Below are 56,829 nucleotides of genomic sequence, written 5' to 3'. Positions count from 1 at the left end.
CACCACCGACATCAGGACCGGCATCCACCACGGCAGGCCGGAGCCGACCGAGATCGCGCCGAAGGACGCGCCGGTGACCGAGGCACCGAGTGCCACGGCCATGACGTCACGGAGGAGGGCGGCGTCGAGAGTTCGCCAAATCGAACGGACCACCCATTAAGATGAACACCTCGGACCTGTGTTCGTCAAGCCGAACGGATGGACTTCTGTGTCGAACGCACCACTCGCCCTCATCGCCGCCAACCTCCGGCGGGAACGGGATCGCACCGGCCTCTCGCTCACCGAGGTCGCCAAGAAGGCGGGGGTGGCGAAGTCGACGCTCTCCCAGCTGGAGTCCGGCTCAGGCAACCCGAGCGTGGAAACCCTGTGGGCACTGGCCGTGGCACTCGGCGTGCCGTTCAGCCGCCTGGTCGAACCGGCCGTACCGCGCGTGCAGGTGATCCGCGCGGGCGAGGGCCCCGTCATCCACTCCGAACAGGCGCACTACTCGGCCACCCTGCTGGCCGCCTGCCGCCCCGGCACCAAGCACGACCTCTACTGGCTGGCCCTCGAACCGGGCGGCGCCCGCGAGTCGCTGCCGCACGTGCCGGGCAGCACCGAGCACATGATCGTGGCGACGGGGCGGTGCCTCGCGGGGCTGGTGGACGACCCGGTTGAGCTCGGGCCGGGCGACTACATCGTCTACCCCGGAGACGCGCCGCACATCTGCAAGGCGCTGGAGCCGGGGACGACCGCGGTGCTGGTCATGGAGCACACCGCCTAGGAGAGCCTGCTTCTCAAGGTGCGCAGCCACGCTTCGGCGAGCGCGGGCTCGCCCTCCATGGCGCGCGCGATCATCCGCCGGACCTCCCTGGCGCGTCCCAGCTCGACGAGCCGCACCGCCTCGGCGAGCGCCTGCCGGGTCTTGTCGTCGCGGTCGATCTCCGCCGGACCGTCGATCCAGCGACGCGGGCCGAAGGACTTCGTCAGCTTCCGCTGGCGGTCGGCGAAGTACGACCAGGTGGGCCTGTCGAGGGACACGTTCACGACCGACGCGGCGGGCAGGCGGAGCGTCCAGTCGGCGTGCTGCTGCCAGCGGAACGTGTTCGGGCTGGTCTTGCTCTCGCTCGTGACGCCGACGAAGCGGAGCTTGCGGCGGATCACCGGCCAGGTCTCGCGTTCCTCGGTGATCCAGTCGTGCAGCAGCGTGAAGAGGCTCCTGAACGTGCTGCCGGAGGACACCACGTCGACGAACGTCACGGGACGCGCGCGGCGGGCCAGCGACGCGGGCGTGATGCCGAGGTCCGCCAGGATCTCCCTGGCCCGCAGGACGTGGGCCCGCGAGTAGTCGTAGCCCCTCCAGAACGACAGCGGCAGCCGTGCGAGCCGGTGGCCCGTGCCCTCCAGCGCGCCGCCGAGCAGGTCGAACATCGAGTCGAGGGACCGGCCGACGAACACCAGGTCGCCGTTGCCGCCGCGGGCCAGGACCTTGCCCGCGCACCGGCACAGCTCCGTGAGGTAGCCCACCTCCGGCGCCAGCGCGCCGTCCAGCATCGACCCGAGCCGGTCGGGCGTCACGAGGTCCCAGCGAAAAGGCGTGGTCACGCGGCCATCATCACCGGGAGGGTGTCGCCGCGCCAACGAAAAAAGGGCCGCCGAGCGGCCCGTTCCTCCCACTTAACCGTATAGCAGAAGGGGGGCCTTGCCACAAGGCCCCCGCCGTGCCGCAGACTCATCGTCCTAAGCCGGCACAAGGGCGCCTGGGGAGCACGTGGGTTACGAAGAAGAACTGCAGTCCGAGCGCGAGTACGTGGCGGGCCTCTACGCGCGGCTCGACAACGACCGTGCGCGCGTGAAGGCCGCGTACCAGGCGGCGCTGGGTGGCACCGGCGAGACCGCGATGGACCGCGACAACGAGGTGCGGGCCCGGCACCGTGAGATGAAGCGCCTGAACGTGGCCGACTACGGCCTGTGCTTCGGGCGGCTGGACAGCGTCGACGGGGACGTCTCCTACATCGGCAGGATCGGCATCTTCGACGAGTTCGACGACTTCGAGCCGTTGCTGCTCGACTGGCGGGCACCGGCGGCGCGGCCGTTCTACACGGCCACGGGGGCGCATCCCGAGGGGATGCGACGGCGCCGGCAGTTCCTCACCCGCCGCCGCGCGATCGCCGGGTTCACCGACGAGGTGTTCGGGCGCCTCGGTGAGGATCAGGGGGACGTGGCGCTGCTGGAGGCGTTGAACGCGCCGCGTGGCGAGGGGATGCGCGACATCGTCGCGACCATCCAGGCCGAGCAGGACGCGATCATCCGGCTCGACCACCCCGGTGTGCTGGTGATCGAGGGTGGTCCCGGCACCGGCAAGACGGTCGTGGCGCTGCACCGCGTCGCGTACCTCATGTACACGCAGCGCGAACGCATGGAACGGCACGGCGTGCTCGTCGTGGGGCCGAACCCCGCGTTCCTCAACCACATCGGGCGCGTGCTGCCGTCGCTGGGCGAGTCGGACGTGGTGTTCGCCACCGCCGGCACGCTCCTGCCGGGCCTGGCCGCCACCGCAGAGGACACGCCCGAGGTCGCGCGGATCAAGGGGTCTCGCGCGATGGTCGACGTGCTGAAGGCCGCCGTCGCGTCCCTGCAGCGGGTGCCGGAGGAGCCGATCCCGATCGGCATGAAGGACGTCGTCGTCAACATCGGCCCGGACGTCGCCGAGTGGGCCCGGCAGGAGGCGCGCGACAGCGGCCTGCCGCACAACGAGGCCCGCGCGGTGTTCCGCGAGATCGTCACGTACGTCCTGACGGAGCGGGCCATCGGCAGGATCGGCAAGGGCTGGATGTCGCGGTCGGACAAGCAGGCGTGGGAGGACATGCGGTCCGGCCTGGTCAAGGACCTCGCCGACGACGAGTCGTTCATCGCGGCGCTCGACGCGTTGTGGCCGGTCATGACGCCGTTCGAGCTGCTCGCGGCGCTGTACTCGGCGCCGGAACGGCTCGCGGAGGCGGGCGCGGACCCGTCGCTGCACCGCGCCGACGGCCAGGCGTGGACGGTGTCGGACGTGCCGCTGCTCGACGAGCTGCACGACCTGCTGGGCAAGGACGGCACCGAGCAGGCGGCCGACCAGGCGGGCGCCGCCGAACGCGCGGCCGAGGCCCGGTACGCGGCCGAGGTGCTGGAGAGCATGGTCAACCGCACAGACCACATGGACGACGAGGACCACCTCTTCGCCACGGACATGCTGTTCGCCGAGGACCTCGCCGAGCGCTTCGAGGAGCACGACCAGCGCACGCTCGTCGAACGCGCGCTGGCCGACCGGAGCTGGACCTACCGGCACGTCGTCGTCGACGAGGCGCAGGAGCTGTCCGAGATGGACTGGCGGGTGCTGATGCGCCGCTGCCCGGGCCGTTCCTTCACGGTGGTGGGCGACCTCGCGCAGCGCCGGTCGGAGGCGGGCGCCCGGTCGTGGGGCCAGATGCTCGACCCGTACGTGCCGGGCCGCTGGGAGTACCGCTCCCTCACGGTCAACTACCGCACGCCCGCGGAGATCATGGCCGTGGCGGCACGGGTGCTCGCCGAGTTCGCGCCGGACGTCGAGGCGCCGGAGTCGGTGCGCTCCAACGGTGTCCAGCCGTGGGCCCGCCACGTCACACCGGACGAGCTGCCCGCCGCCATCGAGGAGTTCACGCTGGCGGAGAAGGACTTCGCGGGCACCAGCGTCGTGATCGGGCCGCCCGGCGTGCCCGGCACCGTGCCCGCGTCGGAGACCAAGGGCCTGGAGTACGACTCGGTGCTCGTCGTGGCGCCGGAACGCATCCTGGCCGACGGGCCGCGCGGCGCGGCGGAGCTGTACGTGGCGCTCACCCGTGCCACGCAACGACTCGGGGTGCTGCACCACGAGCCGCTGCCGGCTCCGTTGTCGGGACTGGCCGAACCGGTGGGCACAGCTGGATAAATCAGTGGGTGCGCGGTCCTGAGCGGCCCTACGGTCGTCCACCATGACGACACCACCCGGCAGACCGGAGGACCCGGTGAACCCGTGGGCCCCGCCCGCGGGCCCGGCGCGACAGCGGCCGGACGAGCCGGACGACGCGCTGTACGCCCCGATCGACCCCGACCCGTTCGGGGCGTACTCGGGTCCCGCTCCGCACCACCCCTCCGGCGGCCCGGACGTGCCGCGCCCGGTGCTGGACGTCGCACCGCAGGCGTCCGCGGGCGCGGGGCTGCTCATCGGCGCCGGCCTGCTCGTCCTCGTGGTGGTGCTCGGAGCGGCGCTGCTCTGGTTCGCAGGCAAGGACGACTGGGAGTTCGGCGAGGCGCCCGCCGCGCAGGCCCCCGTGCCGGCGACCACGTCCGAGCCGAAGCCGTTCGCGGTCGTCGGCGACTGCGTGCTGCTCTCCGGCGGGTCAGACGGGGGTGTCACCGCCCCGGAGTACGCGCAGACCGAGTGCGCCGAGAACAAGCACAACTACACGGTCGGCAAGACGATGCGGACCGGGGAGAAGTGCGGGGAGAACGAGTACTGGTACGTCAGGTACACCGAGGGCTACGGCATGAACGTGTGCCTGATCCCGGTGTACGCCGACGGCGAGTGCTACGACTTCAAACGTCCCTCAGGAGGTGTGGAAGCCCCCAAGACGGCGTGCGGCAGCGACTTGCTGGTCATCCGGGTCAAGGTGCTCACCGGTGTCGCGGACACGGCGGCCTGCCCGCCGGACGAGCGGCGGGCGACGGCGATGGCGTACCCGGAGATCAACACGACGTACTGCCTGTCCCAGACGTTCCGCTGACCATGCGACGACGACAGGCGCACCACGTGAGCGGTGCGCCTGTGTCGTTTTCGAAGAGGGTGCCTACCAGCCGCGCTCGGCCAGGCGGTGCGGCTCCGGGATGTCGTCGACGTTGATGCCGACCATCGCCTCACCGAGACCGCGCGAGACCTTGGCGATGACGTCTGGGTCGTCGTGGAAGGTCGTGGCCTTCACGATGGCCTCGGCGCGCTGGCGCGGGTTGCCGGACTTGAAGATACCGGAACCGACGAACACGCCCTCGGCGCCCAGCTGCATCATCATCGCGGCGTCGGCCGGGGTCGCGATGCCACCGGCGGTGAACAGCACCACGGGCAGCTTTCCGTTCTCCGCGACCTCCTTGACCAGCTCGTACGGCGCCTGCAGCTCCTTGGCGGCGACGTAGAGCTCGTCCTCGGGGAGGTTCTGCAGGCGGCGGATCTCCTGGCGGATCTTGCGCATGTGCGTGGTGGCGTTGGAGACGTCACCGGTGCCGGCCTCGCCCTTGGAGCGGATCATGGCCGCGCCCTCGGTGATGCGGCGCAGCGCCTCGCCCAGGTTCGTCGCACCGCAGACGAAGGGGACGGTGAACGCCCACTTGTCGATGTGGTTGGCGTAGTCGGCCGGGGTGAGCACCTCGGACTCGTCGATGTAGTCGACACCGAGCGCGGCGAGGACCTGGGCCTCGACGAAGTGGCCGATGCGGGCCTTCGCCATCACCGGGATCGAGACGGCGTCGATGATCCCGTCGATCAGGTCGGGGTCGCTCATGCGGGCGACGCCGCCCTGCGCGCGGATGTCGGCGGGCACGCGCTCGAGCGCCATGACGGCGACGGCACCGGCGTCCTCCGCGATCTTCGCCTGCTTGGCGTCGACCACGTCCATGATCACGCCGCCCTTGAGCATCTCGGCCATGCCGCGCTTGACGCGGGCAGTGCCCGTGACCTGATCAGTGCTCACCGGGGCAACCTTTCCCGAGGGGATGTCTTGGTGCGACCGAGGCTACGCCCGACGTGGCCCCCTCCTCCAAGCCACTGGAGCGCGGAACCAGAAGGCCACTTGACGGTCAACCGCAGGTCCGCGAGGTGTGTAACCGGGGTCACGATCACTCGTCCGGCTCCGCCCGGCGTGGTCGTCGGCGCGCACCCGACCGGGCTGCCGGGGTTGTCCCGTTCGTCATTCGGGTGTGAGATCGAACACTACGACTTGACGGAGGTCGCCATGGGAAGCAAGCACTCCGACAACGGTTCACCGGCAGGCGCGGTCGCTGTGGACGACCCGGCCAAGGTCCGCAACGTCGTGCTCGTCGGCCCGTCCGGGTCGGGCAAGACGACGCTCACCGAGGCCCTGCTCGCCAGCACGGGCGTGCTGTCCCGCGCCGGGTCGGTCGTCGAGGGCACCACGGTCTGCGACCACGACCCGGCTGCGGTGCGGCAGCAGAGGTCGGTCGGCCTCGCCGTCGCACCGGTCCAGCACGGAGACGTCAAGATCAACCTGATCGACACCCCCGGCTACGTCGACTTCGTGGGCGAGCTGAGGGCGGGACTGCGGGCCGCGGACGCGGCCCTCTTCGTCGTCAACGCCTTCGAGGGCGTGGACGCGGCCACCATCGCGCTGTGGGAGGAGTGCGCTTCGGTCGGCATGCCGCGGGCCGTCGTCATCACCCGCACCGACCACCACCGCGCCAACTTCGGCAACGCGGTCGTCGAGTGCCAGGCGGCGTTCGGCGCCGGCGTCGTGCCGCTGTACCTGCAGGAGGGCGACGCGCTGGTCGGTCTGCTGACCTCCGGCGAGAACCACCCGGACGAACGGGCGGCGCTGATCGAGGGGATCATCGCCGAGAGCGAGGACGAGACCCTCATGGACCGCTACCTGGCGGGCGAGGAGATCGACCAGGACACCCTGATCGCCGACCTGGAGACCGCCGTCGCCCGTGGCGCGTTCCACCCCGTGATGCCCGTGTGCGCCGCGACCGGCATGGGCCTGACCGAGCTGCTCGACGGCATCACGCGCGCCTTCCCGTCACCGCTGGAGCACGAGATCCCGTCCGTGACGTCGGTGGACGGCATCCCGCAGCCCCGCGTGTCCGTCGACCCGGACGGGCCGCTCGTGGCCGAGGTGGTCCGCACCGCCGTGGACTCCTACGTCGGCCGCGTGTCGCTGGTCCGCGTCTTCTCCGGCACGTTGCGACCGGAACGGCCCGTGCACGTCTCCGGGCACGGCATGGCCGACCGCGGCCACGAGGACCACGACGCCGACGAACGCGTCGCACACATCTACTCGCCACTCGGCTCGTCGCTGCGAGAGGTGCCGTACTGCGTCGCGGGTGACCTCTGCGCGTTGACGAAGCTGACCACCGCCGAGACCGGTGACACCGTGTCGGCGCCGGACCAGCCGTTGCTCATGGCCCCGTGGGACATGCCGGAGCCGTTGCTGCCCATCGCCGTCGTGCCGCGCACCCGCAGCGATGAGGACAACCTGGCCCGCAACCTCAACCGCCTCGTCGCGAGCGACCCCACGCTGCGGCTCGACCGCAACGCAGAGACGCACCAGATGGTGTTGTGGTGCATGGGAGAGGCGCACGCCGACGTGGTGCTGGCCCGGCTGCGCGCCGGTGGTGCGGAGATCGACACCGAACCGGTGCGCGTGCCGTTCCGCGAGACGTTCGCGGGTCCGGCGAAGGGCCACGGCCGGCACGTGAAGCAGTCCGGCGGGCACGGCCAGTACGCCGTGTGCGACATCATGGTGGAACCGCTCCCCCGCGGCTCCGGGTTCGAGTTCGTCGACAAGATCGTCGGCGGCTCGGTCCCGAACCAGTTCATCCCTTCGGTGGAAAAGGGCGTGCGGGCGCAGCTGGCACGGGGTCTGCACGACGGCACGCCCGTGGTCGACGTCCGGGTGACGCTGGTCGACGGCAAGGCCCACTCCGTCGACTCGTCCGACGCGGCTTTCCAGACCGCGGGCTCGCTCGCGCTGAAGGAGGCCGCCGCCGTCGCGGGCACCCGGCTGCTGGAGCCGGTGGACGAGGTCGCGATCCGGCTGCCCGACGAGCACCTCGGCACCGTGCTCGGCGACCTGTCCGGACGGCGCGGGCGCGTGCTCGGCACCGAGGCGGACGAGGGCGGGCGCACGGTCATCCGCGCCGAGGTGCCGTCGGCCGAGCTGCTGCGGTACGCGATCGAGCTGCGGTCGCTGACGTCCGGCACCGGCACGTTCACCCGCCGCTTCTGCCGCCACGACCCGGTGCCCGACGCCGTGGCCGCCAGGAGCCGCGTCTGACCGTCAGCGGTGGAAGCGCGTCGTCTCCGCCACGGCCGCGCGTTCGAGTTCGAGGGCGCACCCGAGCGGCGGCCGAGACCCTGCTGGATCTGGCCGCCGCTGCCAGGCCCGTCAGGTGTTCTGGGGGAAGCCCAGGTTCACGCCGCCGTGCGACGGGTCGAGCCAGCGCGACGTGACCACCTTCGAGCGGGTGTAGAAGTGCACGCCGTGCGGCCCGTACGCGTGCGAGTCGCCGAACAGCGACTCCTTCCACCCGCCGAACGAGTAGTACGCCACCGGCACGGGGATCGGCACGTTCACGCCGACCATGCCCACCTCGACCTCGTTCTGGAACCGCCGCGCGGCACCGCCGTCGTTGGTGAAGATCGCGGTGCCGTTGCCGTACCGGTTGGCGTTCACCAGCTCCACGGCCTCCTCGTAGGTGCCGCACCGGACGACCGAGAGCACCGGGCCGAAGATCTCGTCGGTGTAGACCGACATCTCCGTGCCGACGTGGTCGAAGAGCGTGGGGCCGAGCCAGAACCCGCTCGCCTCGCCGTCGACCGGGTGGTCGCGGCCGTCCACCGCGAGCACCGCGCCCTCCCGCACACCGGTGTCCAAATAGGACGTCACCTTGTCGCGGTGCGCGCCGGTGACGAGCGGCCCCATCTCGCACGACCCGCCGGAGCCGACCTTCACCTCCGCCATCCGCGACTTGATCCGCTCGACCAGCGCGTCACCGGTGTCCCCGACGGCGACGACGACGGAGATCGCCATGCAGCGCTCCCCCGCCGAGCCGAAACCGGCCGACACCGCGGCGTCGGCGGCCAGGTCGAGGTCGGCGTCCGGCAGCACGACCATGTGGTTCTTCGCGCCGCCCAGCGCCTGCACGCGCTTGCCGTGCGACGTGCCCGTCTCGTAGACGTACCGGGCGATCGGCGTCGACCCGACGAACGAGATCGCCTTCACCACCGGGTGTTCCAGCAACCGGTCGACGGCCACCTTGTCGCCGTGCACGACGTTCAGGACGCCCGCGGGCAGTCCGGCCTCGGCGAAGAGGTCGGCGATGAAGTTCGCCGCAGACGGGTCCTTCTCCGACGGCTTGAGCACCACCGCGTTGCCGCAGGCGATCGCGGTCGGCACGAACCACAGCGGCACCATCGCCGGGAAGTTGAACGGCGAGATCACGCCGACCACCCCGACCGGCTGCTGGATCGAGTAGACGTCCACGCGCGTGGACGCGTTCTCGCTGAACCCGCCTTTGAGCAGCTGCGGGATGCCGCAGGCGTACTCGACCGACTCCAGGGCCCGCTGGATCTCGCCGCCCGCGTCGGACACGACCTTGCCGTGCTCCGCGGAGACGATCCGCGCGAGGTCGTCCTTGCGGCCGTTCAGCAGCTCGCGGAACTTGAACATCACCGACGACCGTTGCGCCAGCGAGGCGTTGCGCCAGGACGCAAACGCTTCCGCGGCCGCGTCCACCGCAGCGTCCACTTCGGACACCGAGGCGAAGGCGACCCGTGTCGCCACCTTGCCGGTCGCCGGGTCGTAGACGTCACCGGCCCGTTCCGGCTCACCGTCCCAGGACTTACCGCCGATCCGGTGCCTGACCAGGTTCTCGCCGCTCATGCCTTCTCCACCGCCTGCGCCAGGATGCCCAGTGCCTCTTCCAGCTCGTCCTCGGTCAGCGTCATCGGCGGGGCGAGCCGGATGACGTTGCCGTGCAGACCTCCCTTGCCCACCAGGAGCCCGCGCGCCTTCGACTCGGCCAGCACGGTGGCGGCGGCAGCGGCGTTCGGCTCGCCCTCCGGGCCGACGAGCTCGACGCCGACCATCAGGCCCTTGCCGCGCACGTCCCCGATCACCGGGTGCTTCTCCGCGATCTCGCGCAGGCCGCTCAGCAGCCGGGCGCCGAGCTTGGCCGCGTTGGCCTGGAGGTCGTGCTCCAGCAGGTAGTTCACCGTCGCGAGGGCGCCGGCCGTGGAGACCGGGTTGCCGCCGAACGTCGAGATCGAGTTGGCGGTGATCGAGTCCATCAGGTCGCCGCGGGCCACCACGCCGCCGATCGCCAGGCCGTTGCCGAGGCCCTTGGCGAACGTCATCGCGTCCGGCACCACGTCGTGCGCCTGGATGCCCCAGAAGTGCTCCCCCGTGCGGCCCCAGCCGGTCTGCACCTCGTCGGAGACGAAGAGGATGCCGTACTCGTCCAGCACGTCCTTGAACGCGCGGAACAGGCCGTCCGGCGGGGAGGTGAAGCCGCCGACGCCCTGGATCGGCTCGGCGATCATGCACGCGACGTCACCGGACGTGGTGGTCTCGATGATCTCGCGCAGGTCCTCGACGCACGCCTTGACGTAGTCCTCGTCGTCGAGGTGCCGGAACGGCGAGCGATAGCGGTAGCCGCCGTGCACCCAGCTGACCTTGATCGGCGAGAGCGCGGAGGCCGACCAGCCGCGGTTGCCCGTGATGGCGACCGTGGCGAACGCGCGGCCGTGGTAGCTGTTGCGCAGGGCCAGAACCTGCTCGCTGCGCCGGGCCTGGGTGGCGAGCATCAGCGCCGTCTCGTTGGCCTCGGTGCCGGAGTTGGTGAAGAACACCTTGGCGTCCGGGATGCCGGACAGCTCCGCGATCTTCTCGGCCAGCTCGACCTGCGAGCGGATGAGGTAGAGCGTCGAGCTGTGCAGGACGCCCGTGTCGAGCTGCGAGCGGATGGCGTCGCTGATCTCCGCGACGTCGTAGCCGATGGCGTTGGTCAGGATGCCCGCGAAGAAGTCGAGGTAGGTCGTGCCCTCGCGGTCGGTCACCCGGCGCCCGCTCGCGCTCGCGATCTCGATGGGCTCGTCGTAGTAGAGGGCCAGCCAGTTCGGCATCACCGCGCGGTGTCGTGCCAGCAGCTCCTTGTGGGCCATCACGTCCTCCAGGGGTCCGCACCTCCCTCGGAGTCTGCTGGCGCCGCGGGCCCACCGCCATGCACAACCTGTACCCGGATCAGCTGGTTGGCATTACGTTGTGTCCATGTACCCGACGGTGGCGGAAGTCGTCGCTCTGCCGGTGATCCGGCAGGGAAAGCCGCGTCTCGTGGCCGGGTCGGCCGGACTGGGCAGACGCGTCCGCTGGGTGCATGTGGCGGAGATCGCAGACATCGCGCCCCTGCTGCGCGGCGGCGAGCTGGTGCTCACGACCGGCGTGATCCTGCCGGACTCGGGCCTCGCCCGCTACGTCGAGGAGCTGGCCACCGTCGGCTGCGCCGGGCTCATCGTCGAGCTGGGCAGGCGGTGGCGCGACGACGTGCCCGCCGCCCTGGTCGCCGAGGCCGAACGGCACGGGCTGCCGCTGGTCACGCTCACCGAGGAGACGAAGTACGTCGCCGTGACCGAGGCCGTCGTGGGCCTGATCGTGGACGCCCAGCTGGCCGAGCTGCGGGCCGCCGAGCAGGTGCACGAGACGTTCACCGCGCTGACCGTCGCCGGTGCCGAACCCGCCGAGGTGCTGCGCGAGGTCGCCCGCACGTCCGGGCTGCCGGTCGTGCTGGAGACGCTCGGCCACGACGTGCTCGCCTACGACGCCGCCGGGCACGACCCGGTGCTGCTGCTCGACGACTGGGCGGCGCGCTCGCGGGCGGTCACGGTGTCCGAGCGGACCGCCTACGACACCGCGTCCGGGTGGCTGATCACGATCGTCGGCGCGCGGGGCGCGGACTGGGGCCGGCTGGTGCTCGTGTCGCCGGAACCGCCGCCGCACCGTCACGTCGTCGTCGCCGAACGCGCCGCCTCGGCGCTGGCCGTGCACCGGCTCGTGGCCCGTGACCGCGAGTCGCTGGAACGGCAGACGCACCGCACGTTGCTCGCCCAGCTGCTGGGCCAGGCACCGCAGTCGCCGGACCTCGGCGCGCGGGCGGCGGCGCTGGGCGTGCCGCTGGAACGGCGGCAGCTCATCGGCGTGGCCGTGCGGCCGGTGTCCGTGCTGCAGGGGCAAACGCTTGCCACGCAAGAGGTCCTGCGCGACCTGGCCGAGGCCACGGCGCTCGCGGGACGGCGGGTGACCGTCGCGGCACTGGTCGGCGTCGTGGACGACACGTCCGTGCGGGCGCTGCTCTCGGTGCCGATGACCGTGGGCGTGGAAGGGGTGCTGCGCAAGGTCGCCCGCGAGATCCACCGCACGGCCGCGTCGCCCGTCGTGATCGCCGTGGGCACGACCGTCTCGTCCACCACCGACGTCCGCCGGTCGCTGGGCGAGGCCGCGCACGTGGCCGGTGCGGCGTTGCGGGCGCCGGGATCGCAGCTCTACCACCGGCTCGACGACGTGCGGCTGCGCGGGCTCCTGCACCTGCTGCGCGACGACGAGCGGGTGCGGGCGTTCGCGGACCGCGAGCTGGGACCGTTGCAGGCACGCGACACGGCGCAGGGCTCACGGCTGGTGGAGCTGCTGCGGCACCTGTGCGAGAACGGCGGCAACAAGTCGGCGGCCGCCGCGGCGGCGCACCTCTCACGGACCGCCTACTACCAGCAGCTGGCGCGGATCGAGCAGGTGCTCGGCGTCTCGCTGGAGGACCCGGAGTCGGTGCTCTCGCTGTACGTGGCTCTGCTGGTGCACGAAATGGGCCCGTAGTCCACGGGCCCACTTTCCGCGTGCGAGCTCAGCCGTTGATCGTCGGCAGCAGACCCGACAGCACGTGCGGGTCCGACACCTCGGTGGGCACCTCGGCCGGCAGCTCTGCCGGGAGCGACGCGTGCACCGAGCTGAGGCGCGTGGTGCCGCCCTGGGCCTCCGGGGTCCTCACCTCGGGCAGACCGCCCAGGTTCGCCGAGACCGGGCTCGGCAGCGAACGCTCCTGCGCGATGCCCGGCAGCCCGGGAACGGGCAGGCCGCCCGTGAGCGGCGCGCCGAGGTGCGGGAGCTGCACACCCGTGGCCGCGTTGAGCGGCTCCGTGAGCTGGGTGGCACCGGAGAGGAGCTCGCCGGCGCCGGCCACCGGGAGGCCACCGGGCAGCTGCGGCACCTCGGCGGCGGTGGCCGAACCGGCGGCGAGCAGCGGGGTGGCACCGGCGGCGAGCAGAGCGGCGGCGCGGAACAGTCCGGAACGAGACACAGTTTCCTCAATCAGGGTTTGCGGGGGTTGACCTTCGTTTTCATCGGCGCGTTCGGTTCCCGGATTAATCCGCTCGATCGGGTGTTCAGGGCTTGAACCTCCCGCCACGGAAGGTCCTACGGTCGTCCCGTGACCCGTTGGAGCATCGGTGACCTGGCCAAAGCGAGTGGACTCACCGTCCGCACGCTGCACCACTACGACGAGATCGGTTTGGTCGTCGCGTCCGAGCGCACGCCGTCCGGTCACCGTCGGTACACCCCGGACGACGTCCGCCGCCTCTATCAGGTGAGATCGCTGCGCCAGCTCGGTCTTTCCCTGGAAGAGGTGCGATCGGCACTGTCGCGTTCGGACTCGCTGCGTCCCCTCTTCGAGGCCCAGCTGGCCGCGCTGACGACCCGGGCCCGTCAGGTGGAGGCGCTGCGGGCGAGGCTCACCGCGTTGCTGGACGGGCACACCACCGAGTCCCTTCTGTCCACTTTGGAGATGATGTCCGTGCACGAGAGCTACTTCACCGGCGGTCAGCTGTCGGAGATGAGGTCCCGCGCCGCCGCCCTCGGCCCCGAGGCCGTGGAGGAGCTGAAGGCGTCGTGGCTCGGCCTGGTGCAGCAGCTGCGTGCGCACATGGCCGACGGCACACCGGCCTCCGATCCGCGCGTGGTGGACCTGGCCGCGCGGTGGGACGCGCTCGGGGCGCGGTTCACCGGCGGCGACCCGGCGATCCAGGCCGCGGCGCGACGGTCTTGGGAGGAGAACAAGGCTTCGATCAGCGGGCAGATCGGGTGGCCTGCCGACGACGGGCTGGTGGAGTACGTGACGCAGGCCCGCGCGGCACGCGGCTAGTTCGTTTCGGCGCGAACGTCTACGCTGGTACGCCTTCCACCGCAGGGGGCCACGTGACCAGACCTTCGCAGCCGGACCCGCCGCCGGGCGTCCGCAACGGCATCGACAACAGCACCGTCGGCGGCCATGCCGTGCAGGCCGGGGCGATCTACGGCGGTGTGCACTTCCACAACGTCAGCCCGCCGCCCGTCCCGCCGGTGCACCAGTCCGCCGCGCCGACGTACCAGCCTGCTGTGCCCGCGTACCAGCACGTTCCCGGAGGCCACCGGCGACGCGGGGCCGCCATCGGCCGGTGGGTGCTCGCACTGCTGCCGTCGGTCCTCGGCGCCGCGATGGTCGGTGGTCTGGTCGACGAGGTCACCACCGAGGCGAACCTCGCTGTGCGACTGCTCGCCGTCAGCGCGGTCCTCACGCTCGGCCTCACCGGCATCAGCGCATGGGCGCTGGTGTCCAGGCGAGGCGTCGCCGACCTCATCGGGAGGGTGCTCGACAAGGCGACACCCCGCCCTCTGGCCGCGCTGTCCCGGAACGCGCTCATCGCGCTGTTTTCCTGCGTGGTGGTGATGTGGGTGGTCGGCTTGACGCACGGGCTGATGGAGACCGACCCCGTGAAGAACCGCGGAGGCGTCGGCGCGCTGCTCTACCTCACCTTCCTGGCGACGGTCACCGCCCGCCTGGCCTTCCGGCGCCGGTAAACCCGGTCACGTGCCGCGCGCCGACGTGAAAGGCTGGCCGTCATGTCCGCCCATGACGACGCCCGCCGCCTGCAAGCCGCCAACCCCGAGGGCTGGTTCGAGGACCTCTACGCCGCCGCGGACGCCGGCACGGCCGCGGTCCCGTGGGACCAGCCGCACCCGCAGCCACACCTGGTCGAGTGGGCGGCCCGGGGTCGACGGGACCGGCAAGACCGCGCTGGTCGTGGGCTGCGGGTACGGGCGGGACTCGGAGTTCCTGGCGTCGCTGGGCTTCGAGGTGACGGCGTTCGACGTCTCCCCCAGCGCGATCGCCGCCGTGCGGGAGCGGTACCCGGACTCGAAGGTCGCCTACGTCGTGGCGGACCTGCTCGACCCGCCCGCCGAGTGGCGCCGCGCGTTCGATCTCGTGGTCGAGAACATGACGGTGCAGGCGTTGCCGGTCGACCTGCACGCGCGGGCCATCGCGCGGGTGGCGTGGCTGACCGGGGAGCGGTTGCTGGTGCTCGCCGTGGCCCGGGACGAGGGGGCGGCGCCCGACGGGCCGCCTTGGCCGTTGACGCCGTCCGAGGTCCAGGCGTTTCAGACGGACGGTCTTTCGGCGGTGCGGGTCCGGCGTGACGAGGTGCGGTGGACCGCGGAGTTCGTGCAGCAAGTGGCCATGAACTGACAACTTATGGGGCAGTCGTGCCGCTTAGCGTGAATCATGCTCGTTCGCCGGATGGTCGCTCGTGCTCTCGACTGGCTGCTGGTGCTGGTCGTGGTGTGGCGTTGACCCACGAACCTGTGCTCGTGGTGCTTTGCGCCGCTGTGTACGACGTGCTGCTGCTGCGGCTCAACACGGTCGGCAAGGCGCTCATGGGGTTGCGGGTGGTGGGTCCCGTGTCCGGCTTGGACCTCAAGCGGGTGGTGACGCGCGCGCTCGTCACCACCGCGCTTCCCGGCGCGGGGGCCGTGCTCGGACTGACCGGGCTGGGGCTGCGGGAGCCAGCGCTGATGGCGGGGCTCGGCTGGCAGCAGCCGTGGGTGTTCGTCGGTGAGCCCGTCGCGGCCGTGTCGTCCGGGTGGCTCGCGCCGTTGCTGCTGACCGGCGGGTTCGCGTTGCTCATGCTGTCGGTGGTCGAGGCGCTGGACCTGCGCGGCACGCGCACGTGGCACGACCGCAGGGCGGGGACCGCCGTGGTGCGGCTCAAGGCCCGGCGCCGGGCGAACCCCCTGGGCTGAACGGGTACCCGCGACCCGGCCCGGTGCGCACAATGTGCGCCGATCATGACAAGCGTGGACACTCTGACACTGCCACACCCGCGACAGCGGTCCCAGGATTCCGGGGATGGAACCGACCGCGTTCGCCGTGTTTCAGCAGCGTAACAGGGGGTTGAACGATGGCAGTTGAGTCCTCCCCGCCCCAGGTCACACCGGACGGCCGCGTCGAACTGAGCGACGTGCGTCCCATCGAGGACAGCAGGTTCTACAACCCCGAGCTCGCCCCCGTGCCGGTCGAGCAACGCACGTGGAGCACCTACAACTTCTTCGCGCTGTGGATGGGCATGGCGCACAACATCCCCAGCTACACGCTCGCCGCGAGCCTCATCGCGCTGGGCATGGACTGGGTGCAGGCGTTCCTCACGATCACCCTCGGCAACCTGATCGTGCTCGTCCCCATGCTGCTCAACAGCCACGCGGGCACCAAGTACGGCATCCCGTTCCCGGTGTTCGCCCGCGCGTTCTACGGCATCCGCGGCGCCAACCTCGTCGCGTTGCTGCGCGCCTTCATCGCCTGCGCCTGGTTCGGCATCCAGACGTGGGTGGGCGGCAAGGCGCTGCACGTGATCATCGGCAGGCTGGCGGGCGACGGGTGGACGAACGCGGCGCAGGTCGGTGGCCAGCCGTGGACGTTGTGGTTGTGCTTCTTCGGTTTCTGGGTCGTGCAGATGCTCGTCATCTGGCGCGGCATGGAGGCGATCCGGCGGTTCGAGAACTGGACGGCGCCGCTGGTCAGCGTCGGGTTCCTGGTGCTGCTGGGCTACGTGCTGGTGAAGGCGGGCGGGTTCGGGCCGATCCTGGAGCAGAACAGCTCGCTCGGCTGGGGGCCGGACTTCTGGAAGATCTTCTTCCCCGCGCTGATGGGCATGATCGCGTTCTGGTCGACGCTCAGCCTCAACATGCCGGACTTCACGCGGTTCGGCGGCAGCCAGAAGAAGCAGGTCACCGGTCAGATCCTGGGTCTGCCGACCACGATGTCGTTCATCGCCATCGTCGCGATCCTGACGACGTCCGGCGCGCAGGCGCTCTACGGCGAGGCGATCTGGGACCCGGCGGACCTCGCGTCCCGGTTCGACAGCACCGCCCTCGTGCTCGTCGCCCTGGTGTCGCTGGTGCTCGCGACGATCTCGGCGAACCTCGCGGCCAACGTCGTGAGCCCGTCCTACGACTTCTCCAACGCCTTCCCGAAGCGCATCACGTTCGCGCTCGGCGGCCTGATCACCGGTGTCATCGGCATCGTCATCCAGCCGTGGCGGCTCATCTCCGACCCGAACATCTACATCTTCGCGTGGCTCGGGTTCTACGGCGGCCTGCTCGCGTCGGTCGCGGGCGTGTTCGTCGCCGGGTACTGGGTCGTCAAGAAGACGAAGCTGCACCTGGAGGACCTCTACCTCGACGGGCGGGGCGCGTACTGGTTCAACGGCGGCTGGAACTGGCGGGCCGTGGTGGCGACGCTCGTGGGCTCGGTGCTCGCGGTCGGCGGCGCGTACGGCGGGCCGTTCCCCGAGGGCGGGCTCATCCCGTTCCTCAAGCCGCTCTACGACTACAACTGGGTGGTCGGCTTCGTCGCCGGCTTCCTCGTTTTCCTGGCTCTGAAGGACAACTCGGCAAAGGAGACGACCAGGTGAGCAACATCATCCGGGCGGCGCTCGTCCAGCAGAAGTGGACGGGCGACAAGGAGTCGATGATCGCGAACGCGGTCGAGCACATCCGCAACGCCGCTTCCCAGGGCGCGCAGGTGTTGTGCCTCCAGGAGCTCTTCTACGGCCCGTACTTCTGCCAGGTGCAGGACGCCGACTTCTACTCCTACACCGAGGCGATCCCGGACGGCCCCACCACGGAGCTGATGAAGGAAGTCGCCGCGCAGAACAACATCGTGCTGATCGTGCCGATGTACGAGCAGGAGCAGCCGGGCGTCTACTACAACACCGCCGCGGTGATCGACGCGGACGGCACCTACCTCGGCAAGTACCGCAAGAACCACATCCCGCAGGTGAAGGGCTTCTGGGAGAAGTTCTACTTCAAGCCCGGCAACCTCGGCTACCCGGTGTTCGACACGGCGGTCGGGCGGATCGGCGTCTACATCTGCTACGAGCGCCACTTCCCCGAGGGCTGGCGGGCGCTGGGCCTCGCGGGCGCGAAGATCGTGTTCAACCCGTCGGCCACCAGCCGGTCGCTGAGCGAGTACCTGTGGAAGCTGGAGCAGCCCGCCGCGGCCGTCGCGAACGAGTACTTCGTCGGCGCGATCAACCGGGTCGGCGTGGAACCGCTGGGCGACAACGAGTTCTACGGCCAGACGTACTTCGTGAGTCCGCGCGGCCAGCTCGTCGGCGAGGCGGCGTCGGACACCGAGGAGGAGCTCGTCGTGCGCGACCTCGACCTCGACCTGCTGACCGAGGTCCGCGACACGTGGGCGTTCTACCGCGACCGCCGCCCGGACACCTACGAGGGCCTGGTGACGCCGTGAGCACACTCATCCGCAACGGCCTGGTCATCAACGCGACCGGTTCGCACGCCGCCGACGTGCTGATCGAGGGCGAGCACATCGCCGCCCTCGTCACGCCGGGGTTCTCCGTGCGGGCCGACGAGGAGATAGACGCGGCGGGCAAGTACGTCATCCCCGGCGGCATCGACGTCCACACGCACATGGAGATGCCGTTCGGCGGCACGCAGTCCGCCGACACGTTCGAGACCGGCACGGTCGCGGCGGCGTGGGGCGGCACGACGACGATCGTCGACTTCGCCGTGCAGCCCAAGGGAAGCAGTCTCCTGTCCACACTGGACAAGTGGCACGCCAAGGCCGACGGCAACTGCGCCGTCGACTACGGCTTCCACATGATCATCTCCGATGTGAACGACCAGTCGCTCAAGGAGATGGAGTCCTGCATCGCGGCGGGCGTGAACAGCTTCAAGATGTTCATGGCCTACCCCGGCGTCTTCTACGCCACGGACGGCGAGATCCTGCGCGCCATGCAGAAGGCGCGCGAGACCGGCGCCACGATCATGATGCACGCGGAGAACGGCATCGCGATCGACCAGCTCGTGGCGCAGGCCCTCGCGAACGGCCAGGGCGACCCGGTGCAGCACGGCCTCACGAGGCCGCCGGAGCTGGAGGGCGAGGCCACGTCACGGGCGATCCAGCTCGCGAAGGTGACCGGGTCCCCGCTCTACATCGTGCACCTCTCGGCGGCGCAGGCGCTCGACGCCGTCACCGCGGCGCGCGACACGGGGCAGAACGTCTTCGCCGAGACGTGCCCGCAGTACCTGTACCTGTCGCTCGAAGACCTGGCCCGTCCCGGTTTCGAGGGCGCGAAGTACGTGGCGTCGCCGCCGTTGCGGCCCAAGGAGCACCAGTCGTCGCTGTGGCGAGGGCTGCGGACGAACGACCTGTCCGTGGTGAGCACCGACCACTGCCCGTTCTGCTTCAAGGACCAGAAGCAGCTGGGCGTCGGCGACTTCTCCAAGATCCCCAACGGAATGCCCGGCGTCGAGCACCGCGTCGACCTGCTGCACCAGGGCGTGGTGAAGGGCGAGATCACCCGGGAGCGGTGGGTCGAGATCGCCTCCACCACCCCGGCGCGGATGTTCGGCATGTACCCGCGCAAGGGCGTCATCGCGCCGGGTGCGGACGCCGACGTCGTGGTCTACGACCCCGGCGCGACGCAGACGATCTCGGCCGAGACGCACCACATGGCCGTCGACTACTCGGCCTACGAGGGCTTCGAGCTCGCCGGCCGGGTCGACACGGTGTTCTCCCGCGGCCGCAAGGTGATCGCGGACGGCGCCTACCACGGCTCGACGGGACACGGCCGGTTCGTGTCCCGCGACCTCAACCAGTACCTGGTCTAGGAAAGGAGTCGGTGTGGACTTCGGCATCGTGCTGCAGACCGACCCGCCGGCGCGGGACGTGGTGGAGGGCCTGCGCGCCGCGGAGGACTGCGGCTTCCGCTACGGCTGGACGTTCGACTCCTGCGTGCTGTGGCAGGAACCGTTCGTCATCTACTCGCAGATCCTCGCCGCCACCAAGGACCTGGTCGTCGGCCCCATGGTCACCAACCCGTCGACCCGCGACTGGTCGGTGACGGCGTCGCTGTTCGCGACGCTGAACGACATGTTCGGCAACCGCACGGTCTGCGGCATCGGCAGGGGCGACTCGGCCCGCCGCGTGATCGGGCAGAAACCGGCTTCCCTCGCGACGCTCGGCACCGCCATGCACGTGATCAAGGAGCTGGCCGAGGGCCGCGAGGTCGAGCACCACGGCACGCCCGTCCGGATTCCCTGGGTGCGCGACGGGAAGCTGGAGATCTGGATGGCCGCGTACGGTCCCAAGGCGCTGAAGATGGTCGGCGAGCAGGCCGACGGCTTCATCCTCCAGACCGCCGACCCGGACATCGCGCGCTGGACCATCGGGTCGGTCCGCGAGGCGGCCACGGCCGCCGGGCGCGACCCGTCGGCCATCACGATGTGCGTGGCGGCACCGGCGTACGTGGGAACGGACCTGGAGCACCAGCGCGACCAGCTGCGCTGGTTCGGCGGCATGGTCGGCAACCACGTCGCGGACCTCGTGGCGCGGTACGGCGACTCGGGTGTCGTGCCCAAGGCCCTGACCGACTACATCAAGGACCGCGAAGGCTACGACTACTCCCACCACGGCAAGGCGGGCAACCGGTCGACCGACTTCGTGCCGGACGCGATCGTCGACCGCTTCTGCCTCGTCGGGCCGGAGTCGGCGCACGTCGAACGGTTGCAGGAGCTGAAGGAGATCGGGGTCGACAACTTCGCGCTGTACCTGATGCACGACGAGAAGGACAAGACGCGCGACGCCTACGGTTCGGCGGTCATCCCGGCCGTCTGACCCATAATGGGCCGATGCCCGACGACCTGCCCGGTGTGCGCAACTCCGCGGAGAACGTCTCCGGGCAGGTCGTCCAGGTCGGTGTCGTGCACGGCGATGTCCACCTGGGTGGCCTCCACGCCGACCGGCTGCCGCTGCGGGTCGGCGTGGTGCCGTCCAGGGCCGCGTCGTTCCAGGAACGCGCTGTCGGGCTGGCGGACCGCGTGGTGCTGTCCGGGCTGGGCGGTGTCGGCAAGACGCAGCTCGCGGCCCGGCACGCCGAGACGTCGTGGGCGGCGGGCGAGATCCGGTTGCTGGTGTGGGTCAGCGCCACCTCGCGCGACGCGATCACCTCCGCCTACGCGGACGCCGCGGCCAAGCTCACGGGTCAGGACGGCGACGCGCGCACTTTCCTGGAGTGGCTGGGAAACACCTCGGAACCGTGGCTGGTCGTGCTCGACGACGTCCAGGCGCCGGCCGACCTGAACGGTCTGTGGCCACCGGCCGGCGGCCGGGTGGTCGTGACGACCCGGCGGCGGGACGCGGCCCTGCGCGGCGACCGGGTGCTCGTCGACCTCGACGTCTTCAGCCCGTCCGAGGCCCGTGCCTACCTGTCGGCGGCGATCGGCGCGGACGACGACGCCGACAGGCTCGCGGACGCGCTCGGACACCTGCCGCTGGCACTGGCCCAGGCCGCCGCGTACGTGCTCGACCGGCGGATCACGTGCGCCGAGTACCTGACCCGGTTCACCGAGCGGCGGCTGGCCGTGATGGCACCGGACGAACTGCCGGACGAGCACCGGGCAACGGTCGCCGCCACGTGGTCGTTGTCCGTGGAACGCGCCGACTCGATGACGCCGCGCGGTGTGGCGCGGCCTCTGCTGGACATCGCCAGTGCGTTGGACGCCAACGGAATCCCGCTCGACGTGTTCACCTCCGAGCCGGTGCTGGCTTTCCTCGGCGTGGACGAGGCGGATGCACGGGACGGCCTCGGCTGCCTGCACCGGCTGAGCCTGGTCACGCTCGACCCCGACGCACGCGAGGTGCGCGTCCACGCCCTGTTGCAGCGCGCCACCCGTGACGCGTGGACGGACGCTTCGACCGTCATCCGGGTTGCCGCAGATGCACTTCTGGAAGCGTGGCCGGACGGCGACGCCCGGACCTTCCGTGCGAACGCCCAGGCCCTCCGTGCGGCCGGAGAACGCTGGTTGTGGCAGGACTCCTGCCACCCCGTGCTGTTCCGCCTGGGAGTGGGCATCGCGTCCCACGAAGGAGAGGAGGCGGCGGCCTACTTCGACGAGCTGCGGCGGACCGCGGCCGGACGGCTCGGACCGGACCACGTCGACACGCTGACCGCCAGGTATCTGGTCGTCCGGACCAGGGACGAGCCGAAGAACCCCCGCAAGGCGGCCGAGGCGTACGAGGAGCTGCTGGCGAACCAGTTGCGGACGCTCGGTGCCGACCATGTGCGGACGCTGGCGACGCGGCGAAGCCTGTGGTCGTGCCGAGGAAGGACCGGCGACTCGGCCACCGCGGCCGAGGCGTTGCGCGGCGTGCTCACCGACCAGTTGCGGGTGCTCGGCCCCGACCACCACGAGGTGCTGGCGACGCGGGAGGACATCGTCAGCCTGCTCCGTCGCGCCGGTGACGTGGCCTCCGCGGCCGACGCCGCCGGGGTGCTGCTCGCCGACTCGGAGCGCGTCCTCGGCCCCGATGATCCCCAGACGATGCTCACCCGCGTGGTCGTCGCCGACCTGCACGGCGAGAGGGGCGACGCCGTCCGGGCTGTCGCCGAGTACCGGGCGTTGCTGGCCGACCGGATCCGGGTGCTGGCGGACGACCACCGAGCCGTGTGGTCGAGCCGCAGGCACCTCGTCCACTGGCTGGCGCGGGCCGGGGACGTGCTGGAGGCGAGGACCGAGTGCCGACGGCTGCTACAGGACCAGGTGCGGGTGCTGGGGGCGCGTCACCCCGACGTCCGGCGCACCCGCGAGCTGTTCCTCGGTCTCAGCGAATAGTGCGGATCTCGCCGTCCCACTCACCAGAGAGCGTCGGCAGCAGCTCCGCCAGCTGCACCGGGTAGACGGTCTCGTCCGTGGCCGCCAGCTCCTCCGCCGTCCACCACCGGAACGAGGAGATGCTGTGCTCCTCGGCGTCGTTGAACCCGGACGTGTCGATCTCGACCCCGTCCACGGTCGCGAAGAAGAACCACTCCTCGGCGTCGAACGTCGTGCCGTCGAAGCTGAACACCGTGCGACGCCGCCACACCGGCCCGGTGAGCGCCTCGGGCGCGAGCTTCACGCCGGTCTCCTCGAACGCCTCGCGCACGGCGGTGTCGCGCAGCTCCTCGCCGTCCTCGACGCCGCCGCCCACGGTGAACCAGAACAGCTCGTGCGGCCGTGCCGGATCGAAGCCCTGGAACAGCAGCACGCGGCCGGAGGGGTCGAGCAGCACCACGCGCGCGGACGGGCGGGGTGTCAGCGTCACCACCTCGGCAGGGGAGGCGGGTTCGGCGATCTCGAAGTACGACGGCTGCGGCGCGGTGCCGGAGAGGCGCAGCCAGCGCACGACCCGGCGGCGGCGTTGCAGCAGCGTGTCGCGCACCGCGTCGTTGTGCACGCGCCGTGCCAGTACGACGCGTTCCTCGGCGTCGGCCAGCTCGGCGGCCAGCGCGGGCGCCAGTGACGACCGGTCGAGGGCGCCCAGCAGCGCCGACAGCTCGTTCTCCGCCAGCTCGCGGTCGGCGCGGGACGACGACTCGGCTCGCGAGGCCGCGGCGGACAGCTCCGGGTCCAGCAGGGCGCGCACCACGACGGCACGGCGGGCCAGCGCCGCGTCCAGGGCGGCCCAGGCGGCGTCGGTGCGGACGTGCAGGCGGTCCAGGCGGTTCGCGATGGCCAGGATCCACGCGGCCAGCAGCAACGCCACGAACACGACGACCAGGCCGGCGGTCATGCCTCGCTCACCCGGCGCGGGTCGGCGGCGATCGCCGTCTCGTAGACGCGCAGCACCTGCGAGGCCACCACGGACCAGTCGAACGCCTGCACCCGTTGCGACCCGGCGCTCACGTACTCGGCGCGCAGGGCCGAGTCGCGCAGCACCGGCCGCAGCGCTTCGGCCAGTGCGGCGGCGTCGCCGACCGGGAACAGCGCGCCCGCCTTGCCGTCGTCGAGCACCCGGCGGAACGCGTCGATGTCCGAGGCGACCACGGCGGTGCCCGCCGACATGGCCTCGGTGAGGATGATGCCGAACGACTCGCCGCCGGTGTTCGGGGCCACGTAGACGTCGATCGAGCGCAGCATCCTGGCCTTCTCGGCGTCGTCGACCTGGCCGAGCAGGTCCACCCGGTCGGCGAACGGGCCGTCGAACGACGCCTCGCCGCGGCCGACGACCAGCAGCCGCAGGTCCGGGAACTCGTCGGCGATCAGGCCGAACGCCTCCCACAGCACCGGCATGCCCTTGCGCGGCTCGTCGTAGCGGCCGACGAAGCCGATCGTGCCGCCCGGCCGCGGATAGCCGTCCAAAGTGGACGCGGAGGCGAAGAAGTCGACGTCCACGCCGTTCGGGATCTCCACCGCGTCCCCGCCGAGGTGCTCCACCTGCACGCGGCGGGCCAGCGCGGACACGGCGATGCGGGCGGTGACCTTCTCCAGGAACGGCTGCAGGAAGCCCTGGAACGCCGACAACATCTTCGAGCGCGGCGTCGAGGTGTGGAAGGTGGCGACGATCGGGCCGTCGGCGACCATCAGCGCCAGGAAGGACAACGACGGCGCGGTGGGCTCGTGCAGGTGCAGGACGTCGAACGCGTGCTCGTCGATCCACCGGCGGACGCGCGCGTACGAGACCGGGCCGAACGAGAGCCGCGCCACCGAGCCGTTGTACGGGATACCGACCGCGCGGCCGGCGGACGTCACGAACGGCGGCAGCGCCTGGTCGTCCTCGGCGGGCGCGAGGACGTTCACCTCGTGCCCGAGGGCGATCAGGGCCCGCGCGAGGTCGACGACGTGGGCCTGCACCCCGCCCGGCACGTCGAACGAGTACGGACAGACGATCCCGATCTTCACCTGGTCACGCCCCAGCCACGACCGTCACCGGGAGAGCCTCCTGGTGAGCGCGGCGCGCCTGCTCTCCGGCAGGTCGGCCAGCCACAGCTTCTGCAGCATGTGCCAGTCGGCGGGGTGCGCCGCGATGTCGGCGGCGAACACGTCCGCGAGCGCCTGCGTGGCGGCCTGGACGGTGCTCACCTTGATCGGCGGGTGGATGCGGAAGTGCCAGCCGTCCTCGGTGAACCAGCAGCCGACCGGCAGCAGCGCCGCGCCGGTCGTCGCCGCCAGGTGCGCGGGACCGGCGGGCATCAGGGTCTGCTCGCCGAAGAACGTGACGGGCACGCCGGTCGAGGTCAGGTCGCGGTCGGCCATCAGGCACACGACCTTGTTCGACCGCAGCCGTTCGGCCAGCACGGTCGCGGGTGGACGGTCGCCGCCGCGCAGCGGCAGCACCTCGAACCCCAGCGTCTCGCGGAACGCGACGAACTTGCGGTACAGCGACTCGGGCTTGAGGCGTTCGGCCACCGTCGTGAACGTGCCGGAGTGCCCCACCAGCCAGACACCGGCCATGTCCCAGTTGCCGCTGTGCGGCAGGGCGGCGACCGCGCCGGTGCCGTTCGCCAGCGCCGCGTCGAGGTTCTCCACGCCGGACACCTGCGAGTCGCACTTCTCGTAGGCGGCCTTCAGGTCCATCGACGGCAGCCGGAACGCCTCGCACCAGTAGCGGGCGTAGGACCGCAGGGAGTCGCGGACCAGGTCGTCGAGCTCCTCCTCGCCCGCCTGCGGGACGACCCTGCGCAAGTTCCTGCGCAGCTGCTCGACGCTCTCGCCACCGCGCTTGGCGGCGAGGTCGGCGCCCGCGCGGAAGAGGCCGCGCGCCCACGACTCTGGCAGCAGCCGGATCAGCCGCCAGCCCGCGGTGTAACCGAGCGTCGCGAGGTTCACGCCACCTCCCGCGCCGACTTCGCGACCGCGAGGACCCGCTGCAGCACCGTCGCCACCGTCATCACCGCGAGCAGCCACAGCGCCACGTCGAGCAGGTGCGGCACGCCGAGCCCCTGCACGCCCGCGCCGAGCAGGACGACGATGAGCCGCTCGGCGCGCTCGGCCAGCCCGCCGTCGGCCGCCAGCCCCGACGCCTCGGCGCGCGCCTTGACGTACGAGATGACCTGCGAGGCGACCAGGCACACGAACCCGGCGACGGCGGTCCAGCGCGCACCGGTGTCGAACGCGTACCAGGTGAGCGCGGCGAACAGCGCCCCGTCGGCGATGCGGTCGCAGGTGGCGTCGAGCACGGCGCCGAACCTCGTGGGTCCCTGCGCGCGGGCCATCGCGCCGTCGATCAGGTCGAGCAGCACGAAGAACGTCACCAGGGCGCTGCCCAGGAAGAGCTGCCCGCGGGGGATGAACCACAGCGCGCTCGCCACGGCACCGACCGTGCCGGCGACCGTCACGGCGTTGGGGGTGAGGCCACGCGCCAGCAGCCACGCCCCGATCGGATCGGTGACGCGCGAGACGGACGCGCGAGCGAAGATGTTCAGCATGGCGTGTCGCAGCCTAGCTGGACTGCTGAAACACCCGACCCGCGGGTGAGGCCGCCTAGCCGAGTCTCCTGTGGTCCTCCGCGATGCGCTTCAGCAGCGCCTGCAGCTCCTCCCCCCGCACCGCCATCCGCTCCAGCTTGCCGAACAGCGCGAGGTACTCGCGCACGTCCAGCGGGTCGGTGATGGTGGCGTTGCCGGTCAGCACGCTGACCGTGACGTAGCGCTCGTCGTAGATGTGGAACCCGTGCAGCGCCACCACGTTCGCGTCCGCCGTCCACGGCACCACGCCGATCCGGACGTTCGGTCTGCGCTGGACCGCGATCAGGTGCTCGATCTGCTCGGCCATCTGCTCGGGTGAGCCCATCCGCCAGCGCAGGGCGCTCTCGGACACCACGAACACGAACTGCTTGGCCAGGTCGTCCATCCGGGAACGGCGCACGCGCAGCGCCGCCACCGCGGCCTCCTGCTCCGCGGGAGGCATCGTGCCCAGCACGATCCGCAGGTAGGACTCGGACTGCAACAGCGAGGGCACCAGGTTGACCTGGAAGAACCTCGATGTCGCCGCCCGCGCCTCCACCCGGCTGATCGCCTGCTGGTGACGGTGCGCCCCTCGGTGCAGCACGACGCGGCGGGTCTCCGCCTCGGCGTGCAGCGATCTGGCGAGTTCGACCAGTTCGATGCGCGTCTCCCTCGTGGCGGCCAGTTCCGCCACGAGTCGCTCCACGTCCGTGACGGACGGGAGCAGCATGCCGTTCTCGATCTTCGACAGCTTGGACTGGCTCATCCCGGTGGCACGGGCGGTGGCCGTGCCGGTCATCTTCGCCTCGGTGCGCAACCGGCGTAGTTCACGCGAAAGCCGTTCTCTCGCTAATCGCGAACGCTCAGGTGCGGTCATGGTTCGCACCGTATCCATTCACACTCGGCGAGGCGATCGGCCATAGGCTGCTTCTTGGTTTCAGCGCGCACCTCCAGGTGGGTGATCTCACCTACCTGGAATCGCTTTGTGCTGGTGAAACGCTTCGACGGACCGCGGAAATGCACCCGAAAGTTGTAGTGCCGTTATTCCTTGCCACGTGGAACGAAGCGGCATTGTCTCAGACGGACAAAAGCCGGGAGGCCGTTGTCACTCTTTTGTCCATTAATCGGGCGCACATCAATCGAACCGGCGCGCACGCTAAACGCCGCGTTTAGCGTGAGGGTGTCAAACGGACTTCCGTGCGCGCAATACCGCGCGCACGCCGAAGCCCACCGCGCCGCCCATGAGCACGAACGCGATGAGGCCGAGACCGGGAGCGTCGTCGTACTGCGCGTAGAACAGCGCCGCGACCCCCAGCGCGACGACGAGAAGACAGGCCAGCAGCGTCAGGGCGAGTCGAATCACAGATCGACTATCGCTCGCGATCTATCGAAAGTCAACCGATAGCGAGCGTGAAACGATCAGTCGACCGCCTTCCAGCCATCGGCGAGCAGCTGCCGGGTCTCCCCGAGCAGCTGCGGCAGCACCTTCGTGTGCCCGATGACCGGCATGAAGTTCGCGTCCCCGCCCCACCGCGGCACGACGTGCTGGTGCAGGTGGGCGGCGATCCCGGCGCCCGCGACGACGCCCTGGTTCATGCCCACGTTGAACCCGTGCGGCCCCGCCACGTGCCGGCCGACCCGCATGGCCTTCTGCGTGAACGCGGCGAACTCGGCCGTCTCCGACACCGTCAGGTCCGTGTAGTCCGGCACGTGCCGGTACGGCAGCACCATCAGGTGACCCGGGTTGTACGGGTACAGGTTCAGCACCGCGAAGACCTCGGCGCCGCGCGCGATGATCAGGCCGTCCTCGTCGGACAGCGCCACCACGCGGCAGAACGGGCACCCGGCCGGCTCGTCGCCGTCCGCCTTGCCCGTGCCCTGCACGTAGGACAGGCGGTGCGGGGTCCACAGGCGCTGCAACGCGTCCTGGACCCCGACACCGTCCTGCGGCACGAACTCAGGCGTCACGAGAGCAGTTCCGCCGTGGGCGAGGCGTTCTCGCGGCGCTGCACCCAGTCGATGATCTGCTCGACGGCCCGCTCGACCGGCACGCCGTTGATCTGCGTGCCGTCGCGGAACCGGAACGACACCGCGTTCGCCTCCACGTCCTTGGCACCGGCCAGGAGCATGAACGGCACCTTCTGCAGGGTGTGGTTGCGGATCTTCTTCTGCATGCGGTCGTCGGAGGCGTCGACGTCGACCCGGATGCCCTTCTTGCGCAGCACGTCGCGCACCGCGAAGAGGTGGTCGGCGTTCTCGCTGGTCACCGGGATGCCCATGACCTGCACCGGCGCGAGCCACGCCGGGAACGCGCCCGCGTAGTGCTCGGTCAGCACGCCGAAGAACCGCTCCACCGAGCCGAACAGCGCGCGGTGGATCATGACCGGGCGCTGGCGGGAGCCGTCCGGGCCGGTGTACTCCAGCTCGAAGCGCTCCGGCAGGTTGAAGTCGAGCTGGATGGTCGACATCTGCCAGGTGCGGCCGAGCGCGTCACGGCACTGCACCGAGATCTTGGGGCCGTAGAACGCGGCGCCACCGGGGTCGGGGACCAGCTCCAGGCCGGACTCCTCCGCCACCGAGGCGAGCGTCGCCGTCGCCTCCTCCCAGATCTCGTCCGGGCCGACGTACTTCTCCGGGTTCTTGGTGGAGAGCTCCAGGTAGAAGTCGTCCAGGCCGTAGTCGCGCAGCAGGTCGAGCACGAACTTCAGCAGCGAGGCCAGCTCGTCGCGGATCTGGTCGCGGGTGCAGAAGATGTGCGCGTCGTCCTGCGTCATGCCGCGCACGCGGGTGAGGCCGTGCACCACGCCGGACTTCTCGTACCGGTAGACGCCGCCGAACTCGAACATGCGCAGCGGCAGCTCGCGGTAGGACCGGCCCCGCGACTTGAAGATCAGGTCGTGGAACGGGCAGTTCATCGGCTTGAGGTAGTAGTCCTGGCCGGGCTTGCGGACCGTGCCGTCGGCGTTCAGCTCCGCGTCGAGGTGCATCGCCGGGTACATGCCGTCGCGGTACCAGTCGAGGTGGCCGGAGACCTCGAACAGGTTGCCCTTGGTGATGTGCGGCGAGTAGACGAACTCGTAGCCCTCTTCGGTGTGCCGCTGGCGGGAGTAGTCCTCCATCGCCTTGCGGATGATGCCGCCCTTGGGGTGGAACACCGCGAGGCCGGAGCCGATCTCGTCCGGGAACGAGAACAGGTCGAGCTCGACGCCCAGCTTGCGGTGGTCGCGGCGCTCGGCCTCTGCCAGCCGCTCCAGGTAGGCGTCCTGGGCCTCGGCGGACTCCCACGCGGTGCCGTAGATGCGCTGGAGCTGCGGGTTGTTCTCGTTGCCGCGCCAGTACGCCGCCGCCACGCGGGTCAGCTTGAACGCCGGGATGTGCTTGGTGGTCGGCACGTGCGGGCCGCGGCACAGGTCGCCCCAGACCTGCTCGCCGGTGCGCGGGTCGAGGTTGTCGTAGATCGTCAGCTCGCCGCCGCCGACCTCCATGACCTCGCTGGTGTCGACGTCGCTCTTGATGTCGACCAGCTCCAGCTTGAACGGCTCGGCGGCCAGCTCGGCCTTCGCGGAGTCGACCGACTCGACGACCCGGCGGGAGAACCGCTGCGAGGACTTGATGATCTGCTTCATGCGCTTCTCGAGCGCCTGCAGGTCCTCGGGCGTGAAGGGCTTCTCGACCTGGAAGTCGTAGTAGAAGCCGTCCTTCACGGGCGGGCCGATGCCGAGCTTGGCCTCGGGGAACTGCTGCTGCACGGCCTGCGCGAGCACGTGCGCGGCGGAGTGGCGGATGACGCTGCGGCCGTCCTCGGTGTCCGCGGCGACGGCCTCGACCTCCACCTCGACCTGCGGGGTCCAGGACAGGTCGCGCAGGTGGCCCTCGGCGTCGCGCACGACGACGATCGCGTCGGCGCCCTTGCCGGGCAGTCCCGCCTCCCGCACGGCCGTGCCCGCCGTCGTCCCAGCCGGAACCACCACGCGCGGCGGGTTCTGGGCGAGGGCTGGACGCGACTCGGACACGATGACTCCTAGCAGAGGTTGATGGGTGTTCGGATCAGATGTTATCGGTGCTCAAGATGGACATGACGATCGCGTCGTGGAAGACGCCGTCCCAGAGCAGCGCGTCCCGGAGCCGGCCTTCCTCCCGGAACCCGAGTTTCCGGTAGACGTGGATGGCCCGCTCGTTGAACGCGTACACCTCCAGCTCCACCCGGTGCAGGCCGAGCGCGGTGAACGCGTGGTCCAGGACGTGCCGGATCGCCATTGTCCCGTAGCCCTTGCCATAACCGTCCCACATCGCGATCCGCAGGCCCGCCGAGCGGTTGTGCGGATTGACGGTGAGAACGACCTCGCCGAGGAACTTCCCGTCCTCGGTTATCGCACGGGTGTAGCGGTCCGGGTCGTTCAGCGTCCGCTCGATGTAAGCCTCGTAATCGGCGAGGGTGAACGTGGCGTGCGTACCGGTGAGGCGGTCGACCTCGGCGTCGTTCGGGCCGCTCGCGGCCATCACGGCGGCGAACTCCTTGCGGAGGGGGACGAGTTCCACCTCCTGATTGAAGCGGGCGCCCGCAACCGCTTTCTTCCCCCGGCGCGCCGACACGGCTTACGCAGACCCTTCTGAGTGGTTTCCCGGATGTGGGCGTGCCGCCGCGGCGAGCACCCTGTGCTCTCACGACCCGCCGAACGGAGCACCGCCATGCACGACGTCGTCGTCGAATGCCCGGTCCGTCTCACCGAGACCAACCGGGACGAGCTGCGCCTGCTGTACGCCGACCTGCGCGACCACTACGCGCGCCGTGACGCCCGTGACGGCACGCGCACCACGTTGCACTTCCGGTGGTCGGGGGAGGTGGGCGGCGAGCTGTTCGGCGCCACCTACGCCGACCAGCGGCACGTCTTCGGCGGGTCGCGGCCCGTGCTGAACTCGGCGCACGACTCGGAGGAGCTTCAGGAAACGAACAGGTGCCTGTCAGCCTGACCACAGCGGGGCCGCCCATCGTGGAGTCATGAGCGAGCAGGGACCGACGCCCCCGCACCGGGGGTCCGGCGACGAACCGCGGGCGGCCGGGCCCGCACCCGACCAGACGACCACGCCGCTGCCGGCCGGGGAGCAGCCGGCGGCCTCCGCGGCCGAGGCGCCTCCTCCCCCACCCGCGGCGACACCCGCGAACGCCGTCCCCGCGCGTCCCGGCCGGGTGCGCCGCTTCGCCGGCCACCGGGCCACCGGGCTGGTCGCGGCCGGACTGCTCGGCCTGGTGCTCGGCGGCGGCGTCGTGGGCGCGGTCGCGGCGAACCGGTTCGACGACCGCGGCCCCGTGCGGATGTACGACCGCGGCGAGCGCGGCCCCGACCGGTTCGACGAGCGCGGCCCGTTCCGGGACCGCGGCGACCGGGGCGACTGGGGTGACCGTTTCGAGCGGTGACCCGCGCTCAGTGGGCCTGGGGAGGTCCGAGCCGGATCGACATGAGCTGGCGGCGCACCACCTTGCCGGTCGCGTTGCGCGGCAGCTTCGGCACCACCACGACCTCGCGCGGGACCTTGTGCCGCGCGAGCCGGGTGCGCACGAACTCGCGCAGCTCCCGCACGTCGATGCGTGTCCCGGCGACCGGCACGACGAACGCGCGCAACCGTTGCCCGTACTCGGGATCGGGGACGCCGAGCACCGCCGCGTCGCGCACCCGGTAGTGCGTCATCAGCAGGTTCTCCACCTCGACCGGGTACACGTTCTCGCCGCCGGACACGATCATGTCGTCCTCGCGGCCGTCGAAGTACAGCCGGCCGCTGGGGTCGAAGTGCCCGAGGTCACCGGTCGCGACGAGGCCGTCGATGGAGTCCTTCTGCGTGCCGTCGGTGTAGAGGTTCACGGTGAGCGAGCCGCGCACGAAGATCCGGCCCGTCACGAACGACCGCGTGATGCGGTTGCCCTGCTCGTCGTACAGGCGCACGTCGCAGTTGTGCGGGGGCAGGCCGACGCTGGACGGCGCGACCGCCAGGTCCTCCGGCGTGGCGACGGTGGCGACCGCCACCTCCGTCGAGCCGTAGAGGTTGTAGAGCACCGGGCCGAGCACGGCCGTGGTGCGCTGCACCAGCTCCGGCGCGATCGGCGAGCCGGAGGAGAACACGATCCGCAGGTTGCTCAGGTCGTACGAGTCGAGCACCGAGCGGTCCAGCTCCATGATCCGCTGCAGCATGGTCGGGACGAGCACCAGCGTCGTGCACCGCTGGCCCTGCAGCGACCACAGCGTCTTGCGCGGGTCGAACCGGCGGTGCAGCACCGCGCGCGAGCCGAGCGACATCGCGAGCGTCAGGTGTGAGTAGCCCACCGAGTGGAAGATCGGGGCGGCGATGAACGTCGACTCGTTCGCCCGCATGGGGATGCGGTCGAGGAAGTCCGAGGCCGTCAGCACCGACCTGATCTCGCGCGGGGTGCCCTTGGGCGTGCCGGTGGTGCCGGACGTGAGCTGGATGACGACGCCGGGTTCGCGCGGCGGCGCCAGCTCACCCCTGGGTGCCTTGGCGACCAGCTGGTCCAGCGTCGGGGTGCGGCGGTCGAGGCCGTCGCGGGACCAGGCGAGCCACCGCGGGATCGACGGCGGCAGCTGGTGGAACAGCGGCGTGAACTCCTCGTCGTGGATGACCAGCGACGCCCGCTCGCGCTGCAGCAGGTCCAGGACGACCGGCGCGCCGAAGCCGGTGTTGACGAGCAGCACCCGCACGCCGAGCTTCGCGCAGGCCAGCAGCGACTCGACCATGCCGCGGTGGTTGCGGCACATCACCGCGACGACGTGGGTGTGCTGCACGCCCAGCGCGCGCAGGCCCTGGGCGATCGCGTCGGAACGGCGGTCGAGCTGGCGGTAGGTGACCGAGCCGCGGTCGTCGACCACCGCGACGCCGTCCGGGTTGAGCCGCACGGCCCTGCGCAGCGCCGCGACGTTCGGCCCCCAGACCTGGACCTCCCGCAACGCGCGCATCGACATCCGCACGTTCTTGTGACTCACCATGCCCGCCTCGGACAAGACGCGGAGTGAGTGCACCCGGCCCACGGCGTCGCGGAACACCTTGCGCAACCCTGGCATCAACAGCTCCTCGCGCTGCAAGTCCCCCGAGGTGTTCGGACGGTAACTGTCCGCAAGGCCCACGCCAAGGGCTGTTCTCGCGGAACGGGCATGACAACAGGACAATCGTGCGTGCAAACGTTTTCATACCGCCTGGCCCCAGGCGAGCATCATCGCACACCGATGCGGTTTTGGTGAGTCTGAGCGGTCAGACCAGGAAGCCCCTCAGCAGCGACGCCGTCCCGTCGAGGTGCTCGGCCATCGCCTGCCGCGCCGCCGCCGGGTCTCCGTCCAAAATGGAGGTGATGATCCGCTCGTGCTGGGCGTTGGAGTGCGCGAGGTTCTGCTTGAGCAGCGGGATGTGGTCCAGCAGCTCGTTCGCCCGCATCCGCGACTCGGCGACGGCGGCGGTGAGCGCGGCGGACCCGGTGGCCTCGGCGATCGCGAGGTGCAGCCGGGAGTCCTTGCGCCGGTACTGCGCCAGCGGGGAGGCCGACGCCTCCTCCAGTCGGGCGCGCAGGCCACGCCGTTCGGCGGGTCCGAGCGACCGGCCCGCCGCGGTCTCCGCCGCGCCGGTCTCCAGGACCTTGCGCAGCGTCAGCACGTCGTGGACGTCGCCGAAGTCCTTGCCGGAAACGGCCTTCTGGACCTCACCGGTGACGAACGTGCCGCCGTAGCGACCGCGCCGCGACTCCACGTAGTTGTTCTCCTGCAACGACCTGATGGCCTCACGCACGGTCACCCGGCTCACGCCGAGCCGGGTGGCCAGGTCCCGTTCGGACGGCAGCCGCTCCCCCGGCGCGACGACGCCAAGCCGGATGGACTGCATGAGCCGTTCGACGGTCTCCTCGAACGCGTTGCCCGCCCGCACGGGGCGGAACAACGCGTCCTGCGCGTGCTCGACCACGACTACAGCGGCGTCACGTACGCGCCGGCGATGCCGCCGTCCACGAGGAAGTTCGACGCCGTCATGAACGACGAGTCGTCGGAGGCGAGGAACGCGACCGCCGCGGCGATCTCCTCGGGTTCGGCGAACCGGCCCATCGGCACGTGCACGAGCCTGCGCGCGGCCCGCTCCGGGTCCTTGGCGAACAGCTCCCGCAGCAGCGGGGTGTTGACCGGCCCGGGAGACAGGGCGTTGACGCGGATGCCCTCCCGCGCGAACTGCACGCCGAGCTCGCGCGACATCGCGAGCACGCCGCCCTTCGAGGCGGTGTAGGAGATCTGCGACGTCGCCGCGCCCATCGTCGCGACGAACGACGCGGTGTTGATGATCGAGCCCTTGCCGTTGGCCTGCATGTGCGGGATGGCGTACTTGCAGCACAGGTAGACCGACGTCAGGTTGACCTTCTGCACGCGGTCCCACGCCTCGATGCCCGTCGTGAGGATCGAGTCGTCGTCGGGCGGCGAGATACCGGCGTTGTTGAACGCGATGTCCAGCTTGCCGTAGGTGTCCACAGTGGTCTGGAACAGCGCCTTGACCTGTTCCTCGTCGGTCACGTCGACCTGGACGAACAGCCCGCCCACTTCGTCCGCGGCGGCCTTGCCCGTCTCCGGGTCGAGGTCCGCGACGACGACCTTGGCGCCCTCGCTCGCGAGCCTGCGCACGGTCGCGAGTCCGATGCCGCTGCCGCCACCCGTCACGACGGCCACGCGGCCCTCGAGTCGCTGCACCATTTCAGTTCTCCTCAGATCGGCCCGGGATCGGGTCAGGTCGCCCAGGGGTCAAGTTGCGATGAAGACGTTCTTGACTTCGGTGAAGGCGTCGAGCGCGTCCGGCCCGAGCTCGCGGCCCAGCCCCGACTGCTTCACGCCGCCGAACGGCGTCCAGTAGCGGACGGACGAGTGCGAGTTCACCGACAGGTTCCCGGCCTCGACGGCACGGGAGACGCGGAGGGCGCGGCCGACGTCGTTCGTCCAGATCGACCCGGACAGGCCGTACTCGGAGTCGTTGGCGATGCGGACCGCGTCGGCCTCGTCGGTGAACGGCAGCACGACGACGACCGGTCCGAAGATCTCCTCGCGGACGGTCGCGTGGTCGGCGGGCGGCGTCAGCACCGTCGGCGGGAACCAGAAACCCGGTCCGTCCGGGGCCGAACCGCGGAAGGCCACGTGGGAGTCGTCTGGGACGTAAGACGCGACCTTGCCGAGGTGTGCGGCGGTGATCAGCGGCCCCATCTCGGTGGCCTCGTCCCCCGGCTCACCGACCTTGACGCCCTTCACCGCGGGTTCCAGCAGCTCCATGAACCGGTCGTAGACGCTCGCCTGCACGAGGATGCGCGACCGGGCGCAGCAGTCCTGCCCGGCGTTGTCGAACACCCCGTACGGCGCGGTGGCGGCGGCCTTCTCCAGGTCGGAGTCGGCGAAGACGATGTTGGCCGACTTGCCGCCCAGCTCCAGCGTCACCCGCTTCACCTGGTCCGCGCAGCCCGCCATGACCTGCTTGCCGACCTCGGTGGAGCCGGTGAAGACCACCTTGCGCACCAAGGGATGCGTGACGAACCGGTTGCCCACGACGCTGCCCTTGCCCGGCAGCACCTGGAACACGTTCTCCGGCAGGCCCGCCTCCAGCGCCAGCTCGCCGAGCCGGATCGCGGTCAGCGGCGTCACCTCGGCGGGCTTGAGCACGACGGTGTTGCCGGCGGCGAGCGCGGGCGCGAAACCCCAGCCGGCGATGGGCATCGGGAAGTTCCACGGCACGATCACGCCGACGACGCCGAGCGGTTCGTGGAACGTCACGTCGAGGCCGCCCGCGACCGGGATCTGCTTGCCGAACAGGCGTTCCGGCGCCGCCGAGTAGTACTGGAGCACGTCGCGGACGTTGCCCGCCTCCCACCGCGCGTTGCCGATGGTGTGGCCGGAGTTCTCGACCTCCAGCCGTGCCAGCTCCTCGTTGTGGGCGTCGACGACCTCCGCGAACCTGCGCAGCAGCCGCGCCCGGTCGCCGGGGGCCACGGTCCGCCAGCTCTCGAACGCCTTCTGCGCGCGGGCGATGGCCGCGTCCGTCTCCTCCAGGGAGGTGTGCGGCACGGACCGCAGCACCTTCTCGGTGGCCGGGTTGATGACGTCGAAGGTCACGCTTTTCTCCTCGCGAAGTCTCGGGCGGCGTCCACCAGTGCCTCGAACAGCCTCAGGTCCTCGACGTCCTGCTCGGGGTGCGACTGCACACCGACGACGAACCGCGCGCCGTCCAGCTCGACGGCCTCGACCGTGCCGTCCGCGGCGGTGGCGGTGACCCGCAGGCCCGCCGCGACCCGGTCCAGCGACTGGTGGTGGTGGCACTGCACGTTGGTGCGGTCGCCGAGGATCGTGTGCAGCAGGGTGTCCGGCTCGACCGCGATGTCGGTGTGCTCGAACACGCCGGGCGCCGGGTTGTGGCCCTCGATGTGCTGGTGCAGCGTGCCGCCGAGCGCGACGTTGAGCACCTGCATGCCCCGGCACACCCCGAACACCGGCAGGTCGAGCTTCAGCCCGGCCTCGACGAGCGCGAGCTCGGCCTCGTCGCGGTCACGGCGCGGCTCGCCGGTCCTCTCGTGCTTCTCCGCGCCGTAGGTGGCGGGATCGATGTCCGCGCCGCCCGCGATCACCAGCCCGTCGAGGAACGCGATGGTCTCCGCCGACCACGTGCCGACCGGCGGCAGCATGACCGGCGTGCCGCCCGCACGGACGACGCAGTCGAGGTAGCCGCGGTAGAGCACCGCGGCCTCCACGTCCCAGTGGCCGAAGCGCGTGCGCTCCAGGTACGTGCTGATCCCGATCAGCGGTTCAGAGGCGCTCAAAGCCGCGCACCTTCTCCCAGTCCGTGACCGCCGCCTCGAACGCCGTCAGCTCGACCTTCGCCGCGTTCAGGTAGTGGTCGACGACCTCCGCGCCGAACGCCGACCGCGCGATCTCGCTGGCGGCCAGCAGGTCCGCGGCCTCCCGCAGGGTCGTGGGCACGGTCGGGCGGTCCGACGCGTAGGCGTTGCCGACGAACTCGTCCTCCAGCTCCAGCTCCTGCTCGACGCCGTGCAGACCGGCCGCGATCAGCGCCGCCACCGCGAGGTACGGGTTCACGTCCCCACCGGGTACCCGGTTCTCGAACCGCAAAGACTGCCCGTGCCCGACGACCCGCAGCGCGCACGTGCGGTTGTCGCGGCCCCACGCCACGGCGGTCGGCGCGAACGAGCCCTCGACGAACCGCTTGTAGGAGTTGATGTTCGGCGCGAGGAAGTAGGTGAACTCGCGCAACGCGGCCAGCTGGCCCGCGAGGAAGTGCTTCATGAGCTTGCTCATGCCGCGGCCCTCGGCGAACACCGGCTCGCCGTCCTTGGAGCGCAGCGACAGGTGGATGTGGCAGGAGTTGCCCTCGCGCTCGTTGTACTTCGCCATGAACGTGAGCGACTTGCCCTGCAACGACGCGATCTCCTTGGCGCCGTTCTTGTAGATGGCGTGCTGGTCGCACGTGCGCAGCGCCGTCGTGTAGCGGAACGCGATCTCGTGCTGGCCGGGGTTGCACTCGCCCTTGGCCGACTCGACGACCATGCCCGCGCCGGTCATGCCGTTGCGGATGGCCCGCAGCAGCGGCTCGACGCGCGCGGTGCCGAGCAGCGAGTAGTCGACGTTGTACTGGTTGGACGGCGTGAGGTTGCGATAGCCCGCGTTCCACGCCTGCTCGTAGGTGTCCTCGAAGACGATGAACTCCAGCTCGGTGCCCACGTACGCGTCGAGGCCCAGCTCGGAGAGCCGGTCGAGCTGCTTGCGCAGGACCTGCCGGGGCGAGGCGACGACCGGCTCACCGTTCTCCCACACGACGTCGCACATCACCAGCGCCGTGCCCTCCTGCCACGGGACGCGGCGCAGCGTCTCGACGTCCGGCTTCATCACGAAGTCGCCGTACCCGCGCTCCCAGCTCGACATCGCGAACCCGCTGACCGGGTTCATCTCGACGTCGACCGCCATGAGGTAGTTGCAGCCCTCGGCGGAGTGACCGAGCACCTCGTCGAGGAAGTACCGGGCGGCGCAGCGCTTGCCCTGCAGGCGGCCCTGCATGTCCACGATCGCGACCAGGACGGTGTCGATCTCCCCGGTGTCCACGGCCTCGCGCAACTCCTCGACGGTCAGCATCCCGCGTTCCTCCAAAGGTATGTCTGCGAGCCATTGGCGGCCTCATCTTGACACCGCCCGTCGGTGAGCGCCACCCTCAACCACCGCTCAAAGGACTATTAGGAGTCCATATGGCCAAGCACGTCGAGTACGAGAAGGTGAGCAGCGACTACCTCGAGCACCGACAGCTGAAGAAGGGCGCGGCGGGCTGGGTCCTGCTGGCCGGGCTGGGAGTCTCGTACGTGATCTCCGGCGACTTCGCCGGCTGGAACTTCGGTCTCGCCCAAGGCGGCTGGGGTGGCTTGCTGATCGCCACGATCCTCATGGCGACGATGTACACGTGCATGGTGTTCGGTCTCGCCGAACTGGCCTCCGCACTGCCCGTGGCAGGCGCGGGCTACGGCTTCGCGAGGCGCGCGCTCGGCCCGTTGGGCGGGTACGCGACAGGTATCGCCATCCTCATCGAGTACGCCATCGCGCCCGCCGCGATCTCGGTGTTCATCGGCGACTACGTGAAGGCCCTCGGACTGCTCGACGCGACCTGGCCGGTGTACCTGGCCTGCTACGTCCTCTTCATCGGCATCCACCTCTACGGCGTCGGCGAGGCGCTGCGGGTGATGTTCGTCATCACCGGCATCGCGGTGGTCGCCCTGGTCGCGTTCGTGGCCGGCATGGTCCCCAAGTTCTCCACCGACAAGCTCTTCGACATCGGCGACGGCTCGTTCCTGCCGATGGGCGTCACCGGGGCGTGGGGCGCGCTGGTGTTCGGCATCTGGTTCTTCCTGGCCGTCGAAGGTGTGCCGCTGGCCGCGGAGGAGGCCCGCGACCCGAAGCGCGACATGCCGCGCGGCATCATCGGCGCGATGATCGTCCTGCTGGTCTTCGCCGCCACGATCCTGCTGGTCGCACCGGGCGGCGCGGGCGCCAACGCGCTGAAGGAGTCCGGCAACCCGCTGCCCGAGGCCGTGCGCGCGGCCTACGGCGGCGACAACTTCCTGGCGCAGCTCGTGAACTACGTCGGCCTGGCGGGCCTGATCGCGTCGTTCTTCTCGATCATCTACGCCTACTCGCGGCAGCTCTTCGCGCTGTCGCGGGCCGGCTACCTGCCCCGGTGGATGTCGAAGACCGGCAAGCGCAAGACCCCGTACCTCGCGCTGATCGTGCCCGGCACCATCGGGTTCGTCCTCGCGACCACCATGAAGACGGTCGACCCGGTCAACGGCGGCGCGCGGCTCATCAACATCGCGGTGTTCGGCGCGGCCCTGTCGTACGTGCTGATGATGATCTCGCACATCGTCCTGCGGAAGACCGCACCCGACCTGCCCCGTCCCTACCGGACCCCCGGTGGCGTGGTGACCACGAGCATCGCCCTGGTGCTCGCCGTCGCCGCCGTCATCGCGACGTTCTTCGTGGACGAGGTGGCGGCGGCCGTCACCGCCGGGATCGTCGTGGTCGCGGTCGCCTACTACTGGTTCTACAGCCGCCACCACCTGGTCGCGAACGCCCCGGAGGAGGAGTTCGCCGCCATCGCGAAGGCGGAGGCCGAGCTGGAGTGAGGGCGTTGGTACTCGGCGGCACGGGCCTCATCAGCCGTGCCGCCGCCCTGGCCCTCGGCTACCGCCCGGTAGGCGACTACGCCTCCACCGTGCGCGAAGCGCTCCGAAACCAGCTGTAGAGCCGGTCGTGGCAGTATCGGGCACGTGAGCGACATTCAACGTGTGGGAGTCGTCGGTTCCGGCCTCATGGGCTCCGGGATCGCCGAGGTGAGCGCGCGGGCGGGCCTCGACGTCATCGTCGTCGAGGTCAACGCGGGCGCGGCCGAAGCGGCACAGGGGCGGATCGCCTCCTCGCTGGCGCGAGGCGTCAAGTCGGGCAAGCTGAGCGAGGACGACCGCGAGGCCGCCCTGGGACGCATCCGCTTCACCACCGACATCGGCGACTTCGCCGACCGCCAGTTCGTGGTCGAGGCCGTCGCCGAGAACGAGCAGGTCAAGACCGAGGTCTTCGCCGCCCTCGACAAGGTCGTGCGGGACGAGGACGCCATCTTCGCGTCCAACACCTCGTCCATCCCGATCATGAAGCTCGGCATGGCGACCAACCGCCCCGAGCACGTCATCGGCGTGCACTTCTTCAACCCGGTGCCGGTCCTCAAGCTCGTGGAGATCGTGCCGTCCCTGCTGACCGGCGCCGCCACCCAGGACCGCGCGGAGCAGTTCGCGCGCGAGACCCTCCACAAGGAGGTCATCCGCTCGCAGGACCGCGCGGGCTTCGTCGTCAACGCGCTGCTGATCCCCTACCTGCTCTCCTCGATCCGCATGCTGGAGTCGGGCTTCGCCTCCGCCGACGACATCGACAACGGCATGGTGCTGGGCTGCGCGCACCCGATGGGCCCGCTGCGCCTCACCGACCTGATCGGCCTCGACACCACGAAGGCCATCGCCGAGTCGATGTACGAGGAGTTCAAGGAGCCGCTGTACTCCCCGCCGCCGCTGCTGCTGCGCATGGTGGACGCGGGTCTGCTGGGCAAGAAGTCCGGCCGCGGCTTCCACAACTACGCCGCCAAGTAACCAGTCCCGATGTCACGCGGGAGCCCCGCGTTTCCTTCAGAGAAACGCGGGGCTCCCGCGTGACAACGCCAGCCCGTTTCCGAACGGTACGCGGGGGCCTCTCGTACTACGTGACAGTACGAAAGCGCCCCGCGTGCGGTTCGGAGTCGGGGCTAGACGGCTGCCAGCCGGTTCATCGAGTGCTGGATCAGCCCCACCAGCACCGCCTTCGACGACTCCCGGTTCCGCGCGTCGCACAGCATCACCGGGATCTGCTCGTCCAGGTCCAGCGCGTGGCGCACCTCGTCCACCGTGTACGACTGCGCGCCGTCGAAGCAGTTCACGGCCACGATGAACGGGATGTCCCGGTGCTCGAAGAAGTCGATGGACGGGAACGACGAGTCGAGCCGCCGCGTGTCCACGAGGACGACGGCGCCGATCGCCCCGGTCGCGAGCTCGTCCCACATGAACCAGAAGCGGTTCTGGCCCGGCGTGCCGAACAGGTACAGCACCACCTTGGTGTTGATGGTGATGCGCCCGAAGTCCAGGGCGACCGTGGTCATGTCCTTGCCCTCGATGCCGACGAGGTCGTCGACGTGCACACCCGCCTCGGTGAGCAGCTCCTCCGTCCTCAACGGCGCGATCTCCGACACCGACGCGACCATCGTGGTCTTGCCGGTGCCGAAACCGCCCGCGATGACGATCTTGACCGCCGTCGGCACGGTCAGCTGGTCAGATCCCACGAACACCATCCAGTACGGCCTGAAGGAGATCCCTGTCGGGAATCTGGTGAGAGGAGCTCTGCACGATCACGTCCCCGCGCTCGATGAGGTCCGACAGCAGGACCTTCACCACGACGAGCGGCACGTCGAGGTAGGCGGCTACCTCGGCGACCGAGAGCGGGCGTGCGCACAGGGACATGATCTCGCGATGTTCGACCGAGAGCGTCGTCTGGTCGGACGCAAACGACGCCGCTCGGACCTGCGTCACGAGGTGAAGGTCGGGTGCGTTCGGCCTAGTGCGGCCGCGCACCATGGCGTAGGGGCGCACCAGCGGCCCCGCCGCCTCGTCGTACCACCAGTCCTCGCGGGAGGACATCAGCGTGACTCTCGTGCCGCGGGCACCGTCGCCGTTTCTGCGCGAGGAGCCGAGGACAGGTACGAGCCCACCCGCTTGACCAGCATGTTCATCTCGTAGGCGATCATGCCCATGTCGGCGTCCTCCTCCCCGAGCAGGGCGAGGCACGCGCCGTGGCCCGCCGCGGTCACGAACAGGTAGGCGTGCTCCATCTCGACGATGGTCTGCCGGACCGCGCCGCCGCCGAAGTGCCTGCCCGTGCCGCGGGCGAGCGACTGGAACGCCGACGCCATCGCGGACAGGTGCTCCGAGTCGTCGCGGGACAGCCCGGCCGACCGGCCGAGCAGGAGTCCGTCCGCCGACAGCACGACCGCGTGACGGGCGCCGACCACGCGCTGGATGAGGTCCTCCAGCAACCAGTTCAGTTCACCGTGCTGGCTGGTGTTGTCCTTCATGACGAGGGGGCTCCTTCTGATCTCCAGTCGTCGGTCAGCCGGGCGTCGCGGGTGCCGCGCTGGAACGCGGCGAGCCCGTCTCTGATCCGCTCGGCCGGCCTGTCACTGCTCACCGGCTCGGCACAGGGCGTTCCCTCCGAGGGTTGCACGAGCTGCGGCGCGAGGTTCTGCCGCTTCTTCCTGCGGGGAAGGGGTGCCTTCCCGCCCGGCGGAGGGGACGCGGGTCTTGGTTCGTCCGCCGATGCGTCCGCTTCGGACACGTCCGCGGGAGCCGGCGAGCTCAGTCCGGCGTGCAGCGCCGCCAGTGCTTCCGGCGTCACCGGCGCCGGGCGGGCCGCGGGCGTCTCGACGTGCCCGTGCCGTTCGGCGTGGAACGTGACCGGCGGCATCTGGGTGGTCTCGGTGATGTCGCCGGCCGAGGTGTGCGGGGCGATGATGTTCGGCGGCAGCACGCACAACGCCACGGTGCCACCGTAGGGCGAGTCGCGCAGCTCGACCTTGATCCCCCGCCGCGCCGCGAGCCTGGCGACGACGAAGAGGCCCAGCCGGGACTCGCCGCGGAAGGCCATCGTCTCGAAGTCGGGCGGGTTGGAGAGCTTCGCGTTGGCCTGCAGGCGTTCCTCCTGCGTGAGGCCGAGGCCGTGGTCCTCGATCTCGATCACGATGCCGTGCGGCACGGCGTCGGCCGAGTGGATCACCACCTCCGAGCGCGGCGAGGAGAACGCCGTCGCGTTGTCGACGAGCTCGGCGAGCAGGTGGATGGTGTCGGCCACGGCGACGCCGACCAGCGCGCGGTCCGGCGCCGGGTTCACCTTGACCCGCACGTACTGCTCGGTCTCGGCGACGGCGGAGCGGATCACGTCGCTCAGCCGCACCGGCTTGCGCCACTGCCTGCCCGGCTGCTCCCCGGCGAGGATGATCAGGTTCTCGGCGTTGCGGCGGGCACGGGTCGCCAGGTGGTCGAGCTGGAAGAACGCCTCCAGCTGCTCGGGGTTCTCCTCCTGGCGCTCCAGCCGGTCGAGGATCTTGATCTGCCGGTGGACGAGGCCCTGGTTGCGGTGCGCGATGTCGAGGAAGACCCGGTTCACGCCCTGCCGCGCCCGCGACTCCTTCACCGCCGCCGCGACCGCCGTGTACTGGGCGGTGTTGAACGCGTCCGCGACCTGGCCGATCTCGTCGTTGCCGTAGTCGAGCGGCGGCATGTCGCGGTGCACCTCGACCTGCTCGCCGCCGCGCAGCCGCGCCACGATCTGCGGCAGCCGTTCCTGCGCGAGCCGCAGCGTGTCCTCCCGCAACGACGCGAGCCGCGTCAGCAACGCCTTGCTGACCAGGCGGTTCGACGTGCGCAGCGCCAGCACGATGCCGACGACGGCCGCGAGCAACGCGACCAGGCTGCCGATCAGCACGGCGGTGACCAGGCTGGTGGCCTTGTCGAGGCCGAGGGCGGCGGCGTCCTGCGCCTGCCGCACCGCGATCCCGACCAGCTCCTCGTGCACCGGGGCGGTCGTCGCGCGCCACTGCTGCTCGGTGACCTCGCGGTCGCCGTTGATGATCCGGCCTTCGAGCTCGGTCAGCGTCCGGTAGCCGGCGCCGGTGCTCAGCGCGTCGTACCGCTCGCGGGCCTGCTCCAGCGCGAACGGGACCGTCGTGTCGAGGCTGGCGTGGTACGCGCCGGACAGCCGGGCGAACTCGACCCGCTCCGCCGGGGTGAACGTGCCGTTGAGCAGCCCGCGCGAGCCGACCGTGGCGGCGCGGGACATCCAGTCGGCGGCCTGGAAGATCGTGACGGCGTGGACGTTGGACTGGCTCGCCTCGGCGTCGGGCACGAGCCGCGCCTGCCGGGAGAGCACCGCGACGCCCGCGTCCAGGAGGCTGTTGTAGTAGCTGTAGACGGCCTGCGGGTCGGCGGCGCGGGACTCGACCTGGGCGCGCCGGTCCGGCAGCTGGCCGAGCAGCGCGGTGAGGGCGTCGATCCGCTCGACGACGTCCTGCGGCGAACCGCCGGAAAGCCCGGCGAAGGCGTCCCGCATCCTCCCCACGGCCTTGTCGGTCTCCTGCTGCTGCCGCTTCAGCTCCGCGGCGTCCCGGTCCGGCTCGCTCAGCAGCACGAGGCTCAGCTCGCGTTCCTTCTGCAACCCGGCGAACGCCCCGACGGCGGGGATCGTCACGTCCTTCACGTTCGACGCGACCGACCGCATGTAGAAACCGTCGAAAAGGGTGTAGGAGGAGAAGACGGCCCACATCACGAGGAGCACCACGCTGGGCACGACCACGACACCGGCCAGCCGCGACCGAATGGTCCGGTAGTTGGTCGGGGTGTAGCCGCTCTTCTCGCTCACAGCGCTCTCACGGTCTCCTGTGTGCCCACGGCTAGCGCTGCGGGTAACCCAGAGTCACTCCTTCGGTGCAATTACGGTCGCAGGCTACCCAGTGGAGTGAGTGGAGCAACAGCCGGTACAGGGGTTCTCGTAACTCAAGAACCCCCGTCCGGACTAGTTCCCGCGTTCCTTCTAGGGACGGTCGACAGCGACGACGGTGTAAGTCGTCTCCGGCGTCGGCGTGGTGTTGAAGCGGGCATTCGGCAGGTAGAGGCGCTTGCCGAACGCGGCCACCGTCGTGGGAACGTCGAACCGCGCGTCCGTTCGTTCCGCCGCGAGAGTCGCGCCGTCACGGCTCAAGGTGTAGCGCGCGACTTTGTTCAGCCTGTTTTGCACCACGTACAACTGACGTCCCTCACGCAACAGTCCGTCGCCATTCGTGAGTGTTTGGCCGTTCAGATTGATGTCGCGGGTTTCTCCGGTCCGCGGATCGATGCGGAACAACTGGCCGGTGTTGCTCTGCACGGCGATCAGGTCGCCGTGCAGCCCCGTCTCGATGCCGTTGAGGTTGACCGCGCCCGGCGTGATGACGAGGTCACCGGTCAGCACGAGCGTCCGGTGCGGCTTGAGGCTCAGCGGGACCTCGTAGAGCACCGCCTTGCGCGAGTCGGTGAACCACGCCGACCTCTCGGTCAGCACCACGTCGTTGACGAACGTGTCCTCGGTCGCGAACTGGTACCTGGCCAGCAACGCGCCGGTGCGGGTGTCGTAGACGCGGGCGTCGCCGCCCGTGCCGCCCGCGACCCACAGCCGCTTGCGCGCGTCTGTCTTCATGCCGAGCGAGGGCGTGCCGGGTCCCTTCGCGAGCACCTTGCCGGTGCCGGTGCGCAGGTCGGCCGCGTAGATGGAGCCGTCGGCCCGAGACCCGAAGTACGCCGTGGTGCCGCCGATCGCGATCCCCTCCGGCTGCCAGCCGGAGGGCAGGGAGAACTCCGCGGGGAAGTGCCGGGAACCGTCCGCGGTGGCCGGTGCGGCTGTCGCGAGCGAGACGCCCAGGACAGCCGCCAGCAGGACACCGAATCTGCGGTACATGCCGCCTCCTAGTCGGATTGGGTGCGCCCCCGATCCTTCTCCTGAGCGGCTCCGGTTCCCGGCTTTTCTCAGCAAGCCGACATCTCCACAGCTCAGCGGCGACGATCCTCAGGCGGCCATCGCGTGGTCGCACGTGAGCGCGGCGCCGGTGTTGGAGGTGGCGGTCTTGACCTGCCGCCCGTTGACGATGATCTTGCAGGTCAGCTCGCCGTGCACCCCTTCGAGCCTGACCACGACCCTGCCCTCGTTCGTGCCCAGCCGTTCGAACGGCATGTCCGGGTTGCGCAGGGTCCGTTCCTGCTCGCCGGGGAACAGGTAGGTGAGCTGGTCGGTCGTACCCGTGCCCTCGACCGTGACGCGGATGCTGGGCGCTGTCGCGCAGCCGGTGCTTGCGACCAGCAACAGGCCCACGAGTAAGGCGACTCTCATGGGCGCAAATCTAGGAAACGCCGGCCTGTGCGCGCATCAGCCTGGAGTCCAGGTGAGTATCAGCCATCAGAAGGACAACCCGAGCTCCTTGAGACGCTCCTCGACCCGCATCCGCTCGAACTCCCGGTCCATCCCCTCCGGCACCACCCGCAGCCGGTGCTCCACGCCGAGCGCCGCGCACGCCTGCGAGAGCAGCGCGTCGTACGCCTGACGTGCGCCGATCTTCTTCGCCGCCGAGGCGCCCTGCCCGAACCCGGCCCGCGCGCACCGCACCCGGCGGAGGTCGGCCGCGATTCGTTCTATCGGCCGATGTTCGGGAACGGGCGGCGGGGGCCGGAGCCCCAGCAGCGCCTTCACCAGTCCGAAGGGCACGTCTCGACCCTAACCCGCTTGCAGCGCCAGGAAGAGGTCCACGCGCGCCTCGAACTCGGTGAGGTCCATGCCGAGCAGCTCCTCCACACGGCCGACCCGGTAGCGCAACGTGTTCACGTGCACGTGCAGCTTGGCGGCCGCGGCGGTCCACGAGCCGGAGCAGTCGAGGAACACCTTCAGCGTCCCAGCGAGGTCGGAGCCGTGCTCGGCGTCGTAGTCCAGCACGGGTCCGAGGAGCCTGCGCCGCAACGAACCGCGCAGCTCCTCGGGCACACCCGCGAGCAGCAGCTGGTGCAGTGCGATCTCCTCTCCCGCGACGACGCACGTGCGGCCGGTGCGGCGTCCGGCCAGCCGGCGGGCGTGGGTGGCTTCCTCCGCCGCGCCGCGCAGGCCGCGTGACTCGACGGGTGAGCTGATGCCGACGAGCACGCGGGACGAGCCGAGACCCGGTTCGAGGACGCGCATCGCCTCACGGACATCGTCGGGGGACGAGTCGTCGGCTTTCGCGACCGCGCAGACGGTGTCGCCGACCGGGGTGACCAGCGCCTGCGGCAGCGTCTCCTCCAGCACGGCCGCCGCGAGGTCGGCGCGCTGGTCGGACGTCACGGCGCTGAGCACGCGCAGGCGGGCGCTCTCCAGTCCGGCGGCGGCCAGCCGGGACTCCAGGTCGGCCGAGCCGCTCAGCACGGCGGCGACCAGCGGTGCGGCCGTGCGGTTCTCGATCTGCCTGCCCTGGGCCGCGCGCAGGCGTTCGAGGCCGACGAGGGAGGCCAGCTCGGCGGCGGCCTCCTCGCTCACCCGGCCGCCGACGACGAGGATCCAGCTGGTCAGGCGGGAGCCGCCGCGTTCGGAGACGGGCACGAGCGTGAGGCCCCTGACGGCCTTCGGCAGCCGGTCGGCCTGCAGGAACTCCTTCACCAGCACGTCCCGGTCGCCCAGCTCGCCGCCCGCGACGACGCGGCCGGTGGTGGCGAGCACCCAGCACCGCGCGTTCAGCTCGTGGCCGCCCGCGCGCAGCAGCGCCGGCAGGCCGGAGCCCTCCGCGACGACGTTGAGGAGCCTGCGGTGCCGGGACAGGCCGGCCAGCTCCATCGAGACGCGTTCGGTGATGGTCGCGAACGACAGGTCGACGGGCACCTCCAGCAGCGGCACCCGGTGGCGGGCGCAGGCGTCGACCAGGTCGCCGGGCAGCGAGCGGCTCTCCGGCTCGGACGCGGCGAGGCCCGCGACGCGGGCGGAGGCGAGGGAGCGGACGAACGTCTCGGAGTCGCGCGGGCCGTGGTGCCAGAGCAGGCCGGACAGCACCAGCTCCCCGCCGGACAGGTACCGGCTGGGGTCGGGCAGCTCCGTGCCGTACACGCGGGTGACGGTGCGGTCGAGCTGGTCCTCACCGGTGTGCAGGCTCAGCCGCAGTTCCGGCATGTGCAGCAGGGTCCGCAGCAGCAACATGACAGGTCACTTTCGTCCATCCGTAGCCAGAACGGGTGACGTTTGTAGGAAAGCACAAATCGGGGGCGTGCAGGAGCCCGGTGGTTCATGTAATCCGGCCGTAGCTGGAGGACACATGAGCCTTGTGTACTGGCTCACAACGAGACGGGAGGGCGAGTGACGATCTCCACGCACGTGCTGGACGCGGCCCGCGGCAGGCCGTTCGCGGGCATCGCCGTGTCGCTGCGGCGGCGCGACGGGACCGAGGTGGCGAGCGCCGTGACGAACGCGGACGGGCGCATCACCGGCTGGGGTGAGGGTCTGGAGGCGGGCGTGTACCGGCTGGTGTTCGACACGGCGGAGGCCGCGCCGTTCTTCCCGGAGGTCGTGCTCACGTTCGACTACTCCGACCCGGCGCAGCACTACCACGTGCCGCTGCTGCTGTCGCCGTTCGCCTACTCCACCTACCGAGGTAGCTGACGATGGACTTCCTTCGACCGGAGACGCTCGCCGAGGCGTTGGCGCTGAAGGCCGAGAGGCCGGACGCCGTGCCGATCGCCGGTGGCACGGACGTCATGGTGGAGCTGAACTTCGACCACCGCAGGCCGCCCGCGCTGCTGGACCTGACCAGGGTTCCGGAGCTGCAACGCTGGGACGAGGGGCTGCGGATCGGCGCGGGTGTGCCGTACGCGCGGATCATCGCAGAGCTGGGCGACCGGCTGCCGGGGCTCGCGATGGCGTCGCGCACGGTCGGGTCGCCGCAGATCCGCAACCGGGGCACGGTCGGCGGCAACCTGGGTGCGGCGTCCCCCGCGGGCGACACGCACCCGGTGCTGCTCGCGTCGGACGCGGTGGTCGAGGTGGCCTCGGCGCGCGGGAGCAGGATGATCCCGGCCACCGAGTTCTACCTGGGTGTGAAGCGGAACGCGCTGGAGCAGGACGAGCTGATCGTCGCCGTCCACCTGAAGCCGGCGGCGGGGCCACAGCAGTTCTCGAAGGTCGGCACCCGCAACGCGATGGTGATCGCGGTGTGCTCGTTCGCGATCTCGCTGTTCCCGGCGGAGAAGCGGGTGGGCGCGGCCGTCGGGTCCGCGGCACCGACGCCGCGGCGGGCGCGGGAGGCCGAGGAGTTCCTGGCCTCGGAGCTGGACTTCTCGTCGCCGAAACCGTTGCTGGACTCGGTGAAGCGCGAGTTCGGCGAGCTGGTCTCGCGGGCGGCGTCGCCGATCGACGACGTGCGCGGGTCGGCGGCGTACCGCAAGCACGCCTTGGCAGTGATGGCACGCAGGACGCTGGGCTGGGCCTGGCAGGAACTCATCGACGGGGAGCGGGCATGCGCGTGAACCTGACGGTCAACGGCGAGCAGCGCCAGGCCGACGACGTGTGGGAGGGCGAGTCGCTGCTGTACGTGCTGCGCGAGCGGCTCGGGCTGCCCGGTTCGAAGAACGCCTGCGAGCAGGGCGAGTGCGGGTCGTGCACGGTGTACCTGGACGACGTGCCGGTGTGCGCGTGCCTGGTCGCGGCGGGCCAGGCGCAGGACCGCGAGGTCCGCACGGTCGAGGGGCTCGCCGAGGGCGACCGGCTCGACCCGGTGCAGGAGGCGTTCGTCGAGGCGGGCGCGGTGCAGTGCGGGTTCTGCACGCCCGGTCTGGTCGTCGCGGCGCACGACCTGCTGGAGCGGGTGCCGCAGCCGTCCGACCCGGAGATCCGCGAGGCGCTCGCCGGGAACCTGTGCCGCTGCACGGGGTACGAGAAGATCCTGGACGCCGTGCGGCTGGCGGCGGCGCGCCGATGATCGTCCTCGACCGCTGCGCGGTGTCCACAGTGGATTCCTCCGGGACCGAGCACGCTTCCGGTCACGTCGTCGTCGACGGCAGCCGGATCGTCTCGGTCGGTTCCGGCCCGGCGCCGAAGCCGGATGCGGAGCACACCTACGTCGACGCGTCGTCGTGCCTGGTGACGCCCGGCCTGATCAACACCCACCACCACCTCTACCAGTGGGCGACGCGCGGTCTCGCGACCGACGCCACCCTGTTCGAGTGGCTGACCGCGCTGTACCCGGTGTGGCGCGGCCTCGACGACGAGGTGACGCACGCGGCGGCGTCCGCGGGGCTCGCCAAGCTGGCGCTGACCGGCTGCACCCTGGCCGCCGACCACCACTACGTCTTCCCGTCCGGCGGCGGTGACGTGTTCGACGCGCTCGTGTCGGCGGGGCGGCGGGTCGGCATCCGGCTGGAGGCGATCCGCGGGTCGATGGACAGGGGCGAGTCGCAGGGCGGGCTGCCGCCGGACAACCTGGTCGAGGAGACCGAGGCCGCGCTCATCGCGACCGAGCAGGCCATCCGGGACCACCACTCGACCGCCGACGACGCGCTGGTGCGCGTGGCGGTCGGGCCCTGTTCGCCGTTCTCGGTGTCGAAGGAACTGATGACCGGTGCCGCCGAACTGGCCCGGCGCAACGGTGTCCGCCTGCACACCCACCTCGCCGAGACCCTCGACGAGGAGGAGCAGTGCCAGGCCGAGAACGGCTGCACGCCGACCGAGTACGCCGAGCAGCTCGGCTGGCTGGGCCCGGACGTGTGGCTCGCGCACACCGTGCACCTCAACGGGGACGCGGTGAAGCGGCTCGGCGCCACCTCGACCGGGTCCGCGCACTGCCCGACGTCCAACGGGCGGCTGGGCACCGGGATCGCACCCGTGCGCGACCTGCTGGACGCGGGCGCGCCGGTCGGCCTCGGCGTCGACGGGTCGGCGTCCAACGAGGACGGTGGACTCGTCGTGGAGCTGCGCTCGGCGCTGTACCAGGCACGGCAGCGCGGCGGCCCGGCCGCGATGACCGCCCGCGAGGCGTTGTGGATGGGCACGATGGGCGGCGCGCGGGTGCTGGGCCGGGCCGACTCGCTGGGGTCGATCGAGCCGGGCAAGGTCGCCGACCTGGCCGTGTGGGACCTGTCCGGGCTCGACCACGCGGGCATCGCGGACCCGGTCGCGGCGCTGGTGCTCGGCACTCCCCCGCCGCTGAAACTGCTGATCGTGGGCGGCGAGGTCGTGGTGCGGGACGGGGTCCTGCTCACCGCCCCGACCGACGACCTGGCGCGCGAGCTCTCCGCCGCCAGCCGCAAGCTCCAGGAGGCCGCGCGATGACCCTCACCCCCGCCGAACTGACCTCCGCGGTCTCGGGCGGCATCGGCACGTCGCCGCAGCGCCCGGACGGCAACCTGAAGGTGCGCGGCGAGTTCGCCTACGCCTCCGACCTGTGGCACGAGGACATGATCTGGGGCGCCACGCTGCGCTCGCCGCACCCGTACGCCCGCATCACGTCCGTCGACATCACCGAGGCGCTGAAGGTTCCCGGTGTGTACGCGGTGCTGACGCACCTGGACGTACCCGGCCGCAACCTGTACGGGCTGGAGCACAAGGACCAGCCGGTGCTGGCCGTGGACGTCGTGCGCTACCAGGGTGAGCCGATCGCGCTCGTCGGCGCCGACCACCCGGAGACCGCGCGGCGGGCGATGAAGAAGATCGTCGTGACGTACGACGTGCTGGAACCCGTGGTGGACATGGAGACCGCGGTCGACGACACGCCGTTGCACCCCGGCGGCAACCTGGTGCGGCACGTGCCGATCCGGCGCGGCTCCCGGGACGTGACGGCCGATGTCGTGGTCACCGGCCGGTACGAGGTCGGCATGCAGGACCAGGCGTTCCTCGGCCCGGAGTCCGGGCTCGCCGTCCCGGCCGGGGACGGCTCGGTCGACCTCTACATCGCCACGCAGTGGCTGCACGTCGACCGCTCGCAGGTCGCCGCGGCGCTGGGCCTGCCGGAGGAGAAGGTGCGGCTGACGCTGTCCGGCGTCGGTGGCGCGTTCGGCGGCCGTGAGGACCTGTCGATGCAGGTGCACGCGTGCCTGCTCGCGCTGCACACCGGCAAGCCGGTGAAGATGGTCTACAACCGCGAGGAGTCGTTCTACGGGCACGTGCACCGGCACCCGGCCGTGCTGTACTACGAGCACGGCGCCGACCACACCGGCAAGCTGGTGTACGTCCGCACGAAGATGTACCTCGACGGCGGCGCGTACGCGTCCTCCACCCCCGCCGTCGTGGCGAACGCGGCGACGCTGGGTGTCGGGCCGTACGAGGTCGACAACGTCACGGTCGACGCGTACGGCGTCTACACGAACAACCCGCCGTGCGGCGCGATGCGCGGATTCGGTGCTGTGCAGGCAGGTTTCGCGTACGAGTCCCAAATGGACAAACTCGCCGAGGCGCTGGGGATGTCCCCCGTCGACGTGCGTGTGCGCAACGCGATGACCGAGGGATCGGTCATGCCGACCGGCCAGGTCGTCGACTCGGCCGCACCCGTCGCGCAGCTGCTGAAGCTGGTGCAGGACAAGCCGTTGCCCGCGGGGACGTCCACGGACATCCGCGAGCTGCCTGGCGGCGTCTCGAACACCACGCACGGCGAGGGCGTCGTCCGCGGTGTCGGTTATGCCGTCGGCATCAAGAACATCTGCTTCTCCGAGGGCTACGACGACTACTCGACCGCCCGTGTGCGGGTGTCGATGGTCAACGGCGAGCTGGCCGCCGCCGTGCACACCGCCGCGTGCGAGGTCGGCCAGGGCTTGGTGACGATCATGCAGCAGATCGTGCGCACCGAGCTGGGCATCGAACGTGTCACCGTGCTGCCGATGGACACCACGATCGGCAACGGCGGCTCCACCTCGGCGTCCCGCCAGACGTACGTGACCGGCGGCGCGGTGAAGGCGGCCTGCGCGCTGGTGCGCGAGAAGCTGGCCGGCCGCACGGACATCGGCGACGAGGTGATCGACGAGACCACCGAGTGGCGCCACCGCGCGACCGAGGCCATCGACCCCGAGACGGGACAGGGCAACGCGCACGTCCAGTACGGCTTCGCCGCGCATCGCGCCGTGGTCGACGTGGACGTGGAGCTGGGTCTCGTCCGCGTCGTCGCCCTGGACTGCGCACAGGACGTGGGCCGCGCGCTGAACCCGCAGGCCGTGGTCGGTCAGATCCAGGGCGGCTCCGCCCAGGGCCTCGGCCTCGCCGTCATGGAGGAGATCCAGACCTCCGGCGGCAAGGTGCGCAACCCGTCCTTCACCGACTACCTCATCCCGACCGTGCTCGACATGCCGCCGATGAGCATCGACGTGCTCGAGCTCGCCGACCCGCACGCCCCGTACGGCATCCGCGGCGTCGGCGAACCGCCCACCATCTCGTCGACCCCGGCGATCGTGGCGGCGATCCGCGCGGCGACCGGCCTGGCGCTCACCCGCGTCCCGGTCCGCCCGGAACACCTCACCGGTACCTGATCTCCTGGAGTCCCCGAAGTGAACGCACACCTGCTCGCCACCATCGACCTGGCCACCCGCAACGTGGCCGACGGCGGCGGCCCGTTCGGCGCCATGATCGTCCGCGGTGGTGAGGTGGTCGCCACCGGCGTCAACCAGGTCACGTCCACCCTCGACCCCACCGCCCACGCCGAGGTCGTCGCGATCCGCGCGGCCTGCCAGGCGCTCGGCGACTTCAAGCTGACCGGCTGCACGCTGATCTCGTCGTGCGAGCCGTGTCCCCTGTGCCTGTCCGCCGCGCTCTGGGCGCGGGTCGACAGGGTCGTCTACGCCGCCGACCGCCACGACGCGGCGGCGGCCGGGTTCGACGACCGGGAGTTCTACGAGCTGTTCAGCAGGCCCCGCGACGAGTGGGACCTGCCCGTGCAGCGGATCTCCACCGGCGAGGACAACGCCCCGTTCACCGCGTGGACGTCGCTCGCCACCCGCATCAACTACTGAAGCGCCAGACCAGAAGTTCCGTCCGACACCCTCTCGCGCGTCATCCACCCGACGTACAACGGCGCCTCTGCGTGACGCATCCACGGTACGCGGGGCCCCCGCGTTTCCGTGCATGGTACGCGGGGCCCCCGCGTACCCAGTGGAAAACACGAAAGAGAGGCGCGTGTGGGCGCGTCGTCACGGAGAGCACTTCTGGCAAGGCGCTGAGCTGACCGGAGCTCGCATCGCTTGAACGCGTTCCGGCGATGGAACGCGCCCACCGGCATGGGAAAGGCCGTCCTCCATGACCCAGTTGCGGAGCCGACAACCGGCGTCGGCGCTCGACCAGTTCTTCCGGATCACCGAACGCGGCAGCTCGCTGGGCCGTGAGGTGCGCGGCGGCATCACGACGTTCGTCGCCATGTCGTACATCGTGCTGCTGAACCCGTTGATCCTCGGCGCGTCCGCCGACATCACCGGGGCCAAGCTCACCATCGCCGAGATCACCACCGCCACCGCGCTGGCCGCAGGTGTGATGACCGTCCTCATGGGACTCGTCGGCAACGCACCGCTGGCGATCGCCGCCGGGCTCGGCGTGAACGGCGTGGTGGCGTTCCAGATGGCACCCGCCATGACGTGGGCGCAGGCGTTCGGGCTGGTGGTGCTGGAGGGGATCTGCATCGTCGTGATGGCCGCCTCCGGTGTCCGCGAGCGGATCATCAACTCGATCCCGGAGCCGTTGAAGATCGCGATCACCGTCGGCATCGGCCTCTACATCGCCCTCGTGGGACTGGTCTCGGCCGGTTTCGTCACCCGCACGCCCGACGCGGCCGGGTCGACCGTGCCGGTGCGGATGGGGATCGACGGGCACCTGAGCGGCTGGCCGATCGTCGTGTTCTGCGTCGGCCTGCTGCTGATGATCGTGCTGATGGCCCGCGGTGTGCCCGGCGCGGTGCTGATCAGCATCGTGGCGGCCACCGTCGTCGCCGTGGTGGTGAACTCGGTGTTCCACGTCGGGAACTGGGGCCTGGTGACGCCGTCGCTGCCGTCGTCGGTGGTCGCGTCACCGGACTTCGGCCTGTTCGGCAGGGTCGACCTGGTCGGCGGGTTCGTCTCGGCCGGGGTGATCGCGGCGACGATCTTCCTGTTCACGCTGGTGCTGTCGGGGTTCTTCGACGCGATGGGCACGATCACGTCCGTCGCCGACGAGGCCGGTCTCACCAAGGACGGCCGCGTGGAAGGCATGGGCAAGATCCTCATGGTCGACGGTGCCGGTGCGATCGCCGGTGGCGTCACGGGGTCCGCCCCGAACACCGTGTTCCTGGAGTCGGCCGCAGGAGTCGGCGAAGGCGCTCGGACCGGCCTGGCCTCGGTGGTGACCGGCGGGCTCTTCCTGGTGGCACTGCTCTTCACGCCCCTGGCCGCCATCGTGCCCGCCCAGGCGGCGGCGCCGGCGCTGGTGGTGATCGGCGGCCTGATGATGACGCAGATCCGCCGCATCCCGTGGCAGGAGACGGACTTCACCATCCCCGTGTTCCTGACGGTGGCGATCATCCCGTTCACCTACTCCATCACCAACGGCATCGGCGCGGGCGTCGTGTCCTACGTCGTGCTGCGAATCTGCAAGGGCCGGTGGCCCGGCTGGCTGATGACCGGCTTGGCGCTGCTGTTCGCCGTCTACTTCGGCGTCGACCTGATCAAGTGAGAGAACGGGGTCCGGCCGGGCCCCGTTCCCCGAAGTCGTCGAGGAGGACCCCGATGCGCGATCTCGCTCCGACCCTGCTGTCGTGGGACAGGTTTGCGGTCGCGTCGGTAGTGGCGGTGCGCGGCAGCGCGCCCCGTCCTGTCGGGGCCGCGATGGCCGTGGGACCGGACGGCCAGGTGATCGGCAGCGTGTCCGGCGGCTGCGTGGAGGCGGAGGTCTACGAACTGGCCCGCACGGTGCTGGAGACGTCCGAACCCGCGCTGGCGACGTTCGGCTACTCCGACGACACCGCGTTCGCGGCCGGTCTCACCTGCGGCGGCTCGCTGGACGTGCTGGTGCAGCGGGATTCCTCGTCGTTGCGCGCCGCTTTGCAGGCCACTGTGGACGGACGTCCGCTCTCGGTGCGCTTCGAGGCGGGCGGACGCGTGTTCACCGAGTCGTGGCTGCCACCGCCGCGCCTGCTGGTGTTCGGTGCCATCGACCACGCCGCGGCCGTGGCCGAGATCGGCCGCTTCCTCGGCTACCACGTGACGGTGTGCGACGCCCGTCCCCTGTTCGCCACGCCCGAACGGTTCCCGGCGGCGCACTCGGTCGTCGTCGACTGGCCGCACCGCTACCTCGCGGCCACCCCGACCGGTCGGGACACCGCGGTCGTGGTGCTGACGCACGACGCCAAGTTCGACGTCCCGGTGCTGGCCGAGGCCCTGTCCAGGCCGCTGGCGTTCGTCGGCGCGCTGGGCTCCCGCCGCACCCACCACGAACGGCTCGAACGCCTGCGCGCGGAAGGCGTGCCGGAGGAGGCGCTGGCCCGGCTGCGGTCCCCGGTCGGCCTCGACCTCGGCGGACGCACCCCGGCCGAGACGGCGGTGTCGGTCGCGGCCGAGCTCGTGGCCGTGCGGCACGGCGGCTCCGGCCTGCCCCTGTCCGCGCTGTCCACCCCGATCCACCGACCCCAGGAGAGCCATGGCACTGATCTTCCTCAACGGCGGCGGCATGCGGGGCGGGCCACTGCACTCCCAGCTGCAGGGCACGCCGATGGTGTGCCGGGCGCGCAGTGCCCCCAGGTACCGGTACTTCTCGGTGCGGGGGACGTTCCCCGCGATGCACGAGTCGGGCTCGGCCTCGGTGACCGGTGAGCTCTAC

At 70.7% G+C, this 56,829-nt stretch carries 56 protein-coding genes and 1 pseudogene (2 of these 57 only partly in view); 28 read left to right on the top strand and 29 right to left on the bottom strand.

Annotated elements, in window-relative coordinates:
* Positions 1-102: the beginning of an AzlC family ABC transporter permease gene (locus tag BLT23_RS33595; RefSeq protein WP_090057321.1), read on the bottom strand. Its footprint begins 552 nt before the window's first position; only the first 102 of its 654 coding nucleotides appear in the window; its start codon is at positions 100-102; its stop codon lies off the left edge, out of view.
* A 106-nt stretch (positions 103-208) separates the two neighbouring features.
* On the opposite strand from BLT23_RS33595, the gene BLT23_RS33590 reads away from it, so the two are divergent.
* The gene (locus tag BLT23_RS33590; protein WP_090057612.1) at positions 209-763 is read left to right on the top strand and encodes a helix-turn-helix domain-containing protein; all 555 of its coding nucleotides are present in this window, start codon (positions 209-211) and stop codon (positions 761-763) included.
* Here the strand turns inward: BLT23_RS33590 and BLT23_RS41440 are convergent.
* Positions 760-1,584, bottom strand: coding sequence for a hypothetical protein (locus BLT23_RS41440; RefSeq protein ID WP_218133965.1), 825 nt, complete (start codon positions 1,582-1,584; stop codon positions 760-762). The genes BLT23_RS33590 and BLT23_RS41440 overlap by 4 nt on opposite strands.
* Before the next feature lie 166 nt (positions 1,585-1,750).
* On the opposite strand from BLT23_RS41440, the gene helR reads away from it, so the two are divergent.
* Positions 1,751-3,928: an RNA polymerase recycling motor ATPase HelR gene (gene helR, locus BLT23_RS33580; protein WP_245744472.1), complete on the top strand. Its 2,178-nt coding sequence runs from the start codon at positions 1,751-1,753 to the stop codon at positions 3,926-3,928.
* Positions 3,929-3,971: 43 nt separating this feature from the next.
* Complete coding sequence (locus BLT23_RS33575) at positions 3,972-4,763, top strand: LppU/SCO3897 family protein (RefSeq protein ID WP_143036127.1); 792 nt, start codon at positions 3,972-3,974, stop codon at positions 4,761-4,763.
* Between the two features lie 63 nt (positions 4,764-4,826).
* Here the strand turns inward: BLT23_RS33575 and pdxS are convergent, their stop codons facing one another.
* Complete coding sequence (gene pdxS, locus BLT23_RS33570; protein ID WP_090057313.1) at positions 4,827-5,720, bottom strand: pyridoxal 5'-phosphate synthase lyase subunit PdxS; 894 nt, start codon at positions 5,718-5,720, stop codon at positions 4,827-4,829.
* Positions 5,721-5,981: 261 nt separating this feature from the next.
* Between pdxS and BLT23_RS33565 the strand changes: the two genes are divergently transcribed.
* Positions 5,982-8,039: an elongation factor G-like protein EF-G2 gene (locus tag BLT23_RS33565; protein WP_090057603.1), complete on the top strand. Its 2,058-nt coding sequence runs from the start codon at positions 5,982-5,984 to the stop codon at positions 8,037-8,039.
* 111 nt (positions 8,040-8,150) lie between these two features.
* Here the strand turns inward: BLT23_RS33565 and BLT23_RS33560 are convergent, their stop codons facing one another.
* Positions 8,151-9,647, bottom strand: coding sequence for a CoA-acylating methylmalonate-semialdehyde dehydrogenase (locus BLT23_RS33560; protein WP_090057309.1), 1,497 nt, complete (start codon positions 9,645-9,647; stop codon positions 8,151-8,153).
* Positions 9,644-10,927, bottom strand: coding sequence for an aspartate aminotransferase family protein (locus BLT23_RS33555; protein WP_090057305.1), 1,284 nt, complete (start codon positions 10,925-10,927; stop codon positions 9,644-9,646). Before BLT23_RS33555 ends, BLT23_RS33560 begins: the two co-directional genes overlap by 4 nt.
* Before the next feature lie 106 nt (positions 10,928-11,033).
* On the opposite strand from BLT23_RS33555, the gene BLT23_RS33550 reads away from it, so the two are divergent.
* Positions 11,034-12,626 carry a PucR family transcriptional regulator gene (locus BLT23_RS33550; protein ID WP_090057302.1) on the top strand — a complete coding sequence of 531 codons (1,593 nt, stop codon included), beginning with the start codon at positions 11,034-11,036 and terminating at the stop codon, positions 12,624-12,626.
* A gap of 28 nt (positions 12,627-12,654) precedes the next feature.
* Here BLT23_RS33550 and BLT23_RS33545 read toward each other — a convergent pair whose 3' ends face one another.
* Complete coding sequence (locus tag BLT23_RS33545) at positions 12,655-13,107, bottom strand: hypothetical protein (protein WP_090057298.1); 453 nt, start codon at positions 13,105-13,107, stop codon at positions 12,655-12,657.
* 129 nt (positions 13,108-13,236) lie between these two features.
* Between BLT23_RS33545 and BLT23_RS33540 the strand changes: the two genes are divergently transcribed.
* From BLT23_RS33540 to BLT23_RS33500, 9 genes are all read left to right on the top strand, one after another.
* Complete coding sequence (locus BLT23_RS33540; protein WP_090057293.1) at positions 13,237-13,947, top strand: MerR family transcriptional regulator; 711 nt, start codon at positions 13,237-13,239, stop codon at positions 13,945-13,947.
* A gap of 53 nt (positions 13,948-14,000) precedes the next feature.
* Positions 14,001-14,642 (top strand): hypothetical protein, encoded by a 642-nt coding sequence (locus BLT23_RS33535; protein WP_090057290.1) that lies wholly within the window; start codon positions 14,001-14,003, stop codon positions 14,640-14,642.
* Between the two features lie 223 nt (positions 14,643-14,865).
* Positions 14,866-15,309, top strand: coding sequence for a class I SAM-dependent methyltransferase (locus BLT23_RS33530; RefSeq protein WP_218133964.1), 444 nt, complete (start codon positions 14,866-14,868; stop codon positions 15,307-15,309).
* A gap of 101 nt (positions 15,310-15,410) precedes the next feature.
* Positions 15,411-15,863, top strand: a complete 453-nt coding sequence (locus tag BLT23_RS33525; RefSeq protein WP_176947042.1) for an RDD family protein — start codon at positions 15,411-15,413, stop codon at positions 15,861-15,863.
* A 158-nt stretch (positions 15,864-16,021) separates the two neighbouring features.
* Positions 16,022-17,530 carry an NCS1 family nucleobase:cation symporter-1 gene (locus BLT23_RS33520; protein WP_090057283.1) on the top strand — a complete coding sequence of 503 codons (1,509 nt, stop codon included), beginning with the start codon at positions 16,022-16,024 and terminating at the stop codon, positions 17,528-17,530.
* Positions 17,527-18,369, top strand: a complete 843-nt coding sequence (locus BLT23_RS33515) for a nitrilase-related carbon-nitrogen hydrolase (protein WP_090057279.1) — start codon at positions 17,527-17,529, stop codon at positions 18,367-18,369. The genes BLT23_RS33520 and BLT23_RS33515 overlap by 4 nt, the downstream gene beginning before the upstream one ends.
* Positions 18,366-19,751, top strand: coding sequence for a dihydropyrimidinase (hydA, locus tag BLT23_RS33510; protein ID WP_090057276.1), 1,386 nt, complete (start codon positions 18,366-18,368; stop codon positions 19,749-19,751). The genes BLT23_RS33515 and hydA overlap by 4 nt, the downstream gene beginning before the upstream one ends.
* A 13-nt stretch (positions 19,752-19,764) precedes the next feature.
* Positions 19,765-20,757, top strand: coding sequence for a TIGR03842 family LLM class F420-dependent oxidoreductase (locus tag BLT23_RS33505; protein ID WP_090057273.1), 993 nt, complete (start codon positions 19,765-19,767; stop codon positions 20,755-20,757).
* A gap of 14 nt (positions 20,758-20,771) precedes the next feature.
* A complete protein-coding gene (locus BLT23_RS33500; RefSeq protein ID WP_090057269.1) occupies positions 20,772-22,754 on the top strand; it encodes a tetratricopeptide repeat protein in 1,983 nt (660 codons plus the stop codon).
* On the opposite strand, the gene BLT23_RS33495 is transcribed toward BLT23_RS33500, so the two are convergent.
* The 9 genes from BLT23_RS33495 to BLT23_RS33455 form a co-directional block, all read right to left on the bottom strand.
* Positions 22,744-23,691, bottom strand: coding sequence for an NUDIX hydrolase (locus BLT23_RS33495; RefSeq protein WP_090057264.1), 948 nt, complete (start codon positions 23,689-23,691; stop codon positions 22,744-22,746). The two genes, BLT23_RS33500 and BLT23_RS33495, sit on opposite strands and share 11 nt — an antisense overlap.
* The gene (locus BLT23_RS33490; protein ID WP_090057261.1) at positions 23,688-24,800 is read right to left on the bottom strand and encodes a glycosyltransferase family 4 protein; all 1,113 of its coding nucleotides are present in this window, start codon (positions 24,798-24,800) and stop codon (positions 23,688-23,690) included. The genes BLT23_RS33495 and BLT23_RS33490 overlap by 4 nt, the downstream gene beginning before the upstream one ends.
* A gap of 24 nt (positions 24,801-24,824) precedes the next feature.
* Positions 24,825-25,727 carry a phosphatidylinositol mannoside acyltransferase gene (locus tag BLT23_RS33485; RefSeq protein WP_090057257.1) on the bottom strand — a complete coding sequence of 301 codons (903 nt, stop codon included), beginning with the start codon at positions 25,725-25,727 and terminating at the stop codon, positions 24,825-24,827.
* The gene (gene pgsA / locus BLT23_RS33480) at positions 25,724-26,326 is read right to left on the bottom strand and encodes a phosphatidylinositol phosphate synthase (protein ID WP_090057253.1); all 603 of its coding nucleotides are present in this window, start codon (positions 26,324-26,326) and stop codon (positions 25,724-25,726) included. The genes BLT23_RS33485 and pgsA overlap by 4 nt, the downstream gene beginning before the upstream one ends.
* 55 nt (positions 26,327-26,381) lie before the next feature.
* Complete coding sequence (locus tag BLT23_RS33475) at positions 26,382-27,221, bottom strand: helix-turn-helix domain-containing protein (RefSeq protein ID WP_090057249.1); 840 nt, start codon at positions 27,219-27,221, stop codon at positions 26,382-26,384.
* 306 nt (positions 27,222-27,527) lie between these two features.
* The gene (locus tag BLT23_RS33470; RefSeq protein ID WP_090057245.1) at positions 27,528-27,707 is read right to left on the bottom strand and encodes a hypothetical protein; all 180 of its coding nucleotides are present in this window, start codon (positions 27,705-27,707) and stop codon (positions 27,528-27,530) included.
* Positions 27,708-27,763: 56 nt separating this feature from the next.
* A complete protein-coding gene (locus BLT23_RS33465) occupies positions 27,764-28,312 on the bottom strand; it encodes an HIT family protein (protein WP_090057242.1) in 549 nt (182 codons plus the stop codon).
* Complete coding sequence (thrS, locus tag BLT23_RS33460) at positions 28,309-30,357, bottom strand: threonine--tRNA ligase (RefSeq protein WP_245744470.1); 2,049 nt, start codon at positions 30,355-30,357, stop codon at positions 28,309-28,311. Before thrS ends, BLT23_RS33465 begins: the two co-directional genes overlap by 4 nt.
* A 34-nt stretch (positions 30,358-30,391) precedes the next feature.
* Complete coding sequence (locus BLT23_RS33455; RefSeq protein ID WP_218133963.1) at positions 30,392-30,883, bottom strand: GNAT family N-acetyltransferase; 492 nt, start codon at positions 30,881-30,883, stop codon at positions 30,392-30,394.
* Positions 30,884-31,033: 150 nt separating this feature from the next.
* On the opposite strand from BLT23_RS33455, the gene BLT23_RS33450 reads away from it, so the two are divergent.
* Both BLT23_RS33450 and BLT23_RS33445 read left to right on the top strand, forming a co-directional pair.
* The gene (locus tag BLT23_RS33450) at positions 31,034-31,315 is read left to right on the top strand and encodes a hypothetical protein (protein WP_090057235.1); all 282 of its coding nucleotides are present in this window, start codon (positions 31,034-31,036) and stop codon (positions 31,313-31,315) included.
* A 28-nt stretch (positions 31,316-31,343) separates the two neighbouring features.
* Positions 31,344-31,760, top strand: coding sequence for a hypothetical protein (locus BLT23_RS33445; protein WP_090057231.1), 417 nt, complete (start codon positions 31,344-31,346; stop codon positions 31,758-31,760).
* A gap of 7 nt (positions 31,761-31,767) precedes the next feature.
* Here the strand turns inward: BLT23_RS33445 and BLT23_RS33440 are convergent, their stop codons facing one another.
* The 6 genes from BLT23_RS33440 to BLT23_RS33415 form a co-directional block, all read right to left on the bottom strand.
* Positions 31,768-33,414 carry an AMP-binding protein gene (locus BLT23_RS33440; RefSeq protein ID WP_090057597.1) on the bottom strand — a complete coding sequence of 549 codons (1,647 nt, stop codon included), beginning with the start codon at positions 33,412-33,414 and terminating at the stop codon, positions 31,768-31,770.
* Positions 33,415-33,601: 187 nt separating this feature from the next.
* Positions 33,602-34,300 carry a FadR/GntR family transcriptional regulator gene (locus BLT23_RS33435; protein WP_245744468.1) on the bottom strand — a complete coding sequence of 233 codons (699 nt, stop codon included), beginning with the start codon at positions 34,298-34,300 and terminating at the stop codon, positions 33,602-33,604.
* 2 nt (positions 34,301-34,302) lie between these two features.
* Complete coding sequence (locus BLT23_RS33430; RefSeq protein ID WP_090057227.1) at positions 34,303-35,070, bottom strand: 3-oxoacyl-ACP reductase; 768 nt, start codon at positions 35,068-35,070, stop codon at positions 34,303-34,305.
* Positions 35,071-35,118: 48 nt separating this feature from the next.
* Positions 35,119-36,471: an aldehyde dehydrogenase family protein gene (locus BLT23_RS33425; protein WP_090057224.1), complete on the bottom strand. Its 1,353-nt coding sequence runs from the start codon at positions 36,469-36,471 to the stop codon at positions 35,119-35,121.
* Complete coding sequence (locus BLT23_RS33420) at positions 36,468-37,172, bottom strand: gamma-glutamyl-gamma-aminobutyrate hydrolase family protein (protein WP_218133962.1); 705 nt, start codon at positions 37,170-37,172, stop codon at positions 36,468-36,470. The genes BLT23_RS33425 and BLT23_RS33420 overlap by 4 nt, the downstream gene beginning before the upstream one ends.
* Positions 37,159-38,499: a glutamine synthetase family protein gene (locus BLT23_RS33415; protein ID WP_090057220.1), complete on the bottom strand. Its 1,341-nt coding sequence runs from the start codon at positions 38,497-38,499 to the stop codon at positions 37,159-37,161. The genes BLT23_RS33420 and BLT23_RS33415 overlap by 14 nt, the downstream gene beginning before the upstream one ends.
* Positions 38,500-38,609: 110 nt before the next feature.
* On the opposite strand from BLT23_RS33415, the gene eat reads away from it, so the two are divergent.
* The 3 genes from eat to BLT23_RS33405 are packed head-to-tail and all read left to right on the top strand — an operon-like array spanning position 38,610 to position 41,045.
* Positions 38,610-40,034, top strand: a complete 1,425-nt coding sequence (eat, locus tag BLT23_RS33410) for an ethanolamine permease (protein WP_090057216.1) — start codon at positions 38,610-38,612, stop codon at positions 40,032-40,034.
* Positions 40,031-40,153: a hypothetical protein gene (locus BLT23_RS42130; RefSeq protein WP_281248928.1), complete on the top strand. Its 123-nt coding sequence runs from the start codon at positions 40,031-40,033 to the stop codon at positions 40,151-40,153. Before eat ends, BLT23_RS42130 begins: the two co-directional genes overlap by 4 nt.
* A gap of 25 nt (positions 40,154-40,178) precedes the next feature.
* Positions 40,179-41,045 (top strand): 3-hydroxybutyryl-CoA dehydrogenase, encoded by an 867-nt coding sequence (locus BLT23_RS33405; protein ID WP_090057212.1) that lies wholly within the window; start codon positions 40,179-40,181, stop codon positions 41,043-41,045.
* Between the two features lie 152 nt (positions 41,046-41,197).
* On the opposite strand, the gene BLT23_RS33400 is transcribed toward BLT23_RS33405, so the two are convergent.
* From BLT23_RS33400 to BLT23_RS33365, 8 genes are all read right to left on the bottom strand, one after another.
* The gene (locus BLT23_RS33400; RefSeq protein WP_090057208.1) at positions 41,198-41,776 is read right to left on the bottom strand and encodes a GTP-binding protein; all 579 of its coding nucleotides are present in this window, start codon (positions 41,774-41,776) and stop codon (positions 41,198-41,200) included.
* Positions 41,757-42,122 (bottom strand): DUF742 domain-containing protein, encoded by a 366-nt coding sequence (locus BLT23_RS33395; RefSeq protein WP_090057204.1) that lies wholly within the window; start codon positions 42,120-42,122, stop codon positions 41,757-41,759. The genes BLT23_RS33400 and BLT23_RS33395 overlap by 20 nt, the downstream gene beginning before the upstream one ends.
* Complete coding sequence (locus tag BLT23_RS33390) at positions 42,122-42,556, bottom strand: roadblock/LC7 domain-containing protein (protein ID WP_090057201.1); 435 nt, start codon at positions 42,554-42,556, stop codon at positions 42,122-42,124. Before BLT23_RS33390 ends, BLT23_RS33395 begins: the two co-directional genes overlap by 1 nt.
* The gene (locus BLT23_RS33385; RefSeq protein ID WP_245744466.1) at positions 42,553-44,895 is read right to left on the bottom strand and encodes a sensor histidine kinase; all 2,343 of its coding nucleotides are present in this window, start codon (positions 44,893-44,895) and stop codon (positions 42,553-42,555) included. The genes BLT23_RS33390 and BLT23_RS33385 overlap by 4 nt, the downstream gene beginning before the upstream one ends.
* 171 nt (positions 44,896-45,066) lie before the next feature.
* A complete protein-coding gene (locus BLT23_RS33380) occupies positions 45,067-45,966 on the bottom strand; it encodes a superoxide dismutase (protein ID WP_090057197.1) in 900 nt (299 codons plus the stop codon).
* A gap of 108 nt (positions 45,967-46,074) precedes the next feature.
* Positions 46,075-46,395, bottom strand: coding sequence for a hypothetical protein (locus tag BLT23_RS33375; protein ID WP_143036125.1), 321 nt, complete (start codon positions 46,393-46,395; stop codon positions 46,075-46,077).
* A 66-nt stretch (positions 46,396-46,461) separates the two neighbouring features.
* The gene (locus BLT23_RS33370; RefSeq protein WP_143036124.1) at positions 46,462-46,767 is read right to left on the bottom strand and encodes a hypothetical protein; all 306 of its coding nucleotides are present in this window, start codon (positions 46,765-46,767) and stop codon (positions 46,462-46,464) included.
* Positions 46,768-46,776: 9 nt separating this feature from the next.
* Positions 46,777-48,216 carry a PucR family transcriptional regulator gene (locus BLT23_RS33365; protein WP_090057186.1) on the bottom strand — a complete coding sequence of 480 codons (1,440 nt, stop codon included), beginning with the start codon at positions 48,214-48,216 and terminating at the stop codon, positions 46,777-46,779.
* A gap of 156 nt (positions 48,217-48,372) precedes the next feature.
* On the opposite strand from BLT23_RS33365, the gene uraH reads away from it, so the two are divergent.
* From uraH to BLT23_RS42345, 9 genes and pseudogenes are all read left to right on the top strand, one after another.
* Entirely contained in the window at positions 48,373-48,675 is a 303-nt protein-coding gene (gene uraH / locus BLT23_RS33360) for a hydroxyisourate hydrolase (protein WP_090057181.1), read from the top strand.
* A 2-nt stretch (positions 48,676-48,677) separates the two neighbouring features.
* Entirely contained in the window at positions 48,678-49,538 is an 861-nt protein-coding gene (locus BLT23_RS33355; protein WP_090057177.1) for an FAD binding domain-containing protein, read from the top strand.
* On the top strand, positions 49,529-49,990 hold the full coding sequence (locus BLT23_RS33350) for a (2Fe-2S)-binding protein (protein ID WP_090057174.1): 462 nt from the start codon (positions 49,529-49,531) through the stop codon (positions 49,988-49,990). Before BLT23_RS33355 ends, BLT23_RS33350 begins: the two co-directional genes overlap by 10 nt.
* On the top strand, positions 49,987-51,339 hold the full coding sequence (locus BLT23_RS33345; protein WP_090057171.1) for an 8-oxoguanine deaminase: 1,353 nt from the start codon (positions 49,987-49,989) through the stop codon (positions 51,337-51,339). The genes BLT23_RS33350 and BLT23_RS33345 overlap by 4 nt, the downstream gene beginning before the upstream one ends.
* On the top strand, positions 51,336-53,522 hold the full coding sequence (locus tag BLT23_RS33340; protein WP_090057167.1) for a molybdopterin cofactor-binding domain-containing protein: 2,187 nt from the start codon (positions 51,336-51,338) through the stop codon (positions 53,520-53,522). Before BLT23_RS33345 ends, BLT23_RS33340 begins: the two co-directional genes overlap by 4 nt.
* An 18-nt stretch (positions 53,523-53,540) precedes the next feature.
* On the top strand, positions 53,541-54,002 hold the full coding sequence (locus tag BLT23_RS33335; protein WP_090057163.1) for a nucleoside deaminase: 462 nt from the start codon (positions 53,541-53,543) through the stop codon (positions 54,000-54,002).
* A gap of 283 nt (positions 54,003-54,285) precedes the next feature.
* A complete protein-coding gene (locus tag BLT23_RS33330; RefSeq protein WP_090057160.1) occupies positions 54,286-55,686 on the top strand; it encodes an NCS2 family permease in 1,401 nt (466 codons plus the stop codon).
* A gap of 53 nt (positions 55,687-55,739) precedes the next feature.
* Positions 55,740-56,636, top strand: a pseudogene (locus tag BLT23_RS33325) (XdhC family protein); the annotation flags it as partial.
* 13 nt (positions 56,637-56,649) lie between these two features.
* Positions 56,650-56,829, top strand: partial view of an allophanate hydrolase-related protein gene (locus BLT23_RS42345; RefSeq protein WP_425434440.1) — the beginning only. 207 nt of this gene lie beyond the right edge of the window; the window shows 180 of its 387 coding nt (coding positions 1-180); it begins with the start codon at positions 56,650-56,652; the stop codon falls past the right edge of the window.

Origin of the sequence: Lentzea fradiae, assembly GCF_900100955.1 — a bacterium.
Lineage (GTDB): Bacteria > Actinomycetota > Actinomycetes > Mycobacteriales > Pseudonocardiaceae > Lentzea > Lentzea fradiae.
This window is presented reverse-complemented; position numbering and strand designations above follow the sequence as displayed.

What these genes read in the sequence shown, in the direction of transcription:
- BLT23_RS33575 (WP_143036127.1), top strand. Translation starts at nt 3,972, where the DNA reads ATGACGACACCACCCGGCAGACCGGAGGACCCGGTGAACCCGTGGGCC.
- BLT23_RS33565 (WP_090057603.1), top strand. Translation starts at nt 5,982, where the DNA reads ATGGGAAGCAAGCACTCCGACAACGGTTCACCGGCAGGCGCGGTCGCT.
- BLT23_RS33560 (WP_090057309.1), bottom strand. Translation starts at nt 9,647, where the DNA reads ATGAGCGGCGAGAACCTGGTCAGGCACCGGATCGGCGGTAAGTCCTGG.
- BLT23_RS33555 (WP_090057305.1), bottom strand. Translation starts at nt 10,927, where the DNA reads ATGGCCCACAAGGAGCTGCTGGCACGACACCGCGCGGTGATGCCGAAC.
- BLT23_RS33550 (WP_090057302.1), top strand. Translation starts at nt 11,034, where the DNA reads ATGTACCCGACGGTGGCGGAAGTCGTCGCTCTGCCGGTGATCCGGCAG.
- BLT23_RS33520 (WP_090057283.1), top strand. Translation starts at nt 16,022, where the DNA reads ATGGCAGTTGAGTCCTCCCCGCCCCAGGTCACACCGGACGGCCGCGTC.
- BLT23_RS33500 (WP_090057269.1), top strand. Translation starts at nt 20,772, where the DNA reads ATGCCCGACGACCTGCCCGGTGTGCGCAACTCCGCGGAGAACGTCTCC.
- BLT23_RS33495 (WP_090057264.1), bottom strand. Translation starts at nt 23,691, where the DNA reads ATGACCGCCGGCCTGGTCGTCGTGTTCGTGGCGTTGCTGCTGGCCGCG.
- pgsA (WP_090057253.1), bottom strand. Translation starts at nt 26,326, where the DNA reads ATGCTGAACATCTTCGCTCGCGCGTCCGTCTCGCGCGTCACCGATCCG.
- BLT23_RS33475 (WP_090057249.1), bottom strand. Translation starts at nt 27,221, where the DNA reads ATGACCGCACCTGAGCGTTCGCGATTAGCGAGAGAACGGCTTTCGCGT.
- BLT23_RS33450 (WP_090057235.1), top strand. Translation starts at nt 31,034, where the DNA reads ATGCACGACGTCGTCGTCGAATGCCCGGTCCGTCTCACCGAGACCAAC.
- BLT23_RS33445 (WP_090057231.1), top strand. Translation starts at nt 31,344, where the DNA reads ATGAGCGAGCAGGGACCGACGCCCCCGCACCGGGGGTCCGGCGACGAA.
- BLT23_RS33440 (WP_090057597.1), bottom strand. Translation starts at nt 33,414, where the DNA reads ATGCCAGGGTTGCGCAAGGTGTTCCGCGACGCCGTGGGCCGGGTGCAC.
- BLT23_RS33430 (WP_090057227.1), bottom strand. Translation starts at nt 35,070, where the DNA reads ATGGTGCAGCGACTCGAGGGCCGCGTGGCCGTCGTGACGGGTGGCGGC.
- BLT23_RS33415 (WP_090057220.1), bottom strand. Translation starts at nt 38,499, where the DNA reads ATGCTGACCGTCGAGGAGTTGCGCGAGGCCGTGGACACCGGGGAGATC.
- eat (WP_090057216.1), top strand. Translation starts at nt 38,610, where the DNA reads ATGGCCAAGCACGTCGAGTACGAGAAGGTGAGCAGCGACTACCTCGAG.
- BLT23_RS33400 (WP_090057208.1), bottom strand. Translation starts at nt 41,776, where the DNA reads ATGGTGTTCGTGGGATCTGACCAGCTGACCGTGCCGACGGCGGTCAAG.
- BLT23_RS33395 (WP_090057204.1), bottom strand. Translation starts at nt 42,122, where the DNA reads ATGTCCTCCCGCGAGGACTGGTGGTACGACGAGGCGGCGGGGCCGCTG.
- BLT23_RS33390 (WP_090057201.1), bottom strand. Translation starts at nt 42,556, where the DNA reads ATGAAGGACAACACCAGCCAGCACGGTGAACTGAACTGGTTGCTGGAG.
- BLT23_RS33380 (WP_090057197.1), bottom strand. Translation starts at nt 45,966, where the DNA reads ATGTACCGCAGATTCGGTGTCCTGCTGGCGGCTGTCCTGGGCGTCTCG.
- BLT23_RS33375 (WP_143036125.1), bottom strand. Translation starts at nt 46,395, where the DNA reads ATGAGAGTCGCCTTACTCGTGGGCCTGTTGCTGGTCGCAAGCACCGGC.
- BLT23_RS33365 (WP_090057186.1), bottom strand. Translation starts at nt 48,216, where the DNA reads ATGTTGCTGCTGCGGACCCTGCTGCACATGCCGGAACTGCGGCTGAGC.
- BLT23_RS33355 (WP_090057177.1), top strand. Translation starts at nt 48,678, where the DNA reads ATGGACTTCCTTCGACCGGAGACGCTCGCCGAGGCGTTGGCGCTGAAG.
- BLT23_RS33350 (WP_090057174.1), top strand. Translation starts at nt 49,529, where the DNA reads ATGCGCGTGAACCTGACGGTCAACGGCGAGCAGCGCCAGGCCGACGAC.
- BLT23_RS33345 (WP_090057171.1), top strand. Translation starts at nt 49,987, where the DNA reads ATGATCGTCCTCGACCGCTGCGCGGTGTCCACAGTGGATTCCTCCGGG.
- BLT23_RS33340 (WP_090057167.1), top strand. Translation starts at nt 51,336, where the DNA reads ATGACCCTCACCCCCGCCGAACTGACCTCCGCGGTCTCGGGCGGCATC.
- BLT23_RS33330 (WP_090057160.1), top strand. Translation starts at nt 54,286, where the DNA reads ATGACCCAGTTGCGGAGCCGACAACCGGCGTCGGCGCTCGACCAGTTC.